53 protein-coding genes (1 of these 53 running past the window's edge) are annotated in these 56,390 nt (G+C 70.3%); 20 read left to right on the plus strand and 33 right to left on the minus strand.

The annotated features are described in order from the left end of the window. Positions 1 to 144 precede the first annotated feature (144 nt). The 4 genes from ABZS64_RS29660 to ABZS64_RS29675 are packed head-to-tail and all read right to left on the minus strand — an operon-like array spanning position 145 to position 4,663. Positions 145 to 1,086 carry a DUF2510 domain-containing protein gene (locus ABZS64_RS29660; RefSeq protein WP_355836259.1) on the minus strand — a complete coding sequence of 314 codons (942 nt, stop codon included), beginning with the start codon at positions 1,084 to 1,086 and terminating at the stop codon, positions 145 to 147. Positions 1,087 to 1,130: 44 nt separating this feature from the next. Next, the gene (locus ABZS64_RS29665; protein WP_355836262.1) at positions 1,131 to 1,916 is read right to left on the minus strand and encodes a 3-oxoacyl-ACP reductase; all 786 of its coding nucleotides are present in this window, start codon (positions 1,914 to 1,916) and stop codon (positions 1,131 to 1,133) included. 6 nt (positions 1,917 to 1,922) lie between these two features. Then, entirely contained in the window at positions 1,923 to 3,290 is a 1,368-nt protein-coding gene (locus tag ABZS64_RS29670) for an aldehyde dehydrogenase family protein (RefSeq protein ID WP_355836265.1), read from the minus strand. An 8-nt stretch (positions 3,291 to 3,298) separates the two neighbouring features. Then, complete coding sequence (locus ABZS64_RS29675; protein ID WP_355836267.1) at positions 3,299 to 4,663, minus strand: glutamine synthetase family protein; 1,365 nt, start codon at positions 4,661 to 4,663, stop codon at positions 3,299 to 3,301. A gap of 78 nt (positions 4,664 to 4,741) precedes the next feature. On the opposite strand from ABZS64_RS29675, the gene ABZS64_RS29680 reads away from it, so the two are divergent. The 3 genes from ABZS64_RS29680 (at position 4,742) to ABZS64_RS29690 (ending at position 7,728) form a co-directional block, all read left to right on the plus strand. Continuing rightward, positions 4,742 to 5,470 carry an FCD domain-containing protein gene (locus ABZS64_RS29680; RefSeq protein WP_355836270.1) on the plus strand — a complete coding sequence of 243 codons (729 nt, stop codon included), beginning with the start codon at positions 4,742 to 4,744 and terminating at the stop codon, positions 5,468 to 5,470. Between the two features lie 112 nt (positions 5,471 to 5,582). Then, on the plus strand, positions 5,583 to 7,028 hold the full coding sequence (gene eat, locus ABZS64_RS29685; RefSeq protein WP_355836273.1) for an ethanolamine permease: 1,446 nt from the start codon (positions 5,583 to 5,585) through the stop codon (positions 7,026 to 7,028). Positions 7,029 to 7,050: 22 nt separating this feature from the next. After that, entirely contained in the window at positions 7,051 to 7,728 is a 678-nt protein-coding gene (locus tag ABZS64_RS29690) for a gamma-glutamyl-gamma-aminobutyrate hydrolase family protein (RefSeq protein ID WP_355836275.1), read from the plus strand. A 51-nt stretch (positions 7,729 to 7,779) separates the two neighbouring features. On the opposite strand, the gene ABZS64_RS29695 is transcribed toward ABZS64_RS29690, so the two are convergent. Then, positions 7,780 to 8,388 carry a GPP34 family phosphoprotein gene (locus tag ABZS64_RS29695; protein WP_355836278.1) on the minus strand — a complete coding sequence of 203 codons (609 nt, stop codon included), beginning with the start codon at positions 8,386 to 8,388 and terminating at the stop codon, positions 7,780 to 7,782. Positions 8,389 to 8,649: 261 nt separating this feature from the next. Then, a complete protein-coding gene (locus ABZS64_RS29700) occupies positions 8,650 to 9,576 on the minus strand; it encodes a LysR family transcriptional regulator (protein ID WP_355836280.1) in 927 nt (308 codons plus the stop codon). 70 nt (positions 9,577 to 9,646) lie between these two features. Between ABZS64_RS29700 and ABZS64_RS29705 the strand changes: the two genes are divergently transcribed. Continuing rightward, positions 9,647 to 10,789 carry a TDT family transporter gene (locus tag ABZS64_RS29705; protein WP_355836408.1) on the plus strand — a complete coding sequence of 381 codons (1,143 nt, stop codon included), beginning with the start codon at positions 9,647 to 9,649 and terminating at the stop codon, positions 10,787 to 10,789. Here ABZS64_RS29705 and ABZS64_RS29710 read toward each other — a convergent pair whose 3' ends face one another. From ABZS64_RS29710 to ABZS64_RS29730, 5 genes are all read right to left on the minus strand, one after another. Continuing rightward, positions 10,790 to 11,071: a hypothetical protein gene (locus ABZS64_RS29710; protein WP_355836283.1), complete on the minus strand. Its 282-nt coding sequence runs from the start codon at positions 11,069 to 11,071 to the stop codon at positions 10,790 to 10,792. A gap of 95 nt (positions 11,072 to 11,166) precedes the next feature. Next, a complete protein-coding gene (locus tag ABZS64_RS29715) occupies positions 11,167 to 11,889 on the minus strand; it encodes a helical backbone metal receptor (protein WP_355836286.1) in 723 nt (240 codons plus the stop codon). A gap of 8 nt (positions 11,890 to 11,897) precedes the next feature. Next, the gene (locus ABZS64_RS29720; RefSeq protein ID WP_355836289.1) at positions 11,898 to 12,485 is read right to left on the minus strand and encodes a helix-turn-helix domain-containing protein; all 588 of its coding nucleotides are present in this window, start codon (positions 12,483 to 12,485) and stop codon (positions 11,898 to 11,900) included. Positions 12,486 to 12,744: 259 nt separating this feature from the next. Then, positions 12,745 to 14,565, minus strand: coding sequence for an ABC transporter permease/substrate binding protein (locus tag ABZS64_RS29725; RefSeq protein ID WP_355836292.1), 1,821 nt, complete (start codon positions 14,563 to 14,565; stop codon positions 12,745 to 12,747). Further along, positions 14,558 to 15,712 (minus strand): glycine betaine/L-proline ABC transporter ATP-binding protein, encoded by a 1,155-nt coding sequence (locus ABZS64_RS29730; protein WP_355836295.1) that lies wholly within the window; start codon positions 15,710 to 15,712, stop codon positions 14,558 to 14,560. Before ABZS64_RS29730 ends, ABZS64_RS29725 begins: the two co-directional genes overlap by 8 nt. A gap of 161 nt (positions 15,713 to 15,873) precedes the next feature. Between ABZS64_RS29730 and ABZS64_RS29735 the strand changes: the two genes are divergently transcribed. Both ABZS64_RS29735 and ABZS64_RS29740 read left to right on the plus strand, forming a co-directional pair. Further along, complete coding sequence (locus ABZS64_RS29735; RefSeq protein WP_355836410.1) at positions 15,874 to 16,779, plus strand: 5'-3' exonuclease; 906 nt, start codon at positions 15,874 to 15,876, stop codon at positions 16,777 to 16,779. 49 nt (positions 16,780 to 16,828) lie between these two features. Continuing rightward, positions 16,829 to 17,671, plus strand: a complete 843-nt coding sequence (locus ABZS64_RS29740) for a siderophore-interacting protein (RefSeq protein ID WP_355836298.1) — start codon at positions 16,829 to 16,831, stop codon at positions 17,669 to 17,671. A gap of 30 nt (positions 17,672 to 17,701) precedes the next feature. On the opposite strand, the gene ABZS64_RS29745 is transcribed toward ABZS64_RS29740, so the two are convergent. Then, entirely contained in the window at positions 17,702 to 18,454 is a 753-nt protein-coding gene (locus ABZS64_RS29745) for a MerR family transcriptional regulator (protein WP_355836301.1), read from the minus strand. Positions 18,455 to 18,563: 109 nt separating this feature from the next. Here ABZS64_RS29745 and ABZS64_RS29750 point away from each other — a divergent pair, with 109 nt between their 5' ends. Further along, on the plus strand, positions 18,564 to 19,520 hold the full coding sequence (locus ABZS64_RS29750; RefSeq protein ID WP_355836304.1) for a hypothetical protein: 957 nt from the start codon (positions 18,564 to 18,566) through the stop codon (positions 19,518 to 19,520). After that, positions 19,517 to 19,996 (plus strand): ABA4-like family protein, encoded by a 480-nt coding sequence (locus tag ABZS64_RS29755; protein WP_355836307.1) that lies wholly within the window; start codon positions 19,517 to 19,519, stop codon positions 19,994 to 19,996. Before ABZS64_RS29750 ends, ABZS64_RS29755 begins: the two co-directional genes overlap by 4 nt. A 6-nt stretch (positions 19,997 to 20,002) precedes the next feature. Here the strand turns inward: ABZS64_RS29755 and ABZS64_RS29760 are convergent, their stop codons facing one another. The 3 genes from ABZS64_RS29760 to ABZS64_RS29770 all read right to left on the minus strand — a co-directional run bounded on the left by ABZS64_RS29760 (position 20,003) and on the right by ABZS64_RS29770 (position 22,646). Beyond that, a complete protein-coding gene (locus ABZS64_RS29760) occupies positions 20,003 to 20,782 on the minus strand; it encodes an ABC transporter permease (RefSeq protein WP_355836310.1) in 780 nt (259 codons plus the stop codon). Further along, a complete protein-coding gene (locus tag ABZS64_RS29765) occupies positions 20,779 to 21,804 on the minus strand; it encodes an ATP-binding cassette domain-containing protein (protein ID WP_355836313.1) in 1,026 nt (341 codons plus the stop codon). The genes ABZS64_RS29760 and ABZS64_RS29765 overlap by 4 nt, the downstream gene beginning before the upstream one ends. A gap of 182 nt (positions 21,805 to 21,986) precedes the next feature. Then, positions 21,987 to 22,646, minus strand: a complete 660-nt coding sequence (locus ABZS64_RS29770; RefSeq protein ID WP_355836316.1) for a PadR family transcriptional regulator — start codon at positions 22,644 to 22,646, stop codon at positions 21,987 to 21,989. Between the two features lie 207 nt (positions 22,647 to 22,853). Between ABZS64_RS29770 and ABZS64_RS29775 the strand changes: the two genes are divergently transcribed. The 3 genes from ABZS64_RS29775 to ABZS64_RS29785 all read left to right on the plus strand — a co-directional run bounded on the left by ABZS64_RS29775 (position 22,854) and on the right by ABZS64_RS29785 (position 25,626). Then, a complete protein-coding gene (locus tag ABZS64_RS29775) occupies positions 22,854 to 23,438 on the plus strand; it encodes a sigma-70 family RNA polymerase sigma factor (protein WP_355836319.1) in 585 nt (194 codons plus the stop codon). After that, positions 23,435 to 24,184, plus strand: coding sequence for an anti-sigma factor (locus ABZS64_RS29780; RefSeq protein WP_355836322.1), 750 nt, complete (start codon positions 23,435 to 23,437; stop codon positions 24,182 to 24,184). Before ABZS64_RS29775 ends, ABZS64_RS29780 begins: the two co-directional genes overlap by 4 nt. 71 nt (positions 24,185 to 24,255) lie before the next feature. Then, positions 24,256 to 25,626 carry a deoxyribodipyrimidine photo-lyase gene (locus tag ABZS64_RS29785; RefSeq protein WP_355836325.1) on the plus strand — a complete coding sequence of 457 codons (1,371 nt, stop codon included), beginning with the start codon at positions 24,256 to 24,258 and terminating at the stop codon, positions 25,624 to 25,626. Between the two features lie 26 nt (positions 25,627 to 25,652). Here the strand turns inward: ABZS64_RS29785 and ABZS64_RS29790 are convergent, their stop codons facing one another. Beyond that, on the minus strand, positions 25,653 to 26,879 hold the full coding sequence (locus tag ABZS64_RS29790; RefSeq protein WP_355836413.1) for a cyclopropane-fatty-acyl-phospholipid synthase family protein: 1,227 nt from the start codon (positions 26,877 to 26,879) through the stop codon (positions 25,653 to 25,655). 311 nt (positions 26,880 to 27,190) lie between these two features. Between ABZS64_RS29790 and ABZS64_RS29795 the strand changes: the two genes are divergently transcribed. Then, positions 27,191 to 28,726, plus strand: a complete 1,536-nt coding sequence (locus ABZS64_RS29795) for an amino acid permease (RefSeq protein ID WP_355836328.1) — start codon at positions 27,191 to 27,193, stop codon at positions 28,724 to 28,726. 408 nt (positions 28,727 to 29,134) lie between these two features. Here ABZS64_RS29795 and ABZS64_RS29800 read toward each other — a convergent pair whose 3' ends face one another. Further along, the gene (locus ABZS64_RS29800; protein ID WP_355836331.1) at positions 29,135 to 29,773 is read right to left on the minus strand and encodes a helix-turn-helix domain-containing protein; all 639 of its coding nucleotides are present in this window, start codon (positions 29,771 to 29,773) and stop codon (positions 29,135 to 29,137) included. Between the two features lie 173 nt (positions 29,774 to 29,946). Here ABZS64_RS29800 and ABZS64_RS29805 point away from each other — a divergent pair, with 173 nt between their 5' ends. The 6 genes from ABZS64_RS29805 (at position 29,947) to ABZS64_RS29830 (ending at position 38,826) form a co-directional block, all read left to right on the plus strand. Continuing rightward, the gene (locus ABZS64_RS29805; protein WP_355836334.1) at positions 29,947 to 30,771 is read left to right on the plus strand and encodes an urea amidolyase associated protein UAAP1; all 825 of its coding nucleotides are present in this window, start codon (positions 29,947 to 29,949) and stop codon (positions 30,769 to 30,771) included. Then, positions 30,768 to 31,364 carry an urea amidolyase associated protein UAAP2 gene (locus tag ABZS64_RS29810; RefSeq protein WP_355836337.1) on the plus strand — a complete coding sequence of 199 codons (597 nt, stop codon included), beginning with the start codon at positions 30,768 to 30,770 and terminating at the stop codon, positions 31,362 to 31,364. Before ABZS64_RS29805 ends, ABZS64_RS29810 begins: the two co-directional genes overlap by 4 nt. Next, positions 31,361 to 34,882, plus strand: a complete 3,522-nt coding sequence (locus ABZS64_RS29815; protein WP_355836340.1) for a 5-oxoprolinase/urea amidolyase family protein — start codon at positions 31,361 to 31,363, stop codon at positions 34,880 to 34,882. The genes ABZS64_RS29810 and ABZS64_RS29815 overlap by 4 nt, the downstream gene beginning before the upstream one ends. Positions 34,883 to 35,440: 558 nt before the next feature. Continuing rightward, positions 35,441 to 37,090 (plus strand): allophanate hydrolase, encoded by a 1,650-nt coding sequence (gene atzF / locus ABZS64_RS29820; RefSeq protein ID WP_355836343.1) that lies wholly within the window; start codon positions 35,441 to 35,443, stop codon positions 37,088 to 37,090. A 161-nt stretch (positions 37,091 to 37,251) separates the two neighbouring features. Further along, a complete protein-coding gene (locus ABZS64_RS29825) occupies positions 37,252 to 38,352 on the plus strand; it encodes an LLM class flavin-dependent oxidoreductase (protein WP_355836346.1) in 1,101 nt (366 codons plus the stop codon). A gap of 78 nt (positions 38,353 to 38,430) precedes the next feature. Beyond that, entirely contained in the window at positions 38,431 to 38,826 is a 396-nt protein-coding gene (locus tag ABZS64_RS29830) for a nuclear transport factor 2 family protein (protein ID WP_355836349.1), read from the plus strand. Between the two features lie 64 nt (positions 38,827 to 38,890). Here ABZS64_RS29830 and ABZS64_RS29835 read toward each other — a convergent pair whose 3' ends face one another. The 12 genes from ABZS64_RS29835 to ABZS64_RS29890 form a co-directional block, all read right to left on the minus strand. Beyond that, entirely contained in the window at positions 38,891 to 41,719 is a 2,829-nt protein-coding gene (locus tag ABZS64_RS29835) for a DEAD/DEAH box helicase (RefSeq protein WP_355836415.1), read from the minus strand. 68 nt (positions 41,720 to 41,787) lie between these two features. Next, complete coding sequence (locus tag ABZS64_RS29840; RefSeq protein WP_355836352.1) at positions 41,788 to 42,699, minus strand: diacylglycerol kinase; 912 nt, start codon at positions 42,697 to 42,699, stop codon at positions 41,788 to 41,790. An 86-nt stretch (positions 42,700 to 42,785) separates the two neighbouring features. Then, positions 42,786 to 43,676 (minus strand): twin-arginine translocase subunit TatC, encoded by an 891-nt coding sequence (tatC, locus tag ABZS64_RS29845; RefSeq protein ID WP_355836418.1) that lies wholly within the window; start codon positions 43,674 to 43,676, stop codon positions 42,786 to 42,788. A gap of 98 nt (positions 43,677 to 43,774) precedes the next feature. After that, positions 43,775 to 44,068: a Sec-independent protein translocase subunit TatA gene (tatA, locus tag ABZS64_RS29850; RefSeq protein ID WP_355836355.1), complete on the minus strand. Its 294-nt coding sequence runs from the start codon at positions 44,066 to 44,068 to the stop codon at positions 43,775 to 43,777. Between the two features lie 215 nt (positions 44,069 to 44,283). Beyond that, a complete protein-coding gene (locus tag ABZS64_RS29855; RefSeq protein WP_355836358.1) occupies positions 44,284 to 44,481 on the minus strand; it encodes a hypothetical protein in 198 nt (65 codons plus the stop codon). A gap of 19 nt (positions 44,482 to 44,500) precedes the next feature. Beyond that, positions 44,501 to 44,755 carry a hypothetical protein gene (locus ABZS64_RS29860; RefSeq protein WP_355836360.1) on the minus strand — a complete coding sequence of 85 codons (255 nt, stop codon included), beginning with the start codon at positions 44,753 to 44,755 and terminating at the stop codon, positions 44,501 to 44,503. Positions 44,756 to 44,770: 15 nt separating this feature from the next. Then, positions 44,771 to 45,727, minus strand: a complete 957-nt coding sequence (locus ABZS64_RS29865; protein ID WP_355836363.1) for a WYL domain-containing protein — start codon at positions 45,725 to 45,727, stop codon at positions 44,771 to 44,773. Positions 45,728 to 45,744: 17 nt separating this feature from the next. After that, on the minus strand, positions 45,745 to 46,701 hold the full coding sequence (locus ABZS64_RS29870) for a WYL domain-containing protein (protein ID WP_355836366.1): 957 nt from the start codon (positions 46,699 to 46,701) through the stop codon (positions 45,745 to 45,747). Positions 46,702 to 46,813: 112 nt separating this feature from the next. Next, the gene (locus ABZS64_RS29875; protein WP_266478309.1) at positions 46,814 to 47,188 is read right to left on the minus strand and encodes an FKBP-type peptidyl-prolyl cis-trans isomerase; all 375 of its coding nucleotides are present in this window, start codon (positions 47,186 to 47,188) and stop codon (positions 46,814 to 46,816) included. 57 nt (positions 47,189 to 47,245) lie between these two features. Beyond that, on the minus strand, positions 47,246 to 48,184 hold the full coding sequence (locus ABZS64_RS29880) for an FKBP-type peptidyl-prolyl cis-trans isomerase (RefSeq protein ID WP_355836369.1): 939 nt from the start codon (positions 48,182 to 48,184) through the stop codon (positions 47,246 to 47,248). A gap of 109 nt (positions 48,185 to 48,293) precedes the next feature. Continuing rightward, a complete protein-coding gene (gene pafA / locus ABZS64_RS29885; protein WP_355836372.1) occupies positions 48,294 to 49,655 on the minus strand; it encodes a Pup--protein ligase in 1,362 nt (453 codons plus the stop codon). Between the two features lie 9 nt (positions 49,656 to 49,664). Then, positions 49,665 to 50,945 (minus strand): MFS transporter, encoded by a 1,281-nt coding sequence (locus tag ABZS64_RS29890; RefSeq protein WP_355836375.1) that lies wholly within the window; start codon positions 50,943 to 50,945, stop codon positions 49,665 to 49,667. A 128-nt stretch (positions 50,946 to 51,073) separates the two neighbouring features. Between ABZS64_RS29890 and ABZS64_RS29895 the strand changes: the two genes are divergently transcribed. Together ABZS64_RS29895 and ABZS64_RS29900 are read left to right on the plus strand one after the other, a co-directional pair. Then, a complete protein-coding gene (locus ABZS64_RS29895) occupies positions 51,074 to 52,105 on the plus strand; it encodes a LacI family DNA-binding transcriptional regulator (RefSeq protein WP_355836377.1) in 1,032 nt (343 codons plus the stop codon). Between the two features lie 67 nt (positions 52,106 to 52,172). After that, positions 52,173 to 53,228 (plus strand): hypothetical protein, encoded by a 1,056-nt coding sequence (locus ABZS64_RS29900; RefSeq protein WP_355836379.1) that lies wholly within the window; start codon positions 52,173 to 52,175, stop codon positions 53,226 to 53,228. Between the two features lie 100 nt (positions 53,229 to 53,328). Here ABZS64_RS29900 and prcA read toward each other — a convergent pair whose 3' ends face one another. The 4 genes from prcA to dop form a co-directional block, all read right to left on the minus strand. Beyond that, positions 53,329 to 54,093, minus strand: a complete 765-nt coding sequence (gene prcA / locus ABZS64_RS29905) for a proteasome subunit alpha (RefSeq protein WP_355836382.1) — start codon at positions 54,091 to 54,093, stop codon at positions 53,329 to 53,331. 44 nt (positions 54,094 to 54,137) lie between these two features. Then, entirely contained in the window at positions 54,138 to 54,983 is an 846-nt protein-coding gene (gene prcB / locus ABZS64_RS29910) for a proteasome subunit beta (protein ID WP_355836384.1), read from the minus strand. Between the two features lie 145 nt (positions 54,984 to 55,128). Further along, positions 55,129 to 55,347 carry a ubiquitin-like protein Pup gene (locus ABZS64_RS29915; protein ID WP_011027899.1) on the minus strand — a complete coding sequence of 73 codons (219 nt, stop codon included), beginning with the start codon at positions 55,345 to 55,347 and terminating at the stop codon, positions 55,129 to 55,131. A gap of 137 nt (positions 55,348 to 55,484) precedes the next feature. Further along, a protein-coding gene (dop, locus tag ABZS64_RS29920; protein WP_355836386.1) for a depupylase/deamidase Dop crosses the window boundary here: on the minus strand, positions 55,485 to 56,390 show its 3' portion. It continues 606 nt past the right edge of the window; only the last 906 of its 1,512 coding nucleotides appear in the window; its start codon lies off the right edge, out of view; the stop codon is at positions 55,485 to 55,487.

The raw sequence follows: 56,390 nt of genomic DNA on the forward strand, positions 1-56,390 counted from the left end.
CATCGCAAGGCGGAGGAAGGAGCCGACGCGGAGCGTCGGCGACTGACGACAACGCAGCGAGGTGCCGTGCCAGGGCACGCGAGCCCGGCAAGATCGGCCGGACAGGGCCTGAACCGACGCCGGCTCGGGTGCCTCCAGCAGGCGCTAGCCCGGGCCGATGCTGCTGCCCACCCCGCCGCTCGTCGCGTCCCCGATGGGGCGGATGCCCGCGGTGATCTTGTCCATCTCCGCGAGTTTGGGCGCCTCCGGGCCCGCGTCGAAGGCGAAGCGCACGATGACCATCGACTCGCTCCCCACCGACGAGGGGAAGACCAGCGACTGGACGTAACCGCCGGGGCCGGAGCCGGTGATGACCCGCCAGCGCACCAGATGGCCTGCCCGCCCGGCGACCGCGACGGACTGGGACTTGAGCAGGGTGTGGGACCTGATGCCGCCGTAGACGCGGTTGCCGATGGCGTCTTCCTCGTACGCCTTGTCCGCCGCCGTCACGATGTCGGCGAGGGCGAGTTTCGCGGGCGAGGTCTCATCGGTGCGGGTGGCCGTGATGGACGAGACGCGACCGTGCCGGCACAGCGGGGAGCCGCCGGCCGGGCAGTCGTAGGTCTCGTCCGTGACCATCGTGGCGCCCTCGTCGAGAGAGCTGTCGGACTTCTCCCAGCCCTCGGGAATGGGCATGGAGATTCCGTTCAGCTGGTCGGTCAGCAGAGCGGAGTCGTCGGTCGGGGGCGGCGTGGTGGCCGGGCTGTTCTTGGGGTCGGCGGATGTGGCGGGCGCGGTGACGCTCGGCGCGGACTCGGGATTCGTACCGTCGTCGTCGTTGCCGAGCAGGACCGCACCGGTGGCGATCGCGCCGACCAGTACGACACCGGCGGCGCCGAGCGCCAACAGCCGCCCCCTGCCGCCGCTTCCGGATGCCGCCTGCCGCGTCGGCACGGTCGGCGGACCGAACCCGGCGGGCTGCGCGGGAGCCGGGGCCTGTGCCTGGACCGGGCGTGTGTGCGCGGTCCAGGCGGTCCCGTCCCACCAGCGTTCGGTGCCGGGCATGTTCGGGTCCGGAAACCAGCCGGCCGGGGTCGTCATGCTCATCCGGCCACCCTAGGGGGCCGGATGCGGGCGCCTTCCACAGGGGCTTACACGGGAGTGACGTACGCGCCCGCGATACCGCCGTCGACGAGGAAGTCCGTCGCGTTGATGAACGAGGAGTCGTCGCTGGCGAGGAAGGCCACGGCGGCAGCGATCTCGTCCGCCTCCGCGAACCGTCCCGCAGGGATGTGGACCAGTCGGCGCGCGGCGCGCTCCGGGTCCTTGGCGAACAGCTCCTGCAGCAGCGGGGTGTTGACCGGCCCCGGGCACAGGGCATTGACCCGGATTCCCTCGCGGGCGAACTGCACCCCGAGCTCGCGGGACATGGCGAGCACGCCGCCCTTGGAGGCGGTGTACGAGATCTGGGAGGTGGCCGCGCCCATGATGGCCACGAACGAGGCGGTGTTGATGATGGAGCCGCGGCCCTGGCGCTGCATATAGGGGATGGCGGCCTTGCAGCACAGATAGACGGAGGTGAGGTTGACGTCCTGGACGCGCTTCCATGCCTCCAGGCCCGTGGTGAGGATGGAGTCGTCGTCGGGCGGCGAGATGCCCGCGTTGTTGAAGGCGATGTCGACGCTGCCGTAGGTGTCGTACGCCGTCTTGTACAGCGCCTCGACCTGCCCGGGGTCGGTGACGTCGACGCGTACGAACGTGCCGCCGACCTCGTCGGCCGCGGCCTTGCCCGCCGTCTCGTCGATGTCTCCGCAGACGACGTTCGCGCCTTCGGAGGCGAGGCGGCGCGCGGTGGCAAGGCCGATGCCGCTGCCGGCGCCGGTGATGACTGCGGTACGGCCCACAAGGCGGCGGCAGATGGGGGTCTCAACGGTCATGGTTGCTCAGGCCTCCGTGCTGATGAAGACGTTCTTGGTTTCGGTGAAAGCGGTGAGGGCGTCGGGGCCGAGCTCCCGGCCGAGGCCGGACTGCTTGTAGCCGCCGAACGGCGTCGAGTAGCGGACACTGGAGTGGGAGTTGACGGAGAGATTGCCTGCGGCGACGGCACGCGAGACGCGGATCGCGCGGCCGAGGTCGCGGGTCCAGATCGATCCCGACAGGCCGTACTCAGTGGCGTTGGCGAGCCGGATCGCTTCGGCCTCGTCCTCGAAGGAGAGGACGACGGCGACCGGGCCGAAGACCTCGTCGCACGCCGCGGGGGCGTCCGGCGCAAGGCCGGTGAGGACGGTCGGCGGGAACCAGAAGCCGGGGCCTTCGGGGGCGGTGCCGCGGATCCCCTTCAGCTCGTCGGTGACGTACGAACGCACCCGGTCCAGCTGAACCTGGGAGATCAGCGGACCCATCTGGGTCTTCTCGTCGGCCGGGTCGCCGACCACGACGGACTCGATCGCGGGCGCGAGGAGCTCCAGGAAGCGGTCGTACACCGAGCGCTGCACCAGGATGCGGGTTCGTGCGCAGCAGTCCTGGCCGCTGTTGTCCAGGAAGGACATGGGGGTCGCGGCGACGGCGGCTTCGAGGTCGGAGTCGGCGAAGACGATGTTGGGGCTCTTGCCGCCGAGTTCGAGCGTCACGCGCTTAACGCGCTCGGCGCAGGTGGCCATGATGCTCTTGCCGACGCGGGTGGAGCCGGTGAAGACGATCTTCGCGACGCCGGGGTGCTCGACGAGCGCGTTGCCCGCCTCGTCGCCTGCACCCGGCAGCACCTGGAAGAGATGCTCGGGAAGACCTGCCTCCAGGGCTAGTTCGGCCAGCCGCAGCGCGGTGAGCGGCGTGGTCTCGGCGGGCTTGAGCAGGACGGCGTTGCCCGCCGCCAGCGCGGGGGCCGTGCCCCAGGCTGCGATCGGCATGGGGAAGTTCCAGGGCGCGATCACGCCGATCACGCCGAGCGGTTCGAGGATGGTGATGTCGAGACCGCCCGCGACGGGGATCTGACGGCCGCTGAGGCGCTCCACTCCCCCGGCGGCGAAGTTGAGGAGGTCGCGGACGTTGCCCGCTTCCCAGCGGGCGTTGCCGATGGTGTGCCCGGCCTCCCGTACCTCCAACTGGGCAAGTTCTTCAAGGTGTTCGTCGACGACCGTGGCGAAGCGGCGCAGCAGTCGGGCCCGGTCGGCGGGTGCGGCCGCCGCCCAGCCCTGTTGTGCTGTCGCGGCGCGGGCGACGGCGGCGCCGACCTCGGCGGCCGTCGTGGCGCGGACGGTCTCGACGACCTCCCCCGTCGCCGGGTTGAGTACCTCGTGGTGGGCGTACGACACGACGTGCCTCACAGACGTTCGAAGGAGCGGCGGAGCTCCCAGTCGGTCACCGCGGCGTCGAATGCCTGGAGCTCGACCCGCGCCATGTTGCGGTAGTGCGCGACGACTTCGTCGCCGAACGCGGCCTTGGCGATGGGGCTGTTCTCCCAGAGTTCGGCGGCCTCGCGCAGCGTGGTGGGGACCTGTTCGTATCCGGCGGTGTACGCGTTCCCGGTGCACTCGTCCGGCAGTTCCAGCTGCTGCTCGATGCCGTACAGACCGGCGGCGACGAGGCCCGCGACGGCCAGGTGCGGGTTGACGTCGCCGCCCGGCAGCCGGTTCTCGAAGCGCATCGAGCGACCGTGGCCGACGACTCGGAGCGCGCAGGTGCGGTTGTCGTAGCCCCAGGCGACGGCGGTCGGCGCGAAAGAGCCGGGCTGGAAGCGCTTGTAGGAGTTGATGTTGGGCGCGTACAGCAGCGAGAAGTCACGCAGCGCGGCCAGCTGCCCGGCCAGGAAGTGCCGCATGACCGGCGACATGCCGCCGGGTCCGTCGCCCGCCATCACGTTGCGGCCGTCGGCGTCCTGGAGCGAGAGGTGGATATGACAGGAGTTGCCCTCGCGCTCGTTGTACTTGGCCATGAAGGTGAGCGAGACGCCCTCCTGGGAGGCGATCTCCTTCGAGCCGGTCTTGTAGACGGCGTGCTGGTCGCAGGTGACCAGGGCCTCGTCGTACTTGAACGCGATCTCGTGCTGGCCGGGGTTGCACTCGCCCTTGGCGGACTCGACGGTCAGGCCGGCCGCGGCCATCTCGTTACGGATCCGGCGCAGCAGCGGCTCGATGCGGCCGGTGCCGAGGACGGAGTAGTCGATGTTGTACTGGTTGGCCGGGATGAGATCGCGGTAGTTACGGTCCCAGGCCTCCTCGTACGTGTCACGGAAGACGATGAACTCCAGCTCGGTGCCCACGTGCGCGGTGAAGCCGTGTTCGGCGAGGCGCTCCAGCTGGCGGCGCAGGACCTGGCGGGGTGCGGCGACGACGGGTGAGCCGTCGTTCCAGGCGAGATCGGCGACGAGCAGAGCGGTGCCCTGGTTCCAGGGGACCCGGCGCAGTGTGGTGAGGTCGGGGTGCATGGCGAAGTCGCCGTACCCGCGGTCCCAGGAGGACATCTCGTAGCCGTCGACGGTGTTCATCTCGGTGTCGACGGCGAGGAGGTAGTTGCAGCCCTCGGTGCCGTGTTCCAGGACCTCGTCCAGGAAGAAGGGTGCGGCGAACCGCTTGCCCTGGAGCCGTCCCTGCATGTCGGGGAAGGCCAGGACGACTGTGTCGATCTCACCGCTCGCGACGAGGGCACGAAGTTCCTCGACCCCGAGCGGGGGTTTGCGGTCTGCCACGGGATTACGCCTCCTTGGGTCAGCCGGAAGCCATAAGGTATTACTTGAGACCATTGCCTGGGAAGAGGAAACGGCAACGTGGCGGAGAAGAACAATGCGGGCGACCCGCTGACACCCGTACTGCGCACCGTACGCGCGGGCAACGGCTTCGAAGAGGCGCTGGAGCAGATTCTTCAGCTGCTCCGCCTCGGTCTTGTCCCGGGCGGCGAGCGGCTGCCCGCGGAGCGTGAACTCGCGGAACGGATGGGGATCAGCCGGGTCACGCTGCGCGAGGTGCTCAAGGTCCTGACCGACCAGGGACTCGTCGAGAGCAGGCGCGGCCGGTACGGCGGAACGTTCGTGCTGCGCCGCCCCGAAGCCCACGGCGAGGACGAGCTGCGCCGGCGCGTGGCGGCGGTGGACGTCGAGGACACGCTGCGGTTTCGCGAGGTCCTGGAGGTGGGGGCCGCCGGACTGTGCGCCGCGCACGGCCTGACCGACGAGGGCGCGGACCGGTTGCGTACGGCGCTCTCCGAGACGCACGACGCACCGCTCACCGAGTACCGGCGCCAGGACACTCTGCTGCATCTCACCCTCGCCGAGCTCTCCGGCTCGCCCACCCTCACCGCGCAGTACGCCGCCGTGCGGGCGACGCTGAATGATCTGCTGGACTGCATTCCGCTGCTCGTACGCAATCTGGAGCACTCGCAGCATCAGCACACCGCACTGGTCGAGGCGGTTCTGGACGGGGACGCGGACGCGGCGCGCGAGGTGATGCGGGAGCACTGCGAGGGCACCGCGGCGCTGCTGCGCGGCTTCCTGTCCTGACGCCCGCCGTCGGCCCATCCGTAACCACAGGTTTACGCGAGGGGCTTGCGCATCCCCGACGGCTAACGCAATGGTGTGCCCACAAACCTTTGACCTCTGCCAGGAGCGACCCATGGCCGAAGGCACCACCACGCGCGTTTCCACCCCAGCCGACGACGCCTATCTGAAACGGCGCACCCTGCGCCGGGGCAGCGCCGGCTGGCTGCTGCTCACCGGCCTCGGCGTCGCTTATGTCGTCTCCGGAGACTTCTCCGGCTGGAACATCGGCCTCTCCAAGGGCGGCTTCGGCGGGCTCGCGATCGCGACCCTCCTCATGGGCGTGATGTACGCCTGTCTCGTCTTCGCGCTCGCCGAACTGTCGGCGATCCTCCCGACGGCAGGCGGCGGCTACGGCTTCGCCCGACGCGCGCTCGGCACCTGGGGCGGCTTCCTGACCGGCACCGCGATCCTCATCGAGTACATACTCGCCCCCGCCGCGATCTCCATCTTCATCGGCGACTACGTCGAATCGCTCGGCCTCTTCGGCCTGGAATCGGGCTGGCCGGTCTATCTCGCCTGCTTCGCGGTCTTCATCGGGATCCATCTGTGGGGCGTCGGCGAGGCGCTGCGCTTCAGCCTCGTGGTCACGGCGATCGCGGTCGCGGCACTGCTCATCTTCGCGGTCGGCGCCTTCACGGACTTCAGCGCGGGCCATCTGGATGACATCCCCGTCGACAAGGCCGCGCTCGGCTCGGGTTCCTGGCTGCCGTTCGGGCTGCTGGGCATCTGGGCGGCGTTCCCCTTCGGCATGTGGTTCTTCCTGGGCGTCGAGGGCGTGCCCCTGGCGGCGGAGGAGGCGAAGGACCCGGTGCGCTCGATGCCGCGGGCGCTCGCCATCTCGATGGGCATCCTCGTCCTGCTCGCCGTGCTCACCTTCTTCGCCTCGACGGGCGCGCAGGGCTCCGCCGCGATCCAGGAGGCCGGAAACCCGCTGGTGGTAGCCCTCCAGGGCAAGGGCGACCCGACCCCGCTCAGCCGCTTCGTCAACTACGCGGGCCTGGCGGGCCTGGTCGCGTCCTTCTTCTCGCTCATCTACGCGGGCTCGCGCCAGCTCTTCGCGCTCTCCCGCGCGGGCTATCTGCCCCGGTTCCTCTCCCTCACCAGCCGCCGCAAGTCGCCGTATCTCGGGCTGCTGATCCCGGGGGCGATCGGCTTCGCGCTGGCAGCCGCGACGGGGAACGGCGCGCGGATGCTCAACATCGCGGTCTTCGGCGCGACGATCTCGTACGCGCTGATGGCCCTCTCGCACATCGTCCTGCGTCGCCGCGAGCCGGGTCTGGAGCGCCCGTACCGTACCCCGGGTGGCGTGGTGACCTCCTCGGTGGCGTTCGTCCTCGCGCTGTCCGCGCTGGTGGCGACGTTCCTCGTGGACAAGGACGCGGCGTTCATCGCGCTGGGCGTCTACGCCGTCGCCCTCGCCTACTTCGCGATCTACAGTCGGCATCATCTGGTCGCCCGGGCGCCGGAGGAGGAGTTCGCGGCGCTGGCGGCGGCCGAGGCCGAGCTCGAACGCAACTGATCAGGATCGGAACGGAGTCACCGTGTCCAAGCCGCTCATCGGCGTCACCACCTACCTGGAACCCGCCGCCTGGGGCGTATGGGACATGCCCGCGGCTCTGGTACCCGCCGGATATCCCCGCCTCGTCCAGGCGGCGGGCGGCCTCGCCGCGCTCCTCCCGCCGGACGATCCGGCCTCGGCCGAAGCGGCCGTGGCCCGGCTCGACGGCCTGGTCATCGCGGGCGGCGCGGATGTCGAGCCCGTACGGTACGGAGCCGAGCCCGACCCGCGCACGGGCCCGCCGGCGCGGGAGCGGGACGCCTGGGAACTCGCTCTGATCCGGGCGGCGTTGGCGGCCGGAACACCGCTGCTCGGGATCTGCCGCGGCCTGCAGCTGCTGAACGTGGCGCTCGGCGGAACGCTCGTCCAGCACCTGGACGGGCACGTCGGGGGTGTGGGCGTCTTCGGCCGCCACACGGTCAAGCCGGTACCGGGGACGCGGTACGCGTCGATCGTGCCGGAGGAAACGTCGGTCCCGACGTACCACCACCAGTCGCTGGACCGCCTCGCGCCGGCGCTCACGGCAAGCGCCTACGCGGAGGACGGCACGGTGGAGGCGGCGGAACTGGAGGGAGCGGGGTGGGTGCTGGGGGTGCAGTGGCATCCGGAGGCGGGGGACGACGTGCGGGTGATGTCGGCGCTGGTGGGCGCGGCGGGCTGACTTCGCCTGCGGCGCCCGGCTCGGCGGCGGGTGGCCGACCCGCCGCGGTCGTCATCCGCCGCGCCAAATGTTGTCGAAGGCCGCCTCGTCGAGGGCTCGCCGTTGCCGTTCGAACTCCAATTCACTCACGGCGTCATTGACGGCGGCGAGCACAGTCGCCACCGCGTCGTCGGCCACGCTCGGGGAGTCCGCACCCTGCTCGTCGCGGATCCCGACGGCCGCCGCAAGGGCGGCGAGGACGGGCTCATCCGATGTCCAGCGGTCCACGGCCCGGCGGCGAGCGGGCGAATCGACCAGCACCGTCCGACTGGTCCGGGAGGGCATCCAGCGACGGCCGCGCTGCCGCGTGAGCTGCCCTTCCGACTCGAGGTCGGCCACGTAGGCCGCGGCCAGGCCGCGGCCTCGGCGCCACAGCCAGTCGCCGACCGACTCGTACGGCGCGTCCCGGACAAGCGACGACGCGGCCTCATCCAAGAGGCGATCAGCCATTGCGGGCGGGAGGCTCGGCACCATGTCATCGCCGTCCAGCCTGACGGCTTCCGCACTCAGAAGGTCGATCGCCTCGGCTCCCGCGAGCGCAAGCGACAGATCGCCTCGTTCCAGAGGGCGATTGGACGCCATGTCTATGGCAATGATCAACAGGTCCCGCGGTGTGGTCATGAATGACTCCCGCGCTCGAGCTTACGGAGCGAGGACGGCAACTGCATCCCACGGGCCCGGGCGTCGGCTTTGCGGGGCAGGGGGCCGCGCAGCGGGTGGAGCCGGGGCGTAAAGCGTGATTTGTGGCGTGGGGACGCCCGTACTCAGCGGTCCAGCGGAGACGCGCCGTAAATCGGCGCAACCCCGGAGCGGACCCCAAACGGCCACCCCACGGCACCGGGCAACCCGCGCCCCGCACCGCCTGACGGCACCCGAGACCCGTCACCCCGACCGCGTCAGCGACAGCAGATCGCGCGCCGGGCCCGTAGGCCGGTGGGACGTCGGCCAGACCGCGCGCAGGGCGCGGCGCAGGTCGACGGCCTCGAGCGGGATCCCCACCAGGCGCCGCGACGCCAGTTCCTCCGTGACCGCCAGTTCGCTCATCACCGCCGGCCCCGCCCCGCTCACCGCCGCCGCCTTGACCGCCGTCGTCGAGGCGAGTTCCAGCAGCGGCTCGGCCAGCCCACCGCACCCGCTCAGCGCCGAGTCGAGGACCTGCCGCGTCCCCGACCCCCGCTCCCGCAGGATCAGCGGCGTCGCCGCCAGCTCGGCCGCAGACAGGGGCGTACGCCGCCGCGCCCACGCATGGCTCGGCGCCGCCACCACCACCAGCCGGTCGTGGCCGATCACCGTCCCGTCCAGCCCCTCCGGCACGGACAGGCCCTCCACGAAGCCGAGGTCCGCCTCACCCGCGAGCAGCCGCTGAGCGACCGCCGCCGAGTTCCCCGCCGACAGCGAGACCGCCGTGCCGGGCCGCTGCGCGCGGAGCGCGATCAGCCACCCGGGCAGCAGGTACTCCGCGATCGTCATTGACGCCGCCACCCGCAGCCGTGAATCGCGCCGCCCCCGCAGCGCCTGCGCCCCGGCGTCGAACGCCTCCGCCGCCTCCACGACCCGCCGCGCCCAGTCCGTGACCAGCGCCCCCGCGTCCGTCAGCCGGGAGCCGCGCGGGGACCGGTCGACCAGCGCCACGCCCAACTGGCGCTCCATCGAGCGGATGCGGCTGCTCGCGGCCGGCTGCGTGATGCCGAGCTCACGCGCCGCGCGCCCCAGGCTGCCGTGCCTGGCGACGGCAAGCAGCAGCTCGAGCGCGCCCAGATCCGGCACCCGGTGTGCGAGCGGAACCCGCTCTTCATCCCCATCGCTCATAAACCCAGGTTATGGGGCCATAGGAGAGAGATCCGTGGTGGGGAGCCGCACCCCGCGTGACAGTGGAGAGATGGTCATAGCCGTGCACCCCCGCACCACCCACACAACCGCGTCCACTCTCACCACCGTACGGCTGCCGTCGCTCCGCCATTTCGGCCCCAATTGGTACGCGAGCGTCATGGGCACCGCCATCGTCGCGACCGCAGGCGCCGGCCTCCCCGTCGATGCAGCCGTTGCGCCCGGCCTTCGGACCGCGTGCGCCGCGGTCTGGGCGTTGTCGGCCGCAATGCTGGCCGTCGTTCTGACCGCACGCGCCGCCCACTGGGCCGGCCACCGCGACCAGGCCCGTGCCCATCTCGTCGACCCGGCAATCGCGCCGTTCTACGGCTGTCTGTCGATGGCGCTGCTGGCCGTCGGGATCGGCACCCTGACCGTGGGCCAGGACGTGATCGGCGAGACCGCCGCGGTGGCGACGGCCGCGACGCTCTTCGGCGCCGGCACGCTCATCGGCCTCGCCGCCACCGTCGTCGTCCCGTATCTGATGGTCGTACGCCAGCGGGTCGCGCCCGGCACCGCATCACCCGTATGGCTGCTGCCGGTCGTCTCGCCGATGGTCTCCGCATCGCTCGGCCCCTTGCTGGTGCCGCATCTGCCTGCCGGGCAGTGGCGTGAGGCGATGCTGCTCGCCAGTTACGCCATGTTCGGCGTGAGCCTGCTCGCGACGCTCATCATCCTGCCGGTGGTCTTCTCGCGGCTGATCCACCACGGCCCGCTGCCGCTCGCGCTCACCCCGACCCTGTTCCTGGTGCTCGGGCCGCTGGGCCAGTCGACGACCGCGGTCAACAAGCTCGCGGACGTGGCCCCGGGCGCGATCCAGGCGCAGTACGCACAGGGCTTCGGCGCGTTCGCGGTGATCTATGGCGTCCCGGTGATGGGCTTCGCCCTGATGTGGCTGGTGCTGGCGACCGCGATGGTGGTGCGGGCGGCCCGGGAGGGCATGCCGTTCACGATGAGCTGGTGGGCCTTCACCTTTCCGGTCGGCACGTGCGTGACCGGCGCGGAGGGCCTCGCCCACCACACGGGCCTGGCGGCCCTCGAATGGCTCGCCGTCGGCCTTTACGCACTCCTGGTCACCGCCTGGGCGGTGACCGGATTCCGTACGCTGCGGGGCCTGTTCAGCGGAGCGCTGCTGGCAGCGCCCGGTCAGACATAGCTACGGGATCAGAGAGTTGTGCAGCTCGACCACCGACGAGTCGAAGGGCGGCGCACCGGCCTCCTGTGCGACGGGCATGAGCACCTCTTCCACGAACTGCCGGAACGCGGCTTCCGACTCCCATACGTCGACGACCTGCCAGCCGCCGTTCTCGCCGGGCGCCGCGAGGTGGGCGATGAGCCCGGCAGGTGGCTTCGTACGGTCCGGGATCGCCCGGTCGAATGTCGTCTGGTAGAGCTCCTGGTTCCAGTCCGCGCCGTAATTCTGCACCAGAACTGCCATCTCAGCTCCTCGATTCATGTCCGAAAACAACTCGCCTGTCACGCTATGTCCACGTGTGGGCAACAGCGAGTCGACGCGGCGCCGTGAAGAGGCAGCTACATCCGGCCGAGCGCTTCTCGCAGCGAAGCGCCGAGAACCCCCGGCGCCTGGGCCAGCGACGGCCCGTACCAGGTCAGATGGCGGCCGCTGACCAGCGCGGCGGGCAGCGAGGGAAAGGCCTCGGGACCGTCGTCCGCCGTGAAGCGGTACGGCTCGTCGGGCAGGACCGCCAACTGGGCGCCGCAGTCCCGTAGTTCCTCCAGCGGGACACGGGGATAGCGCTCGGCGTGCTCCGCGTACACATTCCTGACGCCGAGCCTGGCCAGCAGGTCACCGGCGAAGGTGTCCCGGCCGAGCACCATCCACGGCCGCCGCCAGATCGGCACGACCGCCCGCCACTCCCCCAGCGGCGCCGGCCCCGACCACGCCGTCTGCGCCTCGTCCAACCAGCGCGGCCGGGGCAGGCCGCACCCGGCCGCCAGGACTCGCTCCAGCTCGCGGAAGGCCTGGTCCAGGTCGCGTATCTCCGTCTCCAGAACCTCAAGGCCCGCGGCCCGCAGCGCGGCCAGATCGGGCGCCCGGTTCTCCTCCTCGTTCGCGATCACCAGATCGGGCCGCAGCCGGATCACGGCCGCCACATCAGGGTTCTTCGTGCCCCCGATCCGTACGACATCGAGCCCGGGGGGGTGGCTGCACCAGTCCGTGGCCCCGACCAGCAGTCCGGGCGCGCTCACGGCCACGGCCTCGGTCAGCGAGGGCACCAGGGACACGACGCGCATGACGGTCCTTACGGCTCCGGCGTCTCGATGTGGTCGGAGACCGTGACGACGATGATCCGGGTGTCGGGCGCGGTCGCGCGCCACCGGTGCCGTACGCCACCGGAGAGGAAGAGGGTGTCGCCGCGTGCCAGCCGGTAGGCGCGTCCTTCCGCCTCGACCTCGGCCGCACCGTCGGCGACGTACATCAGCTCGTCGTTACGGTGCTCGAACTCGCGGCCCGCGTCCTGCTCACCGGTGAATTCGAGGGCCTGCAGCTGATGCTGCCCCCGCACGAGCCTGCGGGTCATGGCGGTGGGCGGCAGCTCGCCGCCGTGCGGGGCTCGTACGACCTTGATGGTGCGGGCGGCGTCGGAGGCGGCGAGGAGCCGGCCGGTCGTGGTCTCCAGGGCGTCCGCGACCCGCTGGAGCGAGCGCATGCTGGGGCGGGCCCGTTCGTTCTCGATCTGGCTGAGGAAGGGCACGGACAGGCCACTGCGCTCCGCGACGGCGGCGAGCGTGAGATCCAGGGCGCGGCGGCGTCTGCGCACAGCGGCGCCCACCCGAAGGGGTTCGGTCTCCTTCGGGTCCTTCGCGCCCTTCGCGTCCTTCGCATCCATCTGCCGGGCTCCCCCTTCCCTGGTCCTGTCTCACCTTACGCAGCTTCCGGCCCCGGTTTCCCGCGCAGGCCCCTCACCCGGTGCGCGCGCGGGACCGGCATCCGGCCGGACAGCCCGAAGGGGTGGCCCCCGCCACCGGCGAAAACCACCCCTTGTGCGTAGGGCAGGCTACTGCGGAGAGATCCCGTCCGCACGTGAACGCTCCACCAGGGCTCTGGGGAACCTTGAGCCGGTCCTGGGACTGCCCTGCCTTGGACTGTCAGCCCTGGGACTTCCCGGCCGCGGCGACCGGGGCCCACTTTCCGGCGAGGCCCGGGTTCTCCTTGAGCCAGGCGCGTACGGCGTCCTGCTCCTTGCCCTTGCCAGTCGACTGGATCTTCGCTTCCAGGTCCGTGAGCTGCTTCTCGGTCATCTTGAAGTTCTTCAGCCAGGTGCCGACCTGCGGATTGTCGGCGGCGAAGCCCTTGCGGGCCAGGGTGTGCACACCGTCGCCCTTGCCCCAGGAGCCCTTGGGGTCCTTGAGCTTCTTCAGGTCGTAGGTGCTGTACGCCCAGTGCGGCGACCACAGCGTGGTGACGACGGGTTCCTTCTTGTCGTACGCACGCTTGAGCTCGGCGAGCATGCCGGGCGTCGAGCCGTCGACGACCTTGTACTCGCCCTCCAGGCCGTAGTCCTTCAAGACCTTTTCCTTGAGGATGCCCATCATTCCGGCGCTCGGCTCGATGCCGATGATCCGGCCCTTGAACTGGCCGGACCTGCCCTTGAGGTCGTCGAGCGAGTCGACGCCCTTCATGTAGGCGGGCACGGAGAGCTCCAGCGAGGTGGGGCCGTACCAGGAACCCATGTCCTCCAGCTTGTTCTGGTACTTCTTCCAGTACTGGGCGTGCGTGACGGGCAGCCAGGCATCGGTCTGGAAGTCGACCTGGCCGCCGGCCAGACCGGTGTAGAGCGCTCCGGCCTCCAGCTGCTTGGTCTCGACCTCGAAGCCGCGGCGCTCGAGCATCTCCTTCCAGAGGAAGGTGGTGGCGATGCCCTCGTCCCACGGGATGTAGCCGATGGAGACCTTCTTGCCCTGGCCGACATCGGCCGCGCCGGAGGCATCGGCGGACTTGGCTCCGCCGAAGATGCCCATGCCGCCTGCCGCGAGCGCGAGCACGACGACACCCACGACCGCGACAGCCGGCTGGGGACGGTAGGTCCAGAGCTTGCGCCCGCCGGTGAGCGACTTGGCCTTGACGAGCGCACGCCGCCCGAGCGGGGAGACCTGACGGCCGAGCGCGCCGGTCATCCGGTCCAGGTACATCGCCAGGATGACGATGGAGATGCCCGCCTCGAAGCCGAGGCCGATGTCGACATTGCCGATGGCGCGGTAGACCGCACCGCCGAGACCGCCGCCGCCGACCATGCCTGCGATGACGACCATGGACAGGCCCAGCATGATGACCTGGTTGATACCGGCCATGATCGTGGGCAGGGCGAGCGGGAGCTGAACCCGCAGCAACGTGTTGCGCGGGGTCGTACCGAAGGCCTCGGCGGCCTCGACGAGTTCACCGTCGACCTGGCGGATGCCGAGCTCGGTCATCCGTACACCCGGCGGCAGGGCGAAGACGATGGTGGCGATGATGCCCGGGACCACGCCCACGCCGAAGAAGATGATGCCGGGGATCAGATAGACCATCGCCGGCATGGTCTGCATGAAGTCCAGGACCGGCCGGGTGACCGCGCTGACGGTCTTGGAGCGCGAGGCCCAGATGCCGAGCGGGACGGCGATCAGCAGCGTGACGATCGTGGCGACGAGCACCAGCGAGAGGGTCGACATCGCGTCGTCCCACAGCTCGATGGAGTCGATGAGAGCGAAGCCCGCGAAGGCCAGTACGCCGCCGAGCAGACCGCGCAGCCACCAGGCGACGACGGCGAGGATGCCCGCGAAGAGCAGCGGCTGGGGCGCCGAGAGCGCCGTGTCGATGCCGTCGTACATACCGGTGACGACCGAGGTGATGGCGTCGAACAGCCAGGAGAGATGGGACTGGAGCCAGTTGACACCGGCGTCGACCCAGTCGCCGAGGTGGAGCCTAGGCACTGGCCACCTCCTTGGTCACGCCCTGCATCGGGACCGCAGCCTGCGGCTGTCCCGCGTCCTGCGGCGGAATCGCTGCCGGGGTCATCGGCTCGCCGAGGACCGCCAGCAGTCTGGCGGGCGGTACGACGCCGATCAGCTCCCCCTCGTCGTCGATGACGGCGACGGCGACGCCGCTGGTGGAGCAGGGGGTGAACAGTTCGATGATCGGAGTGTCGGCGGCAACGGTGGCGGGGGCTGCGGCGAGCACGTCCTTGGCGCCGCGCAGCTCCTTGCCGCTGTCCGTCCTGGCGCCGTACGCAGTCTGCGGATCGGCCATGATCGCGCCCGCGGTGAGCACCCGGGAGCGGTCGACGTCCTGGGTGAAGGACGCGACGTAGTCGTTGGCCGGGGTGACGAGGATGTCCTCGGCGCTGCCGAGCTGGACGATCCTGCCGTCCCGCATCACCGCGATCCGGTCGCCGAGGCGCATGGCCTCGTTCAGGTCGTGGGTGATGAAGACGATGGTCTTCTTGAGCCGCTTCTGGAGCTGAAGGAGCTGGTCCTGCATATCGCGGCGGATCAGCGGGTCGAGCGCGCTGAAGGACTCGTCCATCAGCAGCAGGTCGGCGTCGGTGGCGAGCGCGCGGGCCAGGCCGACGCGCTGCTGCATACCGCCGGACAGCTCGTCGGGCCAGGAGTTCTCCCAGCCCGCGAGGCCGACGAGCTCCAGGGCTTCGGCGGCACGCCGGTCGCGCTCGCGGCGCGGGACGCCCTGCACTTCGAGGCCGTATCCGGCGTTCTCCAGCACGCTGCGGTGCGGGAAGAGGGCGAAGTGCTGGAACACCATGCTGATCTTGGTGGAGCGTACGGTGCGCAGCTCGCGAGGGCTCAGGGCGGTGAGGTCCTGGCCGTCGAAGAGCACGCGTCCGGCGGTGGGTTCGAGCAGTCCGTTCAGCATGCGCAGGAGCGTGGACTTGCCGGATCCGGACAGACCCATGACGACGAAGATCTGACCCGGCTCGACGGCGAACGAGGCGTCGATCACCGCTGCGGTCGTTCCGTCGGCGCGCAGCTCGTCGCGGTCGCCGCCGCTTTCGAGCGCGCGTACCGCTTCATCGGGTCGTCTGCCGAACACCTTGTACAAGTGCTCGGCCTGCAGCCTGGACACATACACCTCACGCGTTGAACCGAAAACGGCCCGCCATGCCTGCAGGCGAGCCAGTCCCGCGCTTGCCCTGACGTATCGGGACCAAACAGAAAGGTGATCCAGTTCACTCACGGTGACTGTCAGTGGGGTGCGGCATCATCAGGGTTGTGACGCGACGCCTGATGCTCCTCGACACCGCTTCCCTGTACTTCCGCGCCTATTTCGGCGTCCCCGACTCGGTCCGGGCCCCCGACGGCAGTCCGGTCAACGCCGTGCGCGGACTGCTCGACTTCATCACGCGGCTGGTCATCGACCACCGCCCCGACGACCTGGTGGCCTGCTGGGACAACGACTGGCGGCCGCACTGGCGGGTCGAGCTGATCCCCTCGTACAAGGCGCATCGCGTCGCGGTCGAGACCGAGACGGGCCCCGACGCCGAGGAGATCCCGGACACCCTCTCCCCCCAGGTCCCGGTGATCATCGATGTCCTCGACGCGCTGGGCATCGCTCGCGTCGGAGCCGACGGCTATGAGGCGGACGACATCATCGGCACTCTCACCGGGCGGGCCACCGGTCCTGTCGACATCGTCACGGGCGACCGCGACCTGTTCCAGCTGGTGGACGACGCGCGTGGCCGGCGGGTGCTGTATCCGCTGAAGGGCGTCGGGACGCTCCAGGTGACGGACGAGGCGTGGCTGCGCGAGAAGTACGGCGTGGATGGCCCGGGCTATGTCGATCTGGCGCTGCTGCGCGGCGACCCGAGCGACGGGCTGCCCGGTGTGCCCGGCATCGGCGAGAAAACCGCGGCGAAGCTCCTGGACACCTTCGGCGATCTGGCCGGGATCATGGCCGCGGTCGACGATCCGCGCGCCAAGCTGACGCCCTCGCAGCGCAAGCGGCTGGACGAGGCCAGGGACTATGTCGCGGTCGCGCCCAAGGTGGTGCGGGTCGCTTCCGACGTGCTGCTGCCCGACTTCGACCCCGCGCTTCCGTCCGAGCCGCGCGATCCGGCCACTCTCGACGAGCTCGCGGCCCGCTGGGGGCTCGGCGGAGCGCTGCGGCGTCTGCTGTCCACACTTCAGGGCTGAGGTGTTAACTTAGGCAAGCCTAAGCACGCACGAGCCCAGGGAGACCACCGTGGCAGAACGACCGGCCCGCAAGGCGCCGAAGCCGTACGAGGCGCAGGTGGTGCGTACCGAGCGGATCACCCCCCACATGGTGCGCCTCGTCCTGGGCGGTGAGGGGCTGGCCGGTTTCGACGTCGACGCCTACACCGACCACTACATCAAGCTGCTGTTCGCGCCCGAGGGCGTGAGCTATCCGGAGCCGTTCGACATCGAGCGGATCCGTGCGGAGTTCCCGCGCGAGCAGTGGCCCGCCAACCGCACTTACACGGTACGAAGCTGGGACCGGGTCCTCGGCGAACTCACGGTCGACTTCGTGGTGCACGGCGACGAGGGTCTGGCCGGTCCCTGGGCGGCGCGGGCGCAGGTGGGCGACACGATCCGCATCACCGGCCCGGGCGGCGGTTACGCACCGGACCCGGAGGCCGACTGGCATCTGCTCGTCGGCGACGAGAGTGCGCTGCCCGCCGTCGCCGCAGCCTTGGAGGCGATGCCGTCGGGCGCGGTCGTCCGTGCCTTTGTCGAGGTCGCGGGCCCGGAGGAGGAGCAGAAGATCGTCGCTCCGGACGGCGTCGAGATCACCTGGCTGCACCGCGGCAACCTCCCGGCGGGCGAACCGCTGATCGCGGCGGTGAAGACGCTGGACTTCCCCGAGGGCGACGTCTGCGCGTTCGTCCACGGCGAGGCGGCGTTCGTGAAGGAACTGCGCCGGCATCTGCGCCTGGACCGGCAGATCCCGCGCGAGCAGCTGTCGATCTCCGGCTACTGGCGGCTCGGCCAGAGCGACGAGGCGTGGCGCGCGGTCAAGCGCGAGTGGAACGAGCAGGTGGAGCGCGAGCAGGAGCGGGTGGCCTGACGCCCGATGCCCCACGGACCCCCGGCTGCTTCAGCCGGGGGTCTTCTCGTCCCCGGAACTCCCGCGGCCCGCACGGGTCTTGAGACCGTCCCGAGCCTTGCCGTCGCCGCGGGTCTTGTCCTCCGCCCGGGGCGTGCTGTCCGCCAGGGCGTCGTCGTTCTCGTACACCCGGGCCGAGCCGTCCGCGTGTGCGAGCCTGCGCAGGGAGGCGATCAGGCTGTCCCCGAGCACCGTGCCGACGACCGCGCTCTCCACCAGGTCGTCCAGTCCCGCACGGCGGGCGACATAGGCGAGGTCGGCTCCCGCGATCTGCTCGGCGGCGTCCGCGTAGGCGTCCAGGACCTCCGCGAAGTCCCCGTGCCCCGCCCGCTTCAGCGCGGCGAGCGCCATGGCCAGCGCCTCGCCGGCGGGAGAGTCGTCGTCCGTCAGCCAGCCGCGCCGGGCGATCAGTTCCCGCACCTCCTTGCGTGCCGCGTCCAGTTCGGCGTCGGGCTCGCCGCCCGCGTATCTGGGGACGATGAGGTCCGTCGCCACGCCCAGCACCTTGTGGACCGACGTACCGGGGTTGTCCACGGCCGTGAGGACCTCCGCGATGGCCGCTACTTTCAGCCCTCCTACGTCGAGGAGCGCGCGGATCAGCCGGAGCCTGCGCTCGTGCGTCTCGTCGTAGCTCGCCTGATTGGGGCTGGTCAGCCGCCCGGCAGGGAGCAGACCTTCCCGTATGTAGTACTTGATCGTCGGTACCGGAACACCGGTTCTGCGACTCAACTCGCCAATGCGCACTGCCCGTTCATCCTTCCGCCCTTGCCAACGCCACAAACCATCATAGATAGTTTCACTCCCGAATAGCAGATGGTGTCACTATCCATTCTGCTCGAGGGAGGAGATCCGCATGCCTTCATGGCGTTCCTGGCACCGGCCGCTCATGATCTTCGCCGCGTCGATGGCCGTACTGACGGTGGTGTCGGGCGTCGGAATGATCGTCGACGACCGGGTTCTGGTCGGCTCGCCGATCTGGTTCAAGCCCTTCAAGTTCTCGATCTCGCTGATGATCTACGCGCCGGCGCTGGCCTGGATGCTCTCGATCGCCACGCGCGGCCACAGGGTGGGCTGGTGGGCCGGCACGGCCGTCGCCCTGACCGGCACGATCGAGATGGTGATCATCACCGGTCAGGTGATCCGCGGAAAACGCAGCCACTTCAACTACGCAACCGCCTTCGACACCTTGCTGTTCAACATCATGGGCATCACGATCATCGCCCTCTGGGTGAGCTCGATGGTGATCGCGTTCCTGCTGTTCCGCTCACGGCTCGCCGACCGCCCTGCCGCCTGGGCGATGCGGCTCGGCGTGGCCATCGCCCTGGTGGGAGCCGGGCTCGGCAATCTGATGACGCGCCGCACTCCCGAGCAGCGAGCAGAGGGCAACCTCGCCAAGGTCATCGGTTCCCACAATGTCGGCGTACCGGAGGGCGGCCCCTCCATGCCGGTCACGGGCTGGTCGACGACCGGCGGCGATCTGCGCATCCCGCACTTCGTCGGGATGCATGCCCTTCAGCTGATCCCGCTTTTCCTGCTCGCCCTGATCGCCCTGGCACCGCGCTTCGCCCGGCTGCGCGAAGAGCGCGTACGCCTGCGGCTCGTGCTCGTGGCCTCCGGCGTGTACGCGGCCGTGGTCGCCCTCGTCACCTGGCAGGCGCTGCGCGGCCAGGCCCTGATCCGCCCGGACGGCGCGACTCTCACCTCCGCGGCAGCGATCCTCCTCGCCGCGGCAGCCGGATCGCTCGTCGCGCTGCGTACAACGTCCGTGCCCCGCACGGCAGACGACACCGAGAAGGAGCTCGTGACATGACTGAATTTCTCTTCGACCTGTCCTTCTATCTGGCCGCCCCCGTCTGGCTGCTGATGATCTTCGCGCCCAACTGGCGCCCCACAGCCAGGATCGCGGCCTCGCCACTGACCGTCATACCGATCCTGGTCGTCTACCTGACCATGGCGATTCCCGTCTTTCCCGAACTCTGGGCGGCCGTGAGCAGCCCGTCCCTCGACGGATTCCAGGATCTGGCAGCCCTCGCGAACGGCGCGGGAGCCGTCTGGGCGCAGGTCATCGCATGGGATCTGCTGCTGGGCCAGTGGATGTTCCTGCAGGCGCGCCGGCTGGGGATCCACCCGCTTGTGATGGGCCCGCTGCTGGTGCTGACGATCCTGCTCTCACCGATCGGGCTGCTGGTCTTCCTGGCGCTGCGCGCGGCGAATGCCCGGTCCGCGAAGGGCATCGGGGACCGGGCCGGGGCCGGCGGCCGTTCCGTACAACCGCTGTCGTCCTAAGGGTGGTCAGACCGACTTCTGGTACGAGCGAAGGGCGCGGGTCGACAGCCAGACCGCCACGACGGTGAGCACCAGGAGTGCTCCCCCGCGAGTGAGCACATCACTCCAGTCCGGATCGGCGGCCAGCGCCGAACGGCCCGCCACCATGGCCCAGTTGACCGGGTTGAAGTCGGCGATTCGGGCCATCCAGGACGGCATCTGGCTCGGAGCCATGAAGGCCGAGGAGAGGAAGGTCAGCGGCAGCAGCAGGAAGGTGTTGATGCCGATGATCGACTCACGCTGGCGGACCAGCATGCCCACCGCGTTGGAGAACGCGCCGAAGACCGCGCCCAGCAGTACCGAGGCGAGAACGAGGACCGCGATCCCGGCCACGCCGCCCGGATACTCCGCTCCGCCGGCCAGGCCGAGCAGCACGATGATCACGGACTGCAGAGCGGTGGAGATGCCGTTCTGCACGACATTGGCGTTCATCAGCGCGCTGCGCCTCACGGGCGTGGTCAGGAAGCGGTTGAGCGTGCCGCGCTCGATCTCCTCCAGGGTCCCCATCCCGGCCCACATGCTGGAGTTGAGCGCGCTCATCACCACGATTCCGGGGACCAGGTAGTCGAGATAGGTCGTGGTGCCGAAGCCGCCCAGCTCCACGATCCGCTTGAAAAGATTGCCGAAGAGGAACAGCCAGATCGCCGGCTGGATCAGCATCATCAGCAGATAGGCGGGCTGGCGGGCGACGGCCACCAGCTGGCGCTGCGTCATGTACCAGGTCTGGGCCACTGCGTTGGTGCTCATCGGGTGCCTCCTGCGGCGGCGAGGGTGGGCTCGTCCTGGGTGTCGATCTGCTCCGGTGCCGACTCGGCCTCCGCGAAACGCCGTCCCGCGTACCGGAGATAGACGTCGTCGAGCGAGGGCCTGGCGACGGTCGCCGCGGCGACGGCGGCGCCCGCCCGCTCCAGTGCGCCGAGCAGTACGGGCACGGCGGCGGCGCCGTCGTCGGCGCGGACGCTGACCCGGCGGCCGTCGACGAGCACCTCATGGATGCCCGGCAGCGGCGTGAGTGCGCCGGTGAGAACCGTCCGGTCCCCCTCGGCCCGCAGCTCCAGATGCACGGCGTCACCGCGCAGTTCGCCCTTGAGACCGTCGGGCGTGCCCTCGACGACGACCCGACCGCGGTCGACGATCGCGATCCGCTCTGCCAGCCGGTCGGCCTCCTCCAGATAGTGCGTGGTGAGGACGATGGTCAGACCGTCGTCGCCGGCGAGGCGGGAGATCTCGTCCCACATGGCCGTACGGGATTCGGGGTCGAGGCCGGTCGTCGGCTCGTCCAGAAACAGCACCTCGGGCCGGTGGACCAGACCCAGCGCCACGTCCAGGCGGCGCTGCATCCCGCCGGAGTATCCCCTGACCTGGCGCTTCGCGGCGCCGATGAGGTCGAAGCGGGCCAGCAGCTCATCGACGCGGCGGTTGAGCGCGGCGCCGCCGAGCCCGTACAGCCTGCCCTGGAGCAGAAGGTTCTCCCGGCCGGTGGCAACGGGGTCGGCGCCGGACTTCTGCGCGACGACGCCGATGGAGCGGCGCACCCGGTCGGGGTGGCGCAGCACGTCGTGGCCCGCGACGGCGGCGCTGCCACTGTCGGGCCTGGCCAGTGTGGTGAGGATCTTGACAGTGGTGGACTTGCCCGCCCCGTTGGGGCCGAGCAGTCCGAAGACCGTGCCGATCTCGACGGTGAGGTCCATGCCGCGCAGCGCGGTGACATCGCCGGGGTAGGTCTTGATCAGTTGCCGCGCCTCGACAGCGGGCACAGGGGTGCTCATGACGGAGCTCTCCTCGGGGTTGTCGGTTCTCGGGTATGCCGAGCCGAACCGCGGGAAGAGCGTCGGGCTATCCTGGGTGTGCCGCACCTCGATCGCCCGGTCTGCCTTCTCGGCGGGTCCGGTCCGGGGTTCGAGACCCTGGCGGGAGCTGCTCCAACAGCGACCGCCGGGGTCTTTTCTGTTTACGTATCCGTGGCGCGGCCCTCGGCTCTCGCTTGAGGTTCCATGAATTCCGGGGGCAGTTCACCGGTCTCGTGGAAGGTCCGCCACTCCGCGACACCCTGGTAGGTGCCGTGCTCGACCTCCTTGAGGAAGCCGCGGATCCACTCCGCCTCCGCCTCGAGCATGTGGAGCTGGTACTCGTTCTCGACGACGAAGATCCGGGGCAGCGTGCCGTACAGCATCTGAAGCCCGCCACGGGCGGAGGCGATCTGGACGTCCAGAGTCGCGAGCCGGTCCGTGAGCAGCGACATGACGTCGTCGGGCGGCAGGATGGCCATGAGCGAGAGCGCGGTTTCGAAGAGCGGGTACTCGCGGGCGGGCACAGCGAGCAGATCGGACAGCCACTCAGCCATCTCCGCTCGTCCGGCCTCGGTGATGCCGTAGAGCGTGCGCTCGGGCCGGTTGCCCTGCCGCTGCACATCGGTGACCTCGACCAGGCCGTGCTTTTCGAGGTTCTGCACGACCGTGTAGAGGGAGCCGAAGTTGACCTTGACGCTGTTCTCCTTGCCGCGCTGGCGGATCGTCTGCGCGATCTCGTACGGATGCATGGCCCGCTCGGAGAGCAGCACCATGACCACGAGCGCCAGCGGGTTGCTGAGCCTGCGCCGTTTGGCCGCCATTCCGATCACCTCGCTCCCGAATACTCGTGACCGAATATATCGCGAGACACACCCCTCGTCAACCACGACATATCGCGAATCTGCGAGGTGTCGGGAACCGTGCGTGCGACCATCTGCGGATCCCGACCAATCCACCGCCCCACGGGCTCCGAATGCCTGGTGAAATCCTGTCCGGACTTACATGCCCGCACAGTGGAGGAAAGCCGCGTGAAAGAAGCCGTACACATCGGCGGCCCCGCTTCGGCGGGACCCGATCTGCAACAGCTGCTCGGACTGGTCGCCCGTGGGGACCAGGAGGCCTTCTCCCGCCTGTACGACGCTGTTTGCGGTCCGGTCCTGGGGCTGGTGCGCGCAGTGCTGCGCGACCCGGCCCAGTCCGAGGAGGTGACCCAGGAAGTGCTGATCGAGGTATGGCGCAGCTCGGCGCGCTTCCAGCCGTCCCGCGGATCGGCGATGACCTGGATCCTCACGCTCGCGCACCGCCGCGCCGTCGACCGGGTCCGGTCGGCGCAGGCGGCCACCGACCGCGAACGCAGGGCGGCGCTGCTGGAGCAGACGCCCGCCTACGACGAGGTCACCGAACAGGTGGAGGCCCGTCTCGAGCGCGAGCAGGTACGCCGTTGCCTGCGCACCCTCACCGAGCTGCAACGGCAGTCGGTGACGCTCGCGTACTACCGCGGGCTGGCCTACCGCGAAGTGGCCGAACTGCTCGCCGTGCCGCTCGGCACGGTCAAGACACGACTGCGCGACGGGCTCATCCGACTGCGCGACTGCCTGGGGGTGAGCGCATGACCACCGCTGATCTGCACACGCTGACCGGTGCCTATGTGCTGCATGCGCTGGCGCCCGACGAGCGTGCCGAGTTCGAGCGGCATCTGGAGGTGTGTCCGGCCTGCGCCCAGGAAGTGCGTGAACTGGCCGCCACCGTCGGCAAGCTGGGCCTCGCGGTGGCCATGACGCCGCCGCCCGCGCTGAAGCAGCACGTGCTGCGGCGGATCGCCGCCGAGCGCCAGGATCCGCCGCGCATCGCGCGTCAGGGCCGCTCCGGCGGTGCCCACCGCAGCCGGACGATGTCGCGCTTCGCACTCGCGGCCTGCCTCGCCGCTGCCGCCGCCTTTGGCGGGGTCTCCGTCTGGCAGCACCAGGAGGCACAGGACGCACGCCAGGCGGCGCAGCGCGCACAGCAGCAAGCCGACGAGCTGGCATCCGTGCTTGCCGCGCCCGACGCCCGGGTGAGCAGCGCGAAGCTGGCGGGCGGTGCGCGCGGCACGGTCGTCGTCTCGCACAGCGAGAACAAGGCGGCCTTCCTGACCTCGGGGCTGCCCAAGCCGCCGCAGGGCAAGGTCTACCAACTCTGGTTCGCCGACGGGGGGAAGATGCGCTCGGCCGGACTGATGGACCCGGCCGTCACCAACAACGCCGTACTGATGGAGGGGCCGGTGGACGCCGCATCGGCCATGGGCATCACGGTCGAACCGGCGGGCGGCTCGCCCCAGCCGACCACCGACCCGCTGGCCCTGGTGCAGTTCCCCACGTAGTGCCCTGTCCGCTGCCTGCCTGACGCCCTGTCCGCTGCCTGTCCGACGCCCCGTCCGAGGAAGGACGCCGCATGAGCGTTGCGGTCATGCTCTTCACCTCCGATCTGCGACTCCACGACCAGCCGGCGCTGAGTGCCGCACTGCGCGAGGCAGACGAGATCGTGCCGTTGTTCGTGCTGGACAGGGGCATACGGAAGGCGGGCTTCGACGCGCCCAACCGGCGGGCGTTTCTGGCCGACTGCCTCCATGCGCTGGACGCCGGGCTGCGCGAGCGCGGCGGCCGGCTGGTGGTCCGTACCGGCGATGTCACCGAGCAGGTCTGCCGGGTGGTCACCGAGAGCGGCGCCCGCTCGGTGCATGTCGCGGGCGGCGTCAGCGCGTACGCGCTGCGCAGGGAGGAGCGGCTGCGCGAGGGCCTGAAGGCGCTCCGGTGCGCGCTGCACGTCCATGACGGTGTGGTCACCGCGCTGCCGCCGGGGCAGGTGACGCCGACCGGCCGCGACCACTTCGCGGTGTTCACGCCGTACTTCCGCGCGTGGGAGGCCGCCGGCTTGCGCGAGACCCTGCCCGCGCCGCGCGCGGTGCCCGTCCCCGAACTCGCGGGCCATCCGATGCCCCGGCGCACCGCGGTCAGCGGGGTGTCGCCGGGGCTGGCCATGGGCGGGGAGGCGGAGGCCAGGCGGCGCCTGCGTACCTGGCTCGCCGACGAGAGCCACGGCATCGCCGCGTACGACAGGCGGCAGAACGACCTGCCGGGCGACGCAACTTCCCGGCTCTCCCCGCACCTGCACTTCGGCACGCTCTCGGCCACCGAGGTCGTCCAACGGGCCCGCGCCAAGGGCGGTCCGGGTGCAGACGCGTTCGTACGGCAGCTTGCCTGGCGGGACTTCCACCACCAGGTGCTCGCCGCCCGGCCCGACTCCTCCCACACCGACTACCGCGGACGGGACGACCACTGGCGCAGCGACGAGAAGGAGATCGCCGCCTGGAAGGAGGGCCGCACCGGCTGCCCGATCGTGGACGCCGCGATGCGCCAACTGCTGCACGAGGGCTGGATGCCCAACCGGGGCCGGTTGCTGGCGGCGAGCTATCTCACCAAGACGCTGTACGTCGACTGGCGCGTCGGTGCCCGCCACTTCCTGGAGCTGCTGGTGGACGGAGACATCGCCAACAACCAGCTCAACTGGCAGTGGGCGGCGGGCACCGGGACCGACACCCGCCCCAACCGCGTCCTCAATCCGCTCGCACAGGCCAAGCGGTGCGACCCGGACGGCGACTATGTACGCCGCTGGGTTCCGGAGCTCGCGGAGCTGGCCGGACCCGCCGTCCACGAGCCGTGGGCTCTGGACGGGCTCGTACGGGCCCGGCTGGACTACCCGGATCCGCTGGTGGACCACGCGGAGGGGCGGGCCCGGTTCGAGCGGGCCCGCGGCGTGGACTGACCATCAGCCCTGAGCGATCCGTCGGCCTACTCGGCCAACTCTGCCTTCGTGAGCAGCAGTTGCTCCACATCCAGAGTGCCCGAGCGGAAGCGCGCCTCGGAGTGGGCGAGATAGAAGGTCCACATCCGCCGGAAGGTGTCGTCGAAGCCGAGGGCGTCGACATGGGCGGCATGCTGGTCGAAGCGCTGGCGCCACAGCCGCAGCGTCTCGGCGTAGTGAGGGCCGAAGCCGTCCCGTTCGGCCAGAGTGAGCCCGGTGCGACGGGTGACGATCTGCTCGATCGCCTCGGTCGACGGCAGCGGCCCGCCGGGGACGATGTACTTCTGGACCCAGGTGCGGGTGCCGCATGAGTCCGGCAGCCGATCGTGCGGCATGGTGATCGCCTGGAGGGCAACGCGTCCGCCGGGGGCGAGCAGCCGGTCGAGCGTCATGAAGTAGTCCACCCAGAACTCCTCGCCGACCGCCTCGATCATCTCCACGCTGACGATCGCGTCGAAACGGCCGAGGACCCTTCGGTAGTCGCGCAGCAGGACGGTCACGCGATCCTGAAGGCCCGCGTCGCGGATGCGCACCCGCGCCAGCTCCTGCTGTTCCCGCGAGAGCGCAACGGTCAGTACGCGCGCGCCGCGCTGTGCGGCCCTGATGGCCAACTCACCCGAGCCGGTGCCGAGTTCGAGGAGCTGCGTGCCGCCGCCGACCTGGGCGAGGTCGAGCAGCCGGTCGATCTTGCGGTGCTGTGCGGCGGCCAACAGATGCTGCTCGGCGGGGAATCCGCGGAAGAGGGCGGAGGAGTACGTCATCGTCTCGTCGAGGAAGAGCGCCAACAGCTCGCTGGACAGGTGCGGTCGCCGCGGCCCCTGGTGCCCGGCGGGCTGCCGGGGCGCCGGGGCTCCGCCCAGCCGCTGGAACGGCCTGGGAACGAAGGTGGCCGCGTGCTCGGCGAGCACGGTCAGCACACCGACGAGATCGCGGGCCTCCCACTCGCCTGCCAAATAGGACTCGCCGAAGCCGACGAGGCCGTCGGCGCCGATGCGCTGGAACACGGCGTCCGGTTCGTACACGTCCATCAGGGGGCCGCCCTTGCCGATGGGGTCGCCGCCGCCGATGCGCGCGCGGAGCGGCAGCCTGCCGAGCGCATGCCGCACGAGCCGTTCGGCGACGGCGGTGCGCAGCCGGGAGTACTTGGGCAGGCGAGCCACATCGGGCCACCTGTGTGCGTCGACCGATGCGGTTCGCCAGGACGCCGGGGACATGGACACGCTCAATTCACACCCTCCTGGGGCCGGATTCCAGTGGCCATGGCGACGGTGGCGCCGCCCTCAATGGGCATTCGGCGCGGGGGCGGCGCCGGATTGGTGTCCCCGGCGGGATCTTTCGGCGAACGGCTCCGGGGTGCGCAGCGCCAAGAGGATTGGCGGCGCGAGGACTTGTGCCATGAGGACTTGAGCGGTGCGGACGGGAGCGGTGAGGACTTGTGCCCCTTACGGACATGGACGTGTGACGCAGGCGAAACAGCCCGTCCCTAATTTCTGTCACCCGACAGGAAACAGCGACAGGGGCTGCCATGACCGCCACCGCACCCTCGGACGTACGGCCCGAACCTCCCGGGTCCGGCCAGGACTCGGCCGCGCTTGCCGGGTTCGGCTACCGGCAGGAACTGCACCGCAGCATGGGGCGGTACGCGTCCTTCGCCGCGGGCTTCTCCTTCATCTCCGTCCTCACGACCGTCTTCCAGTTCTTCGCCTTCGGCTTCTCCTTCGGCGGCGCGGCCTTCTTCTGGACCTGGCCCGCGGTACTGGCCGGACAGCTCCTGGTCGCAGCGTGCTTCGCCGAACTCGCCGCCCGCTACCCGCTGTCGGGCGCGATCTACCAGTGGTCGACCCGGCTGAGCACGCCCGCCTTCGGCTGGTTCGCCGGCTGGATCATGGTCATCGGCCAGATCGTCGTGGTCGCGGCGGCGGCGCTCGCGCTTCAGGTCGTCCTGCCCGCGACCTGGTCCGGCTTCCAGCTGGTCGGCGGCGACCCCGCACCGACCACATCGACGGGTGCGGCCAACGCGGCGCTGCTCGCCGTGATCCTGCTGGTCCTCACCACGGCCGTCAATCTGCTCGACAACCGGGTCATGTCGGCGGTCAACCGCATCGGCGTCACCGCGGAGATCATCGGCGCCGTACTGATCGTGGTCCTGCTCTTCACCCACTCCGAACGCGGCGCGGGCGTCACCCTCCACACCGGCGGCCAGGGCGGAGCCATCGGCGCGCTGCTGGTCGGCTCGTTCACGGCGGCGTACGTACTGATCGGCTTCGACAGCGCGGGCGAACTCAGCGAGGAGACCCACGCCCCGCGCCGCACCGCGCCCCGCACGATCCTGCTGGCCCTGGCCGCGGCCGGCGCGCTCGGCGGCCTGCTCCTGCTCGGCGGCATCCTGGCCGCACCGAGCCTGACCGACGGCCGCCTGGCCACCGAGGGCCTCTCCTACGTCCTCACCAGCAGCCTCGGCGACGGGGTCGGCAAGGCGCTGCTCGCGGACGTGGTCGTCGCGATCGCCGTGGCCACGCTCGCGATCCAGACGGCGGGTTCGCGGATGCTCTTCTCGATGGCCCGCGACGGCGAACTGCCCTTCTCCCGCGGCCTGTCGAAGGTCTCCCCCCGCACGGGCATGCCCGCCGCCACGGCCCTCACGGTCGGCATCGCGGCGGCGGCGCTCGGCCTGCTCAACCTGGCGTCGCCCGAGGCGTTCCTGGCCATCGGCACGACCTGCATCGCGATGCTCTACCTCGCATACGCGATGGTCACGGGCCCGATGCTGCTACGCCGCCTGCGCGGCGAATGGCCCCGCACCACCGCCGAACCGGACGAGACGGGCCGCCCGCTCTTCTCCCTGGGCCGCTGGGGCCTGCCGATCAACGTGCTTGCGCTGACGTACGGCCTCCTGATGACGGTGAACCTGGCCTGGCCCCGGGCATCGGTGTACGACCCGTCGGGCGGTCACTGGTACTTCCAGTGGTTCACGGTGCTGTTCCTGGGAGCGACGGTGGGCCTCGGAGCCGTGTACCGGGTACGGAGGGCCCGACGGGTGCACTCGACGCCGGAGCAGTGACCAGCTCCGGCGCTCCCGGGCTGAGCCACCGGCCCCGGCACGGGCCCGTCTGGCGCCGGGACGGGGGAACCGGCGGGGTGACGGGGCGGTGCGGGGTGGTTTTGTCCCCCACCCCGCCCCTTCCCGAAACCCTGACGGGACCGGTGGGGACTGACGCCCCCACACCCCCGGGGGCAGCTTCGCGCCGCAGGGAAATCGCGCCATCCGCCCTGCAGTGCGGCGTGCCGGGTGCACGGGGCTCGTTCAGCGAGCAGGGGGACGCGCAGGCAGTCCAGGACACGAGCCCCGAAGCGGCCCCAGACGGCAACCAACGCGGCCCCGGGCAAGCCCGAAACCCGCACCCCGAACCACCGCGCCCCGCAGCGACCCGCGCCCCGGACCCGGTCACCCTGCCAAGGCCCCCCGCCGTCAGGCGTCCCGCATGGCTCCCGCGATTCGCAGTGCCGCGTCCGCCATCGCGCCCGCCAGACCCGCCACCGCGCGGCCCGGGGTGCCCCTGTGGATCAGGATCACGCCTTCGATCAGGCCGAACACCAGGTCCGTGCGCAGCGCACGCTCGACGCGCGACAGTTCCGACCCTGCCGCCGTCGCCGCCAGGAGTTTCCCGTACGCCGCCTTCAGGTCCGCCCGCACCCCGTGGAAGCGTGCGAAGCGTTCGCCCTGTACCTCCGGCAGCAGGTACAGCGCGCCCAGGTTGTGCGGACCCTGGCACAGCAGTTCCACGTCCGAGCGGCACAGTTCCCACAGGCGGTCCTCCGCCGGGCGCCCTTCCTCGGCCAGGAGGCGGCGCGCGAGGGTCAGGGAAGGCGTGACCGTCGACTCGAGGAGCTCCGCCAGCAGGTCCTCCTTGCCGGTGAAGTAGTGGTACATCGTCGCCTGCCGCATTCCCGCACTCTCGGCGACCGCCCGCGTCGTCGTCGCCGCGTACCCGCGTGTCGTGAACAACTCCGCGGCGGCCAGAAGGAGTTCGTCCCGTGCGGACATCCCGCTGTCCGGCCGCTGCGTCGCGCGCGGCCTGCCGACCCGTCGTCCCGTGGTGGTGCCCATAAAGCCGATCGTCGCACACGCCCGGCGCTGCGATTCCCCCAAGATCACGGTGAGCGTTCCGTAACGGTCCGGCAATGGCCGGGCAATCGCCAGGACTCCCCCTCCCTCTAATTTCTGTCAGGCGACAGAAATAGCCAGACATACCAGCCGAGAGCCGGAGGAGGCACACCGCCATGGCCACCGCGACGACATACGGAGCCCGCGACCACGCCCGCGCCCAGGACGGCGCCCGCGCCGAGGCCATGCCGGTGGTGCCGGCCACCGACTGGCCGGAGCCGCCGTGCGAGGCCGGACATCTGGTGTGGGCCGAGACCGTGGCGGGCGGCAACTACACGCACCGCGTCCTCGCCCGCGGCACAGAGCTGCGCATGACCGATCCGTACGGCGACGCCTGCGCCCATCTGACCCTCCATGCCGACGGCCGCCCCTGGGAGCGCCTCAACGCCGCGGACACGGTCAAGGTCCAGTGGAACGCCTACCTCCGCGCCGGCCGGCTGCTCCTCTCCGACCAGGGCCGCGTACTGGCGACCCTGATCGGCGACACCGGCGGCCGCCACGACGCCCTCTGCGGTACCTCCACCCTCGTACGCAACACCGAGCGATACGGGGACGGCACACCCCAGTCCGACTCCCCGGCAGGCCGCGAGCTGCTCAAGCTCGCCGCGCTCAAGAACGGCCTGGAGCCGCGCGATCTCCCGCCCTCGGTCTCCTTCTTCCAGGGCGTGGAGGTACGCGACGACGGCGCCCTCGACTTCACCGGCTCCGCCGGCCCCGCCGCATCCGTCACCCTCCGCGCCGAGCAGGACCTGATCGTGCTGATCGCGAACGTCCCGCATCCCCTCGACCCGCGTCCCGGCTACACCAGCACCCCGCTGGAGGTCCTCGCCTGGCGGGCCGCACCCACCCGCCCCGGCGATCCCATGTGGGACGCCTGCCCCGAAGGCCGCCGCGCCTTCCTCAACACCACCGAGTTCCTTGCCGCGAGGGGGCAGTCATGACCGTCGTACCCGCACGCGCCGCCTGGTCCGCCGTCATCCACAAGGGAGCGCGGCTCACGATCACCGATCTGCACGGCAACCAGGCCGTGGACTTCCTCGTCTACGACGCCCACGACACCACCGTCCGCTACAGCGCCCCGGACACCGTCCACGCCCAGGGGAACATCTTCCTCACCACCGGCAGCGTGCTGATGTCGAACGAGCACACGCCGCTGATGACGGTCACCGAGGACACCTGCGGCCGCCACGACACGCTGGGCGGCGCCTGCTCCAAGGAGTCCAACACCCTGCGCTACGGGCACCACACCTGGTCCCAGCACGCCTGCGTCGACAACTTCCTGGCGGAGGGGGCGCGTTACGGACTCGGAAAGGGGGATCTGGTCTCCAACATCAACTGGTACATGAACGTCCCCGTCGAGAAGGACGGCACCCTCGGCATTGTGGACGGCATATCCGCGCCCGGCCTGCGCGTCGCCCTGCGCGCCGAGACCGACGTCCTCGTGCTCGTCTCCAACTGCCCGCAGATCAACAACCCTTGCAACGGCTTCGAGCCGACCGCTGTCGAGATGACGATCAGCGAGGCCACCGCATGACGGCCGCAATGACCGACGCGGCGCCCGCATTCGACACGCTGCTCGTCGCCAACCGGGGCGAGATCGCCGTACGCATCATCCGCACGGCCCGCCGCCTCGGCCTGCGTACCGTCGCCGTCTTCTCCGATCCCGACCGCTCCGCGCCCCATGTGCGCCTCGCCGACGAAGCGGTGCGGCTGGGCCCCGCGCCCGCCAAGGAGTCGTACCTCGACGCCGATCTCGTACTCAAGGCCGCGAAGGACACCGGCGCGGGAGCCATCCACCCCGGCTACGGCTTCCTGTCCGAGGACGCCGCCTTCGCGCGCCGCTGCGAGGACGCGGGGATCGTCTTCGTCGGACCGACCGCCGAGCAGCTGGAGCTCTTCGGCGCGAAGCACACCGCACGGGCCGCTGCCGAGGCCGCTGGCGTTCCCCTGGCCCCCGGCACCGGCCTGCTGCCCGATGTCGCCGCCGCGCTGGCGGCCGCCGACGGCATCGGCTACCCGGTCATGCTCAAGGCGACCGGCGGAGGCGGAGGCATCGGCATGCAGGCCGTGTACGACGCCGACGGTCTCGCGGACGCGTGGGAGCGGGTGCAGCGGGTCGCCGCGGCCTCCTTCTCATCGGCCGGGGTCTTCCTGGAACGCCTCGTCGAGCACGCCCGCCATGTCGAAGTGCAGGTCTTCGGCGACGGACAGGGCCGTGTGGTCACCTTCGGCGACCGGGACTGCTCGCTCCAGCGCCGCAACCAGAAGGTGCTCGAAGAAGCACCGGCGCCGGGCCTGCCCGCTTCCGTACGCAGCCAACTGGCGGTATCCGCCGAGCAGTTGTGCGCATCGGTCGGCTACCGCTCGGCCGGCACCGTCGAGTTCGTGTACGACGCGGCTCGCGAGGAGGCGTACTTCCTGGAGGTCAACACCCGTCTCCAGGTGGAGCATCCCGTCACCGAGGAGATCTACGGGGTCGATCTCGTCGAGTGGATGCTGCGTCTCGCCCAGGGCGACACGTCCGTCGTACGGGAGCCGGGCACACCGAGCGGCCACGCCGTCGAGGCACGCGTCTACGCCGAGGACCCGAGCCGCGACCACCGCCCGAGCGCCGGGCTGCTGACCCGGGTGTCCTTCCCCGGGGACGTACGCGTCGACGCGTGGATCGAGACGGGGACGGAGGTGACGACGTCGTACGACCCGATGCTGGCCAAAGTGGTGGCGTACGGAACCGATCGCGCCGACGCCTTCGCCCGCCTCGACGCCGCGCTGGCCGCGACGCGCGTCGACGGCATCGAGACGAACCTGGGCCTGGTGCGGGCCGCGCTCGCGGACGCGTCCGTGCGGGCCGCCGGGCACACGACCGCGACGCTGGCGACGATCGCCGACCCCACGCCTCGTATCGAAGTCATGGCCGCCGGGACGCTCACCACCGTGCAGGACTGGCCGGGCCGCACGGGCTACTGGCAGGTCGGCGTCCCGCCGTCCGGGCCGATGGACGACCTCTCCTTCCGCCTCGGCAACCGGGCGCTGGGCAACGACGAGGGCGCGCCGGGCCTGGAGTGCACGCTTCAGGGGCCGACGCTGCGCTTCACGCAGGCGACGACCGTCTGCGTCACGGGCACGCCCGCGCCGGTCACGGTGGACGGCCAGCCGGCGCCGCAGTGGGAGCCGTTCACCGTCCCGGCCGGCTCGTCGCTGGCAGTCGGCGCCCCCGCGGACCGGGGCCTGCGCACCTATGTCCTGTTCGCAGGCGGTCTGGATGTCCCCGGCTTCCTCGGCAGCACGGCGACGTTCACCCTGGGCCGCTTCGGCGGCCACGGGGGCCGGGAGCTGCGCACCGGGGATGTCCTGCACGGCTGCTCCGCCACAGCACGGGGTGGGGCGGTCCCGCCCGGCGACCGTCCCGCGTTCGGCGAGGAGTGGCACATCGCGGTCGCCGAAGGCCCGCACGCCGCACCGGAGTTCTTCACGGAGGAGGACATCCATGACTTCTACGCCGCCGAATGGAAGGTCCACTTCAACTCCGCGCGGACGGGCGTACGGCTGATCGGGCCGAAGCCGCGCTGGGCACGTGCGGACGGCGGCGAGGCGGGCCTGCACCCCTCCAACATCCACGACACTCCGTACTCGGTCGGGGCGGTCGACTACACCGGTGACATGCCGGTCCTGCTCGGGCCGGACGGCCCCTCGCTCGGGGGCTTCGTCTGCCCGGCGACGATCCTGACGTCCGAACGCTGGAAGCTCGGCCAGCTGCGCCCCGGCGACACGGTCAGGTTCCTGCCCGTGACCGTCGAGGGCGACGAGCGTCCGGTCATCGTCGACGGCGGGATTCTGGGGCGGGGCGATTCGGTGACGTACCGCCGCAGCGGAGACGACAACGTCCTGGTCGAGTACGGCGAGATGCAGTTGGACCTCGCCCTGCGGATGCGGGTCCACGCACTCGCGGAGGCTGTCGAGGCGGAGGGGCTTGCGGGCGTGGTGGATCTGACGCCCGGCATCCGCTCGCTCCAGATCCACACGGACCCCTCGGTGCTGCCCCAGCAGACCCTGCTGGGGGTCCTGACCCGCATCGAGTCCGAACTCCCTCCCACAGACGCCCTGGTGGTGCCATCCCGAACCGTGCATCTCCCGCTCTCCTGGGACGATCCGGCGACGCGCGAGGCGATCGCCCGCTATATGGCGGGCGTACGGGACGATGCGCCCTGGTGCCCGTGGAACATCGAGTTCATCCGCCGCGTCAACGGTCTCGACTCGGTGGACGACGTCTACAGGACGGTGTTCGACGCCGAATATCTCGTACTGGGCCTGGGCGACGTCTACTTGGGCGCGCCGGTCGCCACGCCGCTCGACCCACGCCATCGCCTGGTGACCACGAAGTACAACCCGGCGAGAACCTGGACCGCGGAGAACTCGGTCGGCATCGGGGGCGCGTATCTGTGCGTGTACGGGATGGAGGGCCCGGGCGGCTACCAGTTCGTGGGCCGTACGACCCAGGTGTGGTCCCGCTGGCAGGAACGCCCGTGGCTGCTGCGCTTCTTCGACCGGATCACGTGGTATCCGGTCGGCGCGGACGAACTCCTCGAGCTCCGCGCGGACATGGCGGCCGGCCGCTTCACGCCCCGCATCGAGAAGGGCGTCTTCTCCCTCGCGGACTACCAGGACTTCCTCGCCGAGAACGCGGCGGCGATCGCGTCGTTCCGCGCCCGCCAGGCCCGCGCCTTCGCCGAGGAACGCGCCGCGTGGGAGGCGTCGGGCGAATTCGCCCGCACGGAGGGGGCTGCCGAGCTCCCGGCTCCTCGCGCGGAACTGGACATCCCGCCGGGCGGCCGGGTGGTGGAGGCCGAATTCGCGGCTTCCGTCTGGCAGCTGAACGTGACGGAGGGCACGGAGGTCGCCACGGGGGACGCGCTGCTGACCCTGGAGGCCATGAAGATGGAATCCCGCGTCTGCGCGCCGTCGCCGGGCGTGATCACCCAGTTCCTGGTCACCTCCGGCACCCAGGTGGAAGCGGGCACGCCACTGCTGATCCTCACCCCGGTGGAGAGTTGACCGGCCCCCAACACCCTGCGGGCAGCGGTCCGGGGCGCGGGTTCCGGGCTCGCCCGCTCCGCCGGGCGCCGTCGGCCGGGGTGCGGGTTTCGGGCATGCCCGCTCCGCGGGGCGCGGTGGTTCAGGGTGCGGGTTTCGGGCTTGCCCGCTCCGCCGGGCGCCGTCGGCCGGGGTGCGGGTTTCGGGCATGCCCGCTCCGCGGGGCGCGGTGGTTCGGGGTGCGGGTTTCGGGCTTGCCCGGGGCCGCGTTGGTTGCCGTCTGGGGCCGCTTCGGGGCTCGTGTCCTGGACTGCTTTCCTCACCGCGCTTCGCGCGAGCTGCGCCGCTTTACGTCCAGAACACGACCCCTGCGCGTCCGCCGCCTCGCTGAACGACCCCGGGTGCGCCGTTCCGGCTTGTCTGAGCCGCCTGTGCGGTTTGCCCGCGAAACCCACCACCGGCAGCAACCACCAACGCCCCCTGGCCCACGCCAGCCACGAACCCGCTCACGCCGCGTCGGGGGTCGTGCCCCGGACGCCCGCGCCGCCGCCCCGTCTCGCACCCCCAAGGAGCCGCCCCATGCCCACCCCCGCCCTCACCCGCGTCCGCGGTGCCTACGACCTCATCGAGCGCGCCTCCCGCCCCGACATCTGGATCGGCCTCCGGTCCCGCGCCGACGTGGAGGCGGACGCCCGTGACATCGACAGGCGCCTGGCCGCCGGTGCACACCTCCCCCTCGCCGGGCGCACCCTCGCCGTCAAGGGGAACATCGACGTCCACGGCATCCCCACCACCGCCGGCTGCCCCTCCTACGCGTACGACCCGCCCGCCGACTCCCCCGCCGTCGCCCGGCTCAGGTCCGCCGGTGCCGTCGTGCTGGGGAGCACGAACATGGACCAGTTCGCCACCGGCCTCGTCGGCACGCGTTCGCCGTACGGGGCGGTCAGCAGCGCCGCCCACCCCACCCATGTATCCGGCGGATCAAGCTCCGGATCCGCCGTCGCTGTCGCCCTCGGCATCGCCGACATCGCGCTCGGCACGGACACCGCGGGCTCCGGCCGTGTCCCCGCCGCCTTCAACGGGATCGTCGGTCTGAAGCCGACCCGCGGCCTCGTACCCACCGACGGCGTGGTCCCGGCCTGCGCCAGTCTCGACTGCGTGAGCGTCTTCGCCCGTACGCTCCCCGAGGCGGAGCTCGCCCTCGCCCTCGTCGCAACGCCGCCGGGCCGCGCGGCCCCGGACCGCATTCCCGGCCCCTGGCGGGTCGCCGTGCCGCAGGCCGAGCAGCTCGGGCCGATGGACGAGGGCTGGGCCGAGGCGTACGAAGCGGCAGCTCAGCGCCTCGCCGAGGCCGGGGCCCAGCTCGCGCCCATCGACCTCAGCCCCTTCACCGAGGCCGCCGCGATGCTCTACGAGGGCGCGTTCGTCGCCGAGCGCTACACCGCTGTAGGGGAATTCGTCGACAAGGCGACACCCGATCTCGATCCCACCGTTGCCGCCATCATCCGCGGCGCCCGCGACATCCCCGCCCACCGGCTGTTCGCCGATCAGGCCCGCCTCGCCGACCTCCGCGCCCGCGCCATGGCGGCCCTGGCAAGGACGGATGCGGACGCGCTTCTGCTGCCGACCGCCGCCGGTCACCCCACCCTCGCCGAGGTCGCCGCCGATCCGGTCGGGGCAAACACCCGGCTCGGCCGGTTCACCAACTCCACCAACCTCTTCGACCTCGCCGCCGTCGCCGTTCCCGCGGGCGAGGTGGACGGCCGCCCGTTCGGCGTGATGCTGGTCGGCCCCGCCGGTTCCGACGACCGCCTCGCGCGGATCGCGGCCCGTCTCACCCCGCCCGCCCGTCTCACCGTCGTCGGCGCCCACCTCAGCGGCCAGCCCCTCAACCACCAACTCCTAGCCCTCGGCGCCAGGTTGACCGCCACCACCACGACCGCCCCCGCCTACCGCCTCTTCGCCCTGCGCACCGACCCGCCCAAGCCGGGCCTCGTCCACGTGGGCACCGGCGAAAGCGGCGGCCGGAAGATCGAGGCCGAGATCTGGGAACTGCCCCCGGAGGGCCTCGGCGCGCTCACCGCAGCCCTCCCCCGCCCCATGGCGATCGGCCGGGTGGAGCTTGCCGACGGCACCACCACGCCCGGTTTCCTGTGCGAACCGAGCGCGCTCTACGACGCCGAGGACATCACCGAGTACGGCGGCTGGCGTGCGTACAGAAACAGTTGACTCGGCCCCAACACACCTGTTCCACTGAGCAGATGCGTCCTCGGCTGCGGCTGGTCACCCGCGACCACATCGACTTCGGTCGAGTGTGGTCCGCCTCGTGTTGCCTCTGACGGCACCAGCACAGGAGACCACCATCCCGGCACGAGATATGAGGCCGCACCATGCCCGTCGAGTTCCTCGGCATCGCAGCAACCAATGAAGGCTCCGAAGTCACGCCCCGGTCCGGCCCGTCCTTCGACAAGGAGTACACGCTCAAGCTCGCCCGCGCCCACGAGGACCACGGCTGGGACCGCGTCCTGTTCGCGTACGGATCGGGCTCGCCCGACCCCTCCCCCGCCGCCGCGTACATCGCCGCCCGTACCGACAGGCTCCAGATCCTCGTCGCGCACCGCCCGAACGTCTCGTACCCGACGTTCGCGGCGAAGACCTTCGCCACCCTCGACCGCATCAGCGACGGCCGTCTCGCCGTCCACTTCATCACCGGCGGCAACGACCACGAGCAGCAGCGCGAGGGCGACTTCCTCACGAAGCACGAGCGCTACGCCCGTACCCGCGAGGCCATCCAGATCATCAAGAAGGCCTGGACGAGCCATGAGCCCTTCGATCACGAGGGCACGCACTACCGCTTCAGCGATTTCGTCAGCGACACCTTCCCCGTACAACAGCCGCATCCACGCGTCTCGTTCGGCGGTTCATCGTCCGCGGCGTACGCGGCCGGCGGCGCCGAGGCGGACATCTACTGCCTGTGGGGCGAGCCCCTCGCCGAGACCGCGCAGCAGATCGAGTCGGTGAAGGCGGCCGCGAAGGCCGCGGGCCGCAGCGACGTACCCAAGATCCAGGTAGCGTTCCGGCCGATCATCGCGCCGACCGAGGAACTCGCCTGGGAGAAGGCGCACCGCACCCTCGACCGGATCAAGGCGCGCAAGGCGGGCGCTCAGCTCAGCCGTCGCCACCCGCTCAAGAACCCGGAGAACGCGGGCTCCCAGCGCCTGCTCGCCGTCGCGGACCGGGGCGAGCGTCACGACCGGGCGCTGTGGACCCCGACCGCCGCCGAGACGGGTGGCGCGGGCAACTCCACCGCGCTCGTTGGCACGCCCGAGACAGTCGCGCAGGCGCTGCTCGACTACTACGACCTCGGGGTCGAGATCCTCTCCGCCCGCGGCTACGACCTGCTGGACGACGCGATCGACTTCGGCCGCCATGTGATCCCGATCGTGCGCGAGGAGGTCGCCAAGCGCGACGCGGCGAAGGCCGCGGCCTGACTCTGCGTGGACAGCCCTCCACACCCGGCGGAAGATGGAGCAAAGAGGGAATTATGGGGACGGAAGGTGTGATCCGCTATGGCCGAACACCCGGACAGCGCCCTGGTACGCCGGGGCTACGCAGCGTTCGGAACAGGTGACATGGAGACACTCGGCTCCTTGATGACGACGGATGTCGTCCATCACGTGCCCGGAAACAACCCGCTATCCGGGCACCACAAGGGCCGCGATGCCGTTCTCGGGTTTTACCGGCGCCTGGGCGAGGAGACCAACGGCAGCATGCAGGTCGAACTCGAAGCGGTCATGGCCGACGGGCGCGGGCATGTCATGTCCTTCCACACGGCCCGGGCCGACCGGGGCGACATCGGCATCGAGATCCGCGAGGGTCTCTTCTTCACGATCGTCGGCGGCAAGATCACCGACATCGACCAGTGCACCGAGGACATAGACGAGGAAGACAAGTTCTGGAGCTGACCGGGCACTTCGGCCCCGTCCGCCGCCGAAAGCGGTGAACGGGGCCGTCGCGCGTTCCGGCCGGTCAGCCGACCGAGCTGTACGCCACCACACCGCGCAGCAGCGCGTCGACCGCCCTGCGCGCGTTCTTCGCGACCGTGCTGCCCTCCCGCGGCGCCGCCGCCGCGATCTGCCCGAGCACATCGATGACCTGCTTCGACCACCGTACGAAGTCACCCGCGGGCATTCCCGCCTCACGCAGCACCTCATCCAGGGACCTGTCCGAGGCCCACTGATACGCGGCCCAGGCAAAGCCGAGGTCGGGCTCGCGCTGTCCGACACCCTCCGCCTGGTTGATCTTGAACTCTTCCTCCAGCGCGTCGAGACGCCCCCAGATGTGGACCATCTCGCCGAGCGCGGCCTTCGCCTGCCCCGCCGGGACCTTGGGTGCGACCGCATCGTCCGACTGGCGCGACTCGTACACCAACGCCGAGACACATGCCGCCAGTTCGGCCGGGCTGAGCCCCTCCCACACACCGTCGCGCAGGCATTCGCTCGCCAGCAGATCCAGCTCTCCGTACAACCGGGCGAGCCGCTTTCCGTGCTCGGTGACCTCGTCGCCGCGCAGATAGTCCAGCTCGGTCAGCAGCGCCACGATCCGGTCGAAGGTACGCGCGATGGTGTTCGTCCGGCCTTCGATACGACGCTCCAGCTGGTACGTGTCCCGCTGCAGCCGGTGGTAACGCTCCGCCCACCGCGCATGGTCCTCGCGCTCGTCGCAGCCGTGGCAGGGATGCGCCCGCAGCTCCGTGCGCAGTCGCGCGATCTCGCGGTCGTCGGCGGCGGCCGCCCGCCCCTTGCGGTGCCGCTCGGGCGCGATGTGCCCGGCCTTCGTCCGCAGTGCGGAGGCCAGATCGCGGCGGGACTGCGGGGAGCGCGGATTGAAGGACTTGGGAATCCGCATCCGTTCCAGCGCCTCGACCGGAACCGGGAAGTCCATCGACGCCAGCCGCTTGACCTGCCGTTCGGCGGTCAGCACCAGCGGCCGCGGACCGTCGTGATGCTCGAATCCGCGGTGTCCGTTGCTCCGTCCCGCCGGAATCCCCGGGTCGAGGACGAGCGCGAGCCCCGCGAACTTGCCGGTCGGGACATGGATGACATCGCCCGGCTTCAGCTTCTCCAGCGAGGAGGCGGCGGCCGCCCGGCGCTGGGCCGCTCCCTGCTTGGCCAGTTCCGTCTCGCGGTCCTTGAGGTCGCGGCGCAGCCGCGCGTACTCCTCGAAGTCCCCCAAGTGGCAGGTCATGCCCTCGCGGTAGCCCTCGAGCCCCTCTTCGTTCCGCTGGACCTGGCGGGAGATGCCGACGACGGACTTGTCCGCCTGGAACTGCGCGAACGACGTCTCGAGCAGCTCGCGCGAGCGGTGCCGCCCGAACTGCTGCACAAGATTGACGGCCATGTTGTACGAGGGCCTGAAGCTGGAGCGCAGAGGGTAGGTGCGGGTGCCCGCGAGTCCGGCGAGCCCGACGGGATCCATGGCCCGCTGCCACAGCACCACCGCATGGCCCTCGACGTCGATGCCGCGCCGCCCGGCCCGTCCGGTGAGCTGGGTGTACTCACCGGGGGTGATGTCGGCGTGCTGCTCGCCGTTCCATTTGACGAGCTTCTCCAACACCACAGAGCGAGCAGGCATGTTGATGCCGAGCGCAAGGGTCTCGGTCGCGAAGACGGCCTTCACCAGACCGCGGACGAAGAGCTCTTCGACGACCTCCTTGAAGGTCGGCAGCATGCCCGCGTGGTGTGCGGCGATGCCCCGCTCAAGTCCTTCCAACCACTCGTAATAGCCGAGGACATGGAGGTCCTCGGACGGGATGGAGGCGGTCCGCGCCTCGACGATCTCGCGCACCCTCGCCCGCGCCGCGTCGTCGTTCAGCCGCAGTCCCGCGTACAGGCACTGCTGTACGGCGGCCTCGCAGCCCGCGCGGCTGAAGATGAAGGTGATGGCGGGCAACAGCCCTTCCGCATCCAGCCGTTCGATGACCTCGGGCCGTCCCGGTGTCCAGATCCGGCTGCGCTGACGCCGCTCGCGCTCCCGGTCCGCCTCGCGCACCATCTTTCCGCGGCGGCGGTCCTTGGGGTTGTACGTACGCTGGTTCTCCATCCGCGCGAGGCGGACGAGATCGGGGTTGACCTCGCGCCGTCCGGCGCCGCGGCCGCCGTGGTCGGTCTCCTCCTCGAAGAGGTCGTACATCCGGCGGCCGGCCATGACGTGCTGCCACAGCGGCACGGGCCGTTCCTCGGCGACGATGACCTCGGTGTCGCCGCGGACGGTGTCCAGCCAGTCGCCGAACTCCTCGGCATTGGACACGGTCGCCGACAGGGACACCAGCGTCACCGACGGAGGGAGGTGAATGATCACTTCCTCCCACACGGCCCCGCGAAAGCGGTCGGACAGGTAGTGCACCTCGTCCATCACCACATAGCCGAGGCCGAGCAGCGACTGCGAGCCCGCGTACAGCATGTTGCGCAGCACCTCGGTGGTCATCACGACCACGGGCGCTTCGGAGTTGACGCTGTTGTCGCCGGTGAGCAGGCCGACCTTCTCCGACCCGTACCGCTTGGCCAGGTCGGTGTACTTCTGGTTGGACAGAGCCTTGATCGGCGTGGTGTAGAAGCATTTGCGGCCCTGCTCAAGGGCCAGATGGACGGCGAATTCGCCGACGATGGTCTTGCCGGAGCCGGTGGGCGCGGCGACGAGCACGCCCTTGCCGGCCTCCAGGGCCTGACAGGCTTCGATCTGGAAGGGGTCCAGGTCGAATTCGTACATCGCGCGGAAGGGGGCCAGCGCAGTGGCCTCCTCAACAGCGCGGATGCGGGCGGCGGCGTAGCGCTCGGCGGGAGAGAGGTCCTCGGTCATCTTGCTCACGAGCCTACCCGCCGCCTCTGACAGTGAGGCGATCTTTAATTGACCGGGGCAAGCACCCTCTAGGCCCTGTCCGGGGAATCGATCGGGGCCAGTACCCGCACCGCACCGGGCACGCACTCGGCCGTCAGCGGCAGTGCACCCAGCGGCTCACCGTCGGCGTATCCCGTGACCCCGTCGGCCTGGAGCGTGATCGTCCGGACACGGTAGGTGCTCACCTTGGGGTGGTTGAGGTGCGTTCCCTTGTAGACCTGCGGAAACACCCTGAGCAGGGTTGTACGCGTACAGTCGCCGACCACCGTCACATCGAAGAGTCCGTCGTCCATGCGGGCGCCGGAGCAGATCCGCATGCCGCCGCCGTACGAGGAGCCGTTGCCCACAGCGACAAGGGTGGCCTCGATCTCCCGGACCTCTCCGTCGTCGAGGGTGATCCGGTACGGGATGGGTTTGAAGGCCGCCAGCTCGGCGACCATCGCCAGGTCGTACTTGAAGCGTCCGCTGGGCCACCGCATCCGGTTGCCCCGGTCGTTGACCCGCGAGTCGAAGCCGGAGGCGAGGATGGTCCCGAACCACTTCTCCCCCACGCGCCCCAGATCCACCTCCCGTATCCGGTCGCCCTTGAGCGCATCGGCGACCAGGCGCCCGGCGGCCGACGGGTCGCGTACGGGCAGCCCGAGAGCGCGGGCGAAGTCATTGCCGGTCCCGACGGCGACCACGCCGAGCGGCGTCCGGGTGCCGGCGACGGCCTGCAGGGCGAGCGACATCATCCCGTCGCCACCGACGGAAACGAGAGCCCCGGTTCCGCCGGCGACCGCTTCCCGCGCCCGCCGCAGGGCGTCGTCGGCATCCTCGCCGAGGACCGTGCGTACGGAGAATCCGGCCTCGCGCAGGGCACGGGCGGCGGGCTGCGCGGCGTGTGCGCCACGGCCGCGGCCCGCGGTGGGATTGACGAAGAGGGTGATCTCGCTGGTCACCCGCGCGAGGGTACTGCACTGCCCACGCAAAGGGGCCGGATGGATTCCATCCGGCCCCTCGCTCCTGTCCACGCCTGGTTCGCGTGTCAGGTGATGTCGTCGTAACCGTTGAGCCGCTCCGACCGACTGCCGTCCGCCTGCTCGGGCAGGGCACGGCTGGCCGGTACGGACTCGATCGCCCCGATGTCCTCGGGGGCGAGGTCGAGGTCGGACGCCTCGTCGTCGTCCAGCTCGGCATCGGTGTCGTTGCGGCGCCGCCGCTTGTCGTTGAGCAGGGCGATGCCGACCGCCATGAAGTACAGGACGATGATCGGTCCCGCCAGCGCGATCATGCCCAGGGGGTCGGTGGACGGGGTGGCCACGGCACCGAAGATGAAGATGCCCATGACAACACCGCGCCACCAGCCGGCCATCCGGCTTCCGGTGACCACTCCGGCCGTATTCAGCATGACCAGCAGCAGCGGCAGCTCGAAGGAGAAGCCGAAGATCAGCACCATCCGGACGGCGAAGTCCAGGATCTTGTCGACCTCGAGGAAGTTCGCTGCGGTGTCCGGGGTGATGCTCAGCAGCACCTTCATGCTCACCGGCATGATCACGAACGCGAGGTAGGCACCGGCGCCGAAGAGCGGAACGGCTGCGGCGGCGAAGAAGTACGTGTACTTCTTCTCGTTCTTGTGCAGGCCCGGGGCCACAAAGGCCCACAGCTGGTACAGCCAGACCGGGCAGGCCGCGATGATGCCCGCCATCATGACCACCTTCACCGTGGTGGTGAACGGGGACAGCAGGTCGGTGTACACGATCGTGGCGCACTTGCCGCCGGTCTCGAGCTGTCCCGGTGCACATGCGTGGACTGGCGAGGCCAGGATCCGCATCAGGTCCTGGCTGTAGAACGCGGCCACGACGGACGCGATCGTGACCGCCAGCATCGCCTTCGCAAGCCGGTTGCGCAGCTCACGCAGATGGTCCGCGAGCGGCATCCGCCCCTCGGGGTCCTTCTCCTTCTGATTAGAGCGGGCAGGCTTGAGCAACCCACGTCCTCATCTCGTGCGGCAGGCCGCTGCGGGCAGCCTTGGGGTCAGCGCTGGGGGGTGGTGTCGGTCGGCTCGGTCACGGGGCGAGCGCTCGTCACATCGCCGGGCGACGCCTGGATCGTCCGAGGAGCGGCCTGACCCTGGGCCGGGTCCTGCGGCGGGTCGGCAGGGGTGGCAGCCGGCTGACCCTCCGACTTCATCGCCTTGGCCTCGCTCTTGAGGATCCGGGCCGACTTGCCCAGCGAACGGGCCATCTCGGGAAGCTTCTTGGCCCCGAAGAGCAGCACGACGACGAGGAGAATGAGACTGATCTCGAGGGGACCGATCTGTCGGAACATAACTGGTGTCTACCTTCTCACCGAGGCGGCATGGGGCTGAGCTGCTGATCGCGGTGGACGTGTGTCCGAGCCGCGACCGGCTGCGATCGTAACTCTCACGGGTAAACGCAGGGCAATCCCCTTGCATACTCCCGTTGCGGCCGGCGCCTCATTGCCTGTTGCCGCCACCTATCAGCCTACCGCCCGGCCCACCGGCGCGTCAGAGTGCACCCGCGCTAGCTCAGCCCTTCACCGGTACGGGCCAGATCGGTCGCAGCATGCTCCAGATCCTCCGCCGCGCGGTTGATCCGCTCGGTGGTGCTGGCCACCTCACGCCCCAGGCGCTGGGCCTCGACGAAGACCCGGATGCCGAGGATTCCGAGCACGGCGATCCCGAGGAAGCCGAGGGCGATGGCGAGCATGGGCCAGAACATGCGCAGAGCCTAGACCGTTCTAGACGGTGGAGTGCAGGCGCAGCGTCCGCACTCCGCCGCCGGTGAGGAGTTCGACGATGCGTTCCCCGGCCGGCTTGCGCACGGCCGTGTCGCACTCGGGACAGGTGAAGGAGTAGAAGGTGGTGCGACGGCTGGCGCCGATGGCCAGTCGCAGCGCCCCCGCCGAGAGCTCGAAGCGGGCCCGGCACTCGGGGCACGCGGCCTTGAAGAGGACCGGGCCCACCTGGGCCGGAATGGAAGACATCAGGGACATCTGGCGCAGATCTCCTTATTCCTGACCGTCATAGGCCTCGAGCGCCTCACGCGCCGCCTGCCGGGCGCTGTCCGCCAGATCCCGCGGCGAGACGATCCGCCCGTCCTGCCCCAGCCGCAGGGCGAGCCGTCGCAGCGAGGCGGGAGCAGGCGTACGCAGCGTGATGCGCAGCCCGCCGTCGGGCAGCTCCTCCGCGCTGTCGTGCGGGTAGTACTCCGCGACCCATCGCCCGCCGGGGCCGACCTCGACCACCACGTCGGGATCGTCGGCGGACGGCTGGACCAGGCCCTCCGAAAGATCACGCAGCTCGATCTCGGGCGGCGCGGCGGGTGCGTCGAGCAGCCTGATCTCCGCCACCCGGTCGAGCCGGAAGGTCCGGCGCGCCTCGGAGAGACGGCACCAGGCCTCCATGTACGTATGTCCCACGGCGAACAGCCGGATCGGGTCGACCTCGCGCTCGGTGAGCTCGTCGCGCGCGGGCGAGTAGTACTTCAGCCACAGCCTGCGCCGCTCCGAGATCGCCCGGTCGACCTCGGCGAAGACACCGCCCTCGGACTCGAAAGTGACCGACAGCCGGGAGCTGGCCCCGGCCACCTCACCCGCGGCGGTCTCCAGCTTGGCGGTGGCCCGCAGCAGTGCCTGCCGGTCGCTCTCGCGCAGTCCGGGCAGCGTGGCCACGGCACGCGCTGCGACCAGCAGCGCGGTCGCCTCGTCGGCCGCCAGCCGCAGCGGCTCGGCGACATCGTCGGGGTTGTGCCACCAGATGCGGTCACCGTCGGTGTCGATGTCGAGCAGATCGCCGCCGCGGAAGCTGGTCCCGCACATGGGCAGTACGTCGAGGTCGGAGATCAGCTCGTCCTCGGTGATCCCGAAGGCCCGGGCGACGTCGCCGACGCGCGCGCCGGGGCGCTCCCGCAGATACGTCACCAGCGAGAGCATCCGCCGGGTCTGGTCAATGGCATTGGCGGCCATGGTTGTACGAGTCCCCCTCAGCCCTTGGCCACGGCGCGCAGCCGGTCCACCACATCGGCCCGCAGATCCGCGGGCTCCAGTACGACGACGTCCGGGCCGAACTCCACGAGCCAGGCGTCGAGCCCGTGTCCGTACGGAATCTCCAACTCGTCCCAGCCCTCCCCCAGTTCCCGTATGGACTTGGCCCTGGAGCGCAGCGGATAACCGCTGCCGGTGCGCAGCCGGATCCGCGCGGAGCGGGTCGCGGTCTCCCCGGCCCAGGTCTCGACGGTCTCACGGACGGTCACAACATCGGGCACGGGCGCGGTGAAGGAGCCGGCGCGCGAGCGGACTCGGCCGGTGATGCGCGAGAGCCTGAAGACCCGTTCGGCGCCGCGGTCGCGGTCCCAGCCCGCCAGATACCAGTGGCCGCGCCAGCATTCGAGGGTCCACGGTTCGACATGGCGCTGCTCGGGGCGTGCGGCGTTCGCCTTGCGGTAGTCGAAGATGACGGGCCGACGGTCGCGGCAGGCGAGCATCAGCGGCTCAAAAGCCGCCTCGTGGACGGGGATTCGGGGTTCGAGGGCGCTGTGCTGCGCCTCGTACGAGTCCTCGGCCTCGGGCATGCCGGCCGCGCGCAGCTTCTGCAGGGCGCCGGTGGCGGCCCCGGCGAGGCGCGCCTGCTGCCAGACCTTGGCCGCGAGGCCGAGTGCTGCGGCCTCTTCGGCGTCGAGCGTGATGGCCGGCAGGCGGTTGGAGTCGCGGCGGGCGAGATAGCCGGTTTCACCGTCGAGGTTCTCCACCGTCTCGATGACCAGGCCGAGTTCACGCAAGTCGTCCTTGTCGCGCTCGAACATCCGGTTGAAGGAGTCGTCGGAACCGGCCTCCAGATAGGCCTCGATGGACTCGCGCAGCTCGCGCTTGCTGAGCGGGCGGCGAGTCCCCAGCAGGCACAGCGCCAGGTTCATCAACCGCTCGGCCTTGGCAATGGCCATCGACGCCCTTCCTCACAGTGCTTCTGATCGTCGACCGTACCGCCCCGGGGTGTCGGGGCAAAGCCGAGGGCCCATGCCGACCGGCATGGGCCCTCTTACTGTCCGTACGTGATCAGACGGCGACCAGGTCGCACACGAAGATCAGCGTCTCGCCCGGGGCGATGGCTCCGCCGCCGGCGCCGCGGTCGCCGTACGCGAGGTGCGCGGGGATGATCAGCTGGCGGCGGCCGCCGACCTTCATGCCCTGCACGCCCTGGTCCCAGCCGGAGATGACCTGGCCGACACCGAGCTGGAACTGCAGCGGGGTGCCGCGGTTCCACGAAGCGTCGAACTCCTCGCCGGTGGAGAAGGCCACGCCCACGTAGTGGACGGAGACGGTGTCGCCCGCCTTGGCCACCGGGCCGTCGCCCTCCCAGATGTCCTTGATCTCCAGGTCGGCCGGCGGCTCGCCACCCGGGAAGTCGATCTCGGGCTTCTCGATGCTCACTGAACTGCTCCTCTAAATGATGAACGGGGCAACCAGGACAGTCTTACACCTTTGCCCCTACGCCTTTGTCAGAAGGTCCAGCGAGAAGACCAGCGTGGAGTTCTTCGGAATGCCCTGCGTCTCCTTGGCCCCGAAGGCCTGGTCCGGCGGGATGACCAGCAGCACACGGCTGCCGAGCTTCTTGCCGATGATCCCGTCCTTGAGGCCCTTGAGCGTCACCTGCGCCAGCGGGAAGGTCTGGGTCTTGCCCGCGTCGTAGGTGCTGTCGAACTTCTTGCCGCCGGCCCAGAGGAAGGCCTCGTACTTCACGACGACGGAGTCCTTGGCCGTGAGCACCGGGCCCGAGCCTTCGATCACATAGTTCGAGACGAGCTTCGTGGGCGGGTCGGCCTTCTTGGGGAAGGTCATCGAGGGGGCCTTGCCGTCGGTGTTGGTGCCCACCTTCGGCAGGTCGATGTTGTCCTGGGCGACCTCGGTGCCCTTGGCGGAGAGGGGGACGACGGTGGCCTTCACGATGTCCATGACGAACACCAGCGTGGCGTTGGGCTTGATGTCGCCCTGACCCTGGGCGCCGTAGCCCAGCGCCGGCGGGATCGACACCTCGAGACGGCTGCCGACCTTCTGGCCGTCGAGGGCCTTCTGCCAGCCCTCGATGACACCGCCGCCGCCGATCGACACGTCGAAGGGCTGGCCACGGTCGAAGCTGTTGTCGAAGGGCTTGTCGGAGTCCCACATCTGGCCGAGGTAGTTGACCTTGGCCTGGTCGCCCTTCTTCAGCTTCGCGCCCTTGCCCTCGCTGATCACCTCGACCTTCAACTCCTTGGGCGGATCACCCTCACCCTTCGCCAGGGTCGGCTTCTCGCCGAACTTGGCACCCGCGGTGATGGCGGGCAGCCCGCCGGACGAGGTGGAGTCGGAGTCCTTGTTGTCGCTGCCGCACGCCACTGCCGACAGCAGCAGCAGGGGGACGACGAGAAGGCCGGCTAGTCGGCGCACGTGTTCCTCAGATCTCAGACGGCACAGTAGTTGCCCGACACTCTAGGGTGTGCCGAGGGCCCCGCACGAGGAACGTACGGGGCCCGAGTCGCGTTCCGACGCGTCGTGGCTACATGCCTGCGATGAGCTTCTCCACGCGGTCGTCGACCGACCGGAAGGGGTCCTTGCACAACACGGTGCGCTGCGCCTGGTCGTTGAGCTTGAGGTGCACCCAGTCGACGGTGAAGTCCCGCCGCTGCTCCTGCGCCCGGCGGATGAAGTCGCCGCGCAGCCGCGCCCTGGTGGTCTGCGGGGGCACCGACTTGCCCTCGAAGATCTTCAGGTCGTTGCAGATCCGGGCCGCCTGACCTCGCTTCTCGAGCAGGTAGTACAGCCCGCGGCGGCGGTGGATGTCGTGATACGCGAGGTCTATCTGAGCCACTCGCGGATGCGACATGGTCATGTTGTGCTTGGCGCGGTACCGCTCGATGAGCTTGTACTTCATGACCCAGTCGATCTCGGTACCGATCCGGTCGAGGTCCTCGGCCTCGATCGCGTCCAGCGTGCGGCCCCAGAGCTCCAGGACCTGCTCGACGGTGCCGGTGCGGATCCCGCGCCGGTCGACGAAGTCCACGGCCTTCTCGTAGTACTCGCGCTGGACCTCCAGGGCGGAGGCCTCGCGGCCGCTGGCCAGGCGCACCTTGCGCTGGCCGGTGAGGTCGTGGCTGACCTCGCGGATCGCCCGGATCGGGTTCTCCAGGGTCAGATCGCGCATCACGGTGCCCGCCTCGATCATGCGCAGGACGAGATCGGTCGCGCCGACCTTCAGCAGCATGGTCGTCTCGGACATGTTCGAGTCGCCGACGATGACATGCAGGCGGCGGTAGCGCTCGGCGTCGGCGTGCGGCTCGTCGCGGGTGTTGATGATCGGGCGCGAGCGGGTGGTGGCTGAGCTGACGCCCTCCCAGATGTGCTCGGCGCGCTGGCTGACGCAGTAGACCGCGCCTCGCGGGGTCTGCAGCACCTTGCCCGCGCCGCACAGCAGCTGACGGGTTACCAGGAACGGGATGAGGATGTCCGCGAGCCGGGAGAACTCTCCGTGGCGGGCGACGAGATAGTTCTCGTGGCAGCCGTAGGAGTTTCCCGCCGAGTCGGTGTTGTTCTTGAAGAGATAGACGTCGCCCGCGATTCCCTCCTCGTGCAGGCGGCGTTCGGCGTCGACGAGCAGGCCTTCGAGAATGCGCTCGCCGGCCTTGTCGTGGGTGACCAGCTCGGTCACGTTGTCGCATTCGGGAGTTGCGTATTCCGGATGCGAACCCACGTCGAGGTAGAGGCGGGCGCCGTTCCGCAGGAAGACATTGCTGCTGCGGCCCCATGAGACAACACGGCGGAAGAGGTAGCGCGCCACTTCGTCAGGTGACAGTCGGCGCTGTCCCCTGAACGTGCACGTGACGCCGTACTCGTTCTCCAGCCCGAAAATGCGGCGGTCCATGTCTGAACATTACGCCTCACGGCCTGAGCTGAAACCGGGTTCGGCAGCACCGTTTCGATCATTTTCCGATGAGCCCGTGATGTGGCCCGCAATGTCCTTGGTACGGCCGGGAACTGCGAGGACCCGCTGAGTGGCCATCAGAACCAGCCATGCGGCGATGCCTCCGGCGCCCGCGACGGCGAAGCTCCAGGCGGTCCCGCCGAGCTCGACCGCCGGTCCGGCGACGGCTGTTCCGAGCGCGGCGCCGACGCCGAAGCTGGTAACGAGCCAGGAGAACGACTCGGTGACCATGCCGCTCGGGGCGTGCCGGTCGACCACGATGAAGGCACAGGCGATCGCGGGTGCGAGGAAGAGGCCGGAGAGCGCGGCGAGGGCGGTCATGGCGACCACGCCGGGGGTGAGCACGAGCGGCAGATAGCCGAGGGCGAGCAGGGCCACGAGGGCGCGCAGCCGGCGCTCGGGGGCCCCGGCCCACTGCCGTGCGCCGTACAGCGTGCCGCCGATGAGGGCGCCGAGGCCGAGGGCCGCCATCAGCCAGCCGTACACCGACTCCTGGCCGTGATCGTCGGCGTACGCGATTGCGGCGACGGTGATCGAGCCGAGCGCGAGGCCGACGAAGAACAAGGAACCGAGGAGCGCGAGCAGCCCGGGCGAGCGCAGGGCGCCCAGCCAGTGGGCCTCGCGGGGCGCGGAGCGCCAGCCGCGTGAGGGCTCGGACAGGACGACGGAGAGCGCGCCGAGGACGCCGATGACATTGATGACGAGGAGCGCGGCGCCGGCCGACCAGAGCGAGACGAGCACCGTGACCAGCAACGGGCCGACGGTGAACATCACTTCCTGGGCGACGGCGTCCATGGCGTAGGCCCGGTGCACCCGCTCCTCACGGCCGAGGACGCTCGGCCACAGGGCCCGCAGTCCGCCTTCGAGTGGCGGCGTGAACACGCCGGCGACGGCGACGGCCGCGTAGGCGAGCGGCAGGGCCCCGATCCCGACGGCGGCGAGCAGCACCATGCCGAGGGCGGAGACGACGGCGGCGGGGAACTGGACGCGGGGCTGGCCGTGCAGGTCGACGGCGCGGCCGAGGAGGGGCTGGCCTATCGCGGTGGCTATGCCGTACACGGCGGCGAGCCCGCCGGCGAGGCTGTAGCTGCCGCCCTCGGCGCGGGTGAACAGGACGATCGCGATGGACGCGGTGGCATTGGGCAGCCGCCCGATGAGCGTGCCGGTGAGCAGCCGCGCGGCGTGCGGTGCCTTGAGTATGTCGGCGTAGCCGGTGGCTCCGTCGGCCATGTTCTGCCTCTCTCCCCCGGCGCGACCCGAAGTTTTACGTATAACGTTCTCGTTCATACGTACCATGTCGGCAGCCCGCGGGTCTACCGCGGACGCGTGGTGAACGGCGAAGGCTGAGGACGGCATCGATGGCATACGGGTCCCCCCAGCCCGGCGGCGTACGGCCCACCAGTCGGGATGTCGCCAGGGTTGCCGGGGTTTCGCAGGCCACCGTTTCTCTCGTCCTCGGGGAGAAGTGGCGCGGGCGCGTCTCCGAACGGACCGCCGGGATGGTGCGGGACGCCGCACGTGAGCTCGGGTACCGGCCCAATCTCGCCGCGCGGAATCTGCGGCTCGGGCGGACCAGGACCGCGCTGCTCGTGGTGCCCGCCCTCACCAACGAGTTCTTCGCCCGCGTCTACACCGGCGCGGCCACCGTCGCCGCCGAGCACGGCTTCGGCGTGGTGCTCTATCCGTCCCCCGAGGGCGTCGGCCCCGCCAGGGACCCGTTCGCCTCGGCACGGGCCGCGCTCGACGGTGTGATCGCCTCGTCGATGGCCGCCGAGGCCCTCAACGCCATCCGGGGTACGGATCTCCCGCTCGTGATGCTCGACAGCGACCCGGCTGACCCGGGCGCCGCCGCGCACGTCAATCTCGATATCGCCGACGGCATGCGGCAGATGACGGACCATCTGCTCTCCCTCGGCCACCGCCGCTTCGTCCATCTCGCCTCGGCCATCTCGTCCTGGACCTTCGACGTACGGGCGCGGGCGCTGCACGAGGCGCTGCGCGGTGTGCCGGACACAGTGGTGCGGACCGTCGCCGCGCCCCTGGAGGTGAGCGGCGCGCGCGAGGCCGCCGAGCGGGCGCTCGCTGCCCCCGGACCCCGGCCCACGGCGATCATCTGCGACGACGACATCATGGCCGCCGGGGCCTGCAAGGCCGTACGCCGCGTGGGCCTGCGGGTGCCCGAGGACGTGTCCGTCACCGGCTTCGACGACCTCGCGCTCGCCACAGCCGTTGAGCCGGAGCTCACCACGCTGAGCCTGCCCGCAGAACGCGTGGGCGAGCGCGGTATGGCCGCACTGCTCGCCGTTCTCGACGGCCGCCGCCCCGAGGAGGGCGACCTCCCGGTCCGGCTGGTCGTACGCGGCTCATCGGCCCCCGTCCGGGCCGTCTGAACCCGTACGTATGGTCCGCACCCAGCGGCCTTGAGGCCGCGACACCCGCCGTGGAACGATCACGATCATGATGAGTACGGCGGAGAGCCCGATCGACGCGACGCTGATCGGGACGGCCCCCGCGGCAGGCTCCGTGACACCTCTCCCCGGCGGGCGGCTGTGCGTCAGGACCGACGAGGGGCTGGAGTTGCACGACGCCGAGACCTTCCTCTCAGGCACCCTCGCGCCCACGCGGAGCCTGCGCCTTCCCCCGTGCTCCGCCGCCGCCCCGCTGCCCGGCGGTGCCGCGGTCGTCGCCGAGGGCACGAGGATCCGCGCACTCGGCCCCGACGGAGCCACTCGCTGGGAGCTGGCGCACGCCCGCTGGCACGGCGGACACCGCGACCCCCGCCCGCCCGGCAGGCCCGCCGTGAGCCCGGACGGAGGCCTCGTCAGCGTCCTCGTACCGACGCTCGCCACGCACGAGCGCGCCGCGATACTGGTCGGCGACAACCCGCCCCGGCACCGCTATGCGCGGGACACCCTGCTCCTGCTCGACACCGCCACGGGCGAGGTACGGGCCCGCCGCCCGATCGGAGCGGTCTCGTCGGACGTGACGCAGCGGTGGCATCCGGACGGCTCACTGCTCGCCCTGTCCTGCTGGACGGCCTGGTACAGCTGGTCGACGTGGTGGATCGAGCCCCGACGCGACGGGCTCCACATCCGCGGCGGCACCACGATGCGCGAGGTGATCGACTTCCTGCCGGACCAGGGCCGGGTCCTCACGCTGCGGCGCGCCGAGGGCATCGCGCACAACGACGACCGCGACGAGCTCGCCTCCCACGATGTGACCGCCGACGACCCGGCCGGGGTGTTCGACCTCGGGGAGCTGGCCGTGGACCGCGACAACGACGAGGTCGCCGGGGCATTCCTGATCGATGCGGAGCATGTCCTGGTCACCGGCCGGATCTATCTGCCGGGGCGGCCGGCGTCCATCCGTCACTGGCTGTGCGACACGGCGACCCTGCGCCCGCTGGGGCGGCTGCGGTACCCGGTGGCGGTCGGCGGCGACGTGACCCCGCTCGGCGACGGCAGCTGGCTCACCCGGGACCGCGAACGCCTCCACCGCTGGGCACTCCCATGAGCCGGGCACAGAGAGCCTCGAACCACGGCATACGACTGCGCCCCGGCCCGCACGGGCGGTCCGGGGCGCAGTCGCGTCAGCGGCCGGGGCTCCGGCGGGGCTACTCCCCGCCGTCCTCGGTCTCCTCCGTGTCCGACGGCGCGTCCGTCGGGGTCGATGCGGCACCGTCCGCTTCGAGCAGCCGGGACAGCTGCCGTCCGACGATGCGCTTGAACTTCCGCTGCTGCGGTCGCGTACGGTCCAGGACCGCGACTTCGAGGCGCTCCGCGGGGATCTCCCGCTCGCTGCCGTTGGTCTGGTTGGACAGGGCCTGTACGGCCAGCTTCAGCGCCTCCGCCAGTGACATCCCGTCGCGGTGCCGCTGGTCGAGATAGGTGCTGATCTGCTCGGCGTTGCCGCCGACAGCGACCGAGCCGTGCTCGTCCACGATCGATCCGTCGTGCGGCAGGCGGTAGATCTGGTCGCCCTCGGGGGTGGCGCCGACCTCGGCGACGACCAGCTCCACCTCGTACGGCTTCTCGGCCGCACTGGAGAAGATGGTGCCCAGCGTCTGGGCGTAGACATTGGCGAGCCCACGGGCCGTCACATCGTCACGGTCGTAGGTGTATCCGCGCAGATCGGCATAGCGCACGCCGCCGATCCGCAGGTTCTCGTACTCGTTGTACTTACCGGCCGCGGCGAAGCCGATACGGTCGTAGATCTCACTGAATTTGTGCAGCGCACGGGACGGGTTCTCACCGACGAAGACGATGCCGTCGGTGTACTGCAGCACAACGAGGCTGCGACCACGGGCAATGCCCTTGCGGGCGTATTCCGCCCGGTCCGCCATGGCCTGCTGGGGTGAGACATAGAACGGCGTCGACACCGGCTATCCGTCCCTTTCTGTCAGTGGCATGTGGGAAGGGGCCGTCAGAGCAGCGCTGCGCGCGGGCCGTCGGGCTGTTCGAGGCGGCGCTCCAGGATCGCGCGGGCGATCTCGGAGGACTCGGCCTCGGTGAGCTTGCGGAAGCCCTCGTCGGTGATGACCGTGACGATCGGATAGATCCGCCGGGCCACATCCGGTCCGCCGGTGGCCGAGTCGTCGTCGGCCGCGTCGTACAGCGCCTGAATGACCAGGGTGGTCGCCTGCTGCTCCGTCAGATCGTCGCGGTAGAGCTTCTTCATCGCCCCGCGGGCGAAGATCGAGCCGGAGCCGGTGGCCGCGAACCCGTGCTCCTCGGAGCGACCGCCTGTGACGTCGTACGAGAAGATCCGGCCCTTCTCGCGGTCGACGTCGTATCCCGCGAAGAGCGGCACGACTGCAAGGCCCTGCATCGCCATGCCGAGGTTGCCGCGGATCATGGTGGAGAGCCGGTTCGCCTTGCCCTCCAGGGAGAGTTGGGCGCCTTCGACCTTCTCGAAGTGCTCCAGCTCCAGCTGGAAGAGCTTGACCATCTCCACCGCGAGGCCGGCGGTGCCGGCGATGCCCACGGCCGAGTACTCGTCGGCCGGGAAGACCTTCTCGATGTCGCGCTGCGCGATCATGTTGCCCATGGTCGCCCGCCGGTCACCGGCGAGCACCACGCCACCGGGGAACGTCGTCGCGACGATGGTCGTACCGTGCGGTGCCTCGATGGCGCCCTGCACGGGCGGCAGGACACGCTTTCCGGGCAGCATCTCCGGGGAGTGCTGGCCCAGGAAGTCCATGAACGAGGAGGAGCCGGGCGTCAGGAAGGCTGCCGGCAGACGCCCGGTGCTACGAGGGTTGGCTTCCACGCGATTCCTTCCGGATGGGCGGCGGCCCGCCACGTCGGGCGCGGGCCGATCTTTCGAACTGTGCACGGACATTACCCGCGCCGTCGCCTGTCATCCGCCCCGGTGCCACCGGCTTTCGCCGACGGCCCAGGACGGACAACAGCGGTTACTCTCCGCCCTTTTGGACGAAGGAACGCACGAAGTCCTCGGCGTTCTCCTCGAGGACGTCGTCAATCTCGTCCAGTACGGAGTCGACGTCGTCCGACAGCTTCTCCTGACGCTCCTTGAGGTCCTCGGAGGCCTGCGCATCCTGCGCCTGCTCCTCGACCTCCTCAGTGGAACGCGTGGCCTTCTGCTGTCCGCCGCCGGTGTCCTTGGTCGCCATATCCCTCACCCCGCTCGGTTTGCCCTGACGTGAGTTCGTTCGGTCAAGATCAGACCCTACAAGCAGGGTCCGACATCGGCCCCGCACTTTCCTCAACGTCCGGGGACCACCTCGATGATTCCCGGACCTGGCCCATTTCAGCCGCCGGACAGCACCCGGACCAGGTCTTCCGCGGTCCGGCAGCGGTCGAGGAGCTCCTTGACGTGATTACGCGTTCCGCGTAGCGGTTCGAGGGTTGGCACCCGCTGCAGCGAGTCACGGCCGGGCAGATCGAAGATCACCGAGTCCCAGGAGGCCGCGGCGACATCGTCCGCGTACTGCTCGAGACAGCGGCCGCGGAAATATGCCCGGGTGTCCTCGGGAGGCTTCGTCCCGGCCCGTACGACGTCCGGCTCGTCCAGGAGCCGCTTCATCTTGCCGCGGGCCGCCAGCCGGTTGTACAGGCCCTTCTCGGCGCGTACGTCGGCGTACTGGAGGTCCACCAGGTGCAGCCGTGCCGCGTCCCAGCCCAGGCCGTCCCGCCTGCGGTAGCCCTCCATGAGCTCCTTCTTGGCGATCCAGTCCAGTTCCCCGGACAGGCTCATCGGGTCGTTCTCGAGCCGGTTGAGAGTGTCCTCCCAGCGGATCAGGACGTCCCTGGTCTGCTCGTCGGCGTCGGCGCCGAAGCGCTCCTCGACGTATTTGCGGGCCAGCTCGAAGTACTCCATCTGAAGCTGGACTGCGGTGAGTGTCCGGCCGCTGCGCAGCGTGACCAGCTGCTTCAGCGTCGGGTCGTGCGAGACCTGGTGCAGGGTGCGCACCGGCTGCTCGACCGCCAGGTCCACCGCGATGAAGCCGTCCTCGATCATCGACAGGACCAGAGCCGTGGTGCCCAGCTTGAGATAGGTCGAGATCTCCGACAGGTTCGCGTCGCCGATGATCACATGGAGCCTGCGGTACTTCTCGGCGTCGGAGTGGGGCTCGTCGCGGGTGTTGATGATGGGCCGCTTCAGCGTGGTCTCGAGCCCGACCTCGACCTCGAAGTAGTCGGCGCGCTGGCTGAT

The organism is Streptomyces sp. NPDC005408 (assembly GCF_040606445.1).
Lineage (GTDB): Bacteria > Actinomycetota > Actinomycetes > Streptomycetales > Streptomycetaceae > Streptomyces.

Coding starts and splice junctions, on each gene's coding strand:
- ABZS64_RS29660 (WP_355836259.1), bottom strand. CDS start 1,086: ATGAGCATGACGACCCCGGCCGGCTGGTTTCCGGACCCGAACATGCCC.
- ABZS64_RS29665 (WP_355836262.1), bottom strand. CDS start 1,916: ATGACCGTTGAGACCCCCATCTGCCGCCGCCTTGTGGGCCGTACCGCA.
- eat (WP_355836273.1), top strand. CDS start 5,583: ATGGCCGAAGGCACCACCACGCGCGTTTCCACCCCAGCCGACGACGCC.
- ABZS64_RS29695 (WP_355836278.1), bottom strand. CDS start 8,388: ATGACCACACCGCGGGACCTGTTGATCATTGCCATAGACATGGCGTCC.
- ABZS64_RS29700 (WP_355836280.1), bottom strand. CDS start 9,576: ATGAGCGATGGGGATGAAGAGCGGGTTCCGCTCGCACACCGGGTGCCG.
- ABZS64_RS29705 (WP_355836408.1), top strand. CDS start 9,647: ATGGTCATAGCCGTGCACCCCCGCACCACCCACACAACCGCGTCCACT.
- ABZS64_RS29710 (WP_355836283.1), bottom strand. CDS start 11,071: ATGGCAGTTCTGGTGCAGAATTACGGCGCGGACTGGAACCAGGAGCTC.
- ABZS64_RS29715 (WP_355836286.1), bottom strand. CDS start 11,889: ATGCGCGTCGTGTCCCTGGTGCCCTCGCTGACCGAGGCCGTGGCCGTG.
- ABZS64_RS29720 (WP_355836289.1), bottom strand. CDS start 12,485: ATGGATGCGAAGGACGCGAAGGGCGCGAAGGACCCGAAGGAGACCGAA.
- ABZS64_RS29735 (WP_355836410.1), top strand. CDS start 15,874: ATGCTCCTCGACACCGCTTCCCTGTACTTCCGCGCCTATTTCGGCGTC.
- ABZS64_RS29750 (WP_355836304.1), top strand. CDS start 18,564: ATGCCTTCATGGCGTTCCTGGCACCGGCCGCTCATGATCTTCGCCGCG.
- ABZS64_RS29755 (WP_355836307.1), top strand. CDS start 19,517: ATGACTGAATTTCTCTTCGACCTGTCCTTCTATCTGGCCGCCCCCGTC.
- ABZS64_RS29760 (WP_355836310.1), bottom strand. CDS start 20,782: ATGAGCACCAACGCAGTGGCCCAGACCTGGTACATGACGCAGCGCCAG.
- ABZS64_RS29765 (WP_355836313.1), bottom strand. CDS start 21,804: ATGAGCACCCCTGTGCCCGCTGTCGAGGCGCGGCAACTGATCAAGACC.
- ABZS64_RS29770 (WP_355836316.1), bottom strand. CDS start 22,646: ATGGCGGCCAAACGGCGCAGGCTCAGCAACCCGCTGGCGCTCGTGGTC.
- ABZS64_RS29780 (WP_355836322.1), top strand. CDS start 23,435: ATGACCACCGCTGATCTGCACACGCTGACCGGTGCCTATGTGCTGCAT.
- ABZS64_RS29785 (WP_355836325.1), top strand. CDS start 24,256: ATGAGCGTTGCGGTCATGCTCTTCACCTCCGATCTGCGACTCCACGAC.
- ABZS64_RS29790 (WP_355836413.1), bottom strand. CDS start 26,879: ATGTCCCCGGCGTCCTGGCGAACCGCATCGGTCGACGCACACAGGTGG.
- ABZS64_RS29795 (WP_355836328.1), top strand. CDS start 27,191: ATGACCGCCACCGCACCCTCGGACGTACGGCCCGAACCTCCCGGGTCC.
- ABZS64_RS29800 (WP_355836331.1), bottom strand. CDS start 29,773: ATGGGCACCACCACGGGACGACGGGTCGGCAGGCCGCGCGCGACGCAG.
- ABZS64_RS29805 (WP_355836334.1), top strand. CDS start 29,947: ATGGCCACCGCGACGACATACGGAGCCCGCGACCACGCCCGCGCCCAG.
- ABZS64_RS29810 (WP_355836337.1), top strand. CDS start 30,768: ATGACCGTCGTACCCGCACGCGCCGCCTGGTCCGCCGTCATCCACAAG.
- ABZS64_RS29815 (WP_355836340.1), top strand. CDS start 31,361: ATGACGGCCGCAATGACCGACGCGGCGCCCGCATTCGACACGCTGCTC.
- atzF (WP_355836343.1), top strand. CDS start 35,441: ATGCCCACCCCCGCCCTCACCCGCGTCCGCGGTGCCTACGACCTCATC.
- ABZS64_RS29825 (WP_355836346.1), top strand. CDS start 37,252: ATGCCCGTCGAGTTCCTCGGCATCGCAGCAACCAATGAAGGCTCCGAA.
- ABZS64_RS29830 (WP_355836349.1), top strand. CDS start 38,431: ATGGCCGAACACCCGGACAGCGCCCTGGTACGCCGGGGCTACGCAGCG.
- ABZS64_RS29835 (WP_355836415.1), bottom strand. CDS start 41,719: ATGACCGAGGACCTCTCTCCCGCCGAGCGCTACGCCGCCGCCCGCATC.
- tatC (WP_355836418.1), bottom strand. CDS start 43,676: ATGCCGCTCGCGGACCATCTGCGTGAGCTGCGCAACCGGCTTGCGAAG.
- tatA (WP_355836355.1), bottom strand. CDS start 44,068: ATGTTCCGACAGATCGGTCCCCTCGAGATCAGTCTCATTCTCCTCGTC.
- ABZS64_RS29855 (WP_355836358.1), bottom strand. CDS start 44,481: ATGTTCTGGCCCATGCTCGCCATCGCCCTCGGCTTCCTCGGGATCGCC.
- ABZS64_RS29860 (WP_355836360.1), bottom strand. CDS start 44,755: ATGTCCCTGATGTCTTCCATTCCGGCCCAGGTGGGCCCGGTCCTCTTC.
- ABZS64_RS29865 (WP_355836363.1), bottom strand. CDS start 45,727: ATGGCCGCCAATGCCATTGACCAGACCCGGCGGATGCTCTCGCTGGTG.
- ABZS64_RS29870 (WP_355836366.1), bottom strand. CDS start 46,701: ATGGCCATTGCCAAGGCCGAGCGGTTGATGAACCTGGCGCTGTGCCTG.
- pafA (WP_355836372.1), bottom strand. CDS start 49,655: ATGGACCGCCGCATTTTCGGGCTGGAGAACGAGTACGGCGTCACGTGC.
- ABZS64_RS29890 (WP_355836375.1), bottom strand. CDS start 50,945: ATGGCCGACGGAGCCACCGGCTACGCCGACATACTCAAGGCACCGCAC.
- ABZS64_RS29895 (WP_355836377.1), top strand. CDS start 51,074: ATGGCATACGGGTCCCCCCAGCCCGGCGGCGTACGGCCCACCAGTCGG.
- ABZS64_RS29900 (WP_355836379.1), top strand. CDS start 52,173: ATGATGAGTACGGCGGAGAGCCCGATCGACGCGACGCTGATCGGGACG.
- ABZS64_RS29915 (WP_011027899.1), bottom strand. CDS start 55,347: ATGGCGACCAAGGACACCGGCGGCGGACAGCAGAAGGCCACGCGTTCC.